Annotated in this window: 34 protein-coding genes and 1 pseudogene; 17 read left to right on the forward strand and 18 right to left on the reverse strand. The window is 69.9% G+C overall.

Translation table 11 applies throughout. The features are described from left to right. Positions 1-940 precede the first annotated feature (940 nt). On the reverse strand, positions 941-1,513 hold the full coding sequence (locus EEJ42_RS02040) for a hypothetical protein (RefSeq protein WP_123098316.1): 573 nt from the start codon (positions 1,511-1,513) through the stop codon (positions 941-943). Positions 1,514-1,684: 171 nt separating this feature from the next. Here EEJ42_RS02040 and EEJ42_RS02045 point away from each other — a divergent pair, with 171 nt between their 5' ends. The 5 genes from EEJ42_RS02045 to EEJ42_RS02065 all read left to right on the forward strand — a co-directional run bounded on the left by EEJ42_RS02045 (position 1,685) and on the right by EEJ42_RS02065 (position 10,561). Next, positions 1,685-4,378 carry a DEAD/DEAH box helicase family protein gene (locus EEJ42_RS02045; RefSeq protein ID WP_184502892.1) on the forward strand — a complete coding sequence of 898 codons (2,694 nt, stop codon included), beginning with the start codon at positions 1,685-1,687 and terminating at the stop codon, positions 4,376-4,378. 185 nt (positions 4,379-4,563) lie between these two features. Further along, the gene (locus EEJ42_RS02050) at positions 4,564-4,809 is read left to right on the forward strand and encodes a hypothetical protein (protein ID WP_123098318.1); all 246 of its coding nucleotides are present in this window, start codon (positions 4,564-4,566) and stop codon (positions 4,807-4,809) included. Then, positions 4,806-5,201: a fic family toxin-antitoxin system, toxin component gene (locus EEJ42_RS02055; protein WP_123098319.1), complete on the forward strand. Its 396-nt coding sequence runs from the start codon at positions 4,806-4,808 to the stop codon at positions 5,199-5,201. The genes EEJ42_RS02050 and EEJ42_RS02055 overlap by 4 nt, the downstream gene beginning before the upstream one ends. An 800-nt stretch (positions 5,202-6,001) precedes the next feature. Next, positions 6,002-7,342, forward strand: a complete 1,341-nt coding sequence (locus EEJ42_RS02060; protein WP_246095963.1) for an XRE family transcriptional regulator — start codon at positions 6,002-6,004, stop codon at positions 7,340-7,342. Between the two features lie 555 nt (positions 7,343-7,897). Continuing rightward, complete coding sequence (locus EEJ42_RS02065) at positions 7,898-10,561, forward strand: TOTE conflict system archaeo-eukaryotic primase domain-containing protein (RefSeq protein WP_184502893.1); 2,664 nt, start codon at positions 7,898-7,900, stop codon at positions 10,559-10,561. Positions 10,562-11,299: 738 nt separating this feature from the next. On the opposite strand, the gene EEJ42_RS02070 is transcribed toward EEJ42_RS02065, so the two are convergent. Then, positions 11,300-12,586: a hypothetical protein gene (locus EEJ42_RS02070; protein WP_123098321.1), complete on the reverse strand. Its 1,287-nt coding sequence runs from the start codon at positions 12,584-12,586 to the stop codon at positions 11,300-11,302. A 265-nt stretch (positions 12,587-12,851) separates the two neighbouring features. On the opposite strand from EEJ42_RS02070, the gene EEJ42_RS02075 reads away from it, so the two are divergent. From EEJ42_RS02075 to EEJ42_RS02090, 4 genes are all read left to right on the forward strand, one after another. Further along, on the forward strand, positions 12,852-13,391 hold the full coding sequence (locus tag EEJ42_RS02075) for a radical SAM protein (RefSeq protein WP_123098322.1): 540 nt from the start codon (positions 12,852-12,854) through the stop codon (positions 13,389-13,391). A gap of 299 nt (positions 13,392-13,690) precedes the next feature. Continuing rightward, positions 13,691-14,356 (forward strand): hypothetical protein, encoded by a 666-nt coding sequence (locus tag EEJ42_RS02080; RefSeq protein ID WP_148081817.1) that lies wholly within the window; start codon positions 13,691-13,693, stop codon positions 14,354-14,356. A 10-nt stretch (positions 14,357-14,366) separates the two neighbouring features. Further along, the gene (locus EEJ42_RS02085; protein ID WP_123098324.1) at positions 14,367-15,914 is read left to right on the forward strand and encodes a hypothetical protein; all 1,548 of its coding nucleotides are present in this window, start codon (positions 14,367-14,369) and stop codon (positions 15,912-15,914) included. Positions 15,915-16,160: 246 nt separating this feature from the next. Then, positions 16,161-16,499 carry a hypothetical protein gene (locus tag EEJ42_RS02090; protein ID WP_123098325.1) on the forward strand — a complete coding sequence of 113 codons (339 nt, stop codon included), beginning with the start codon at positions 16,161-16,163 and terminating at the stop codon, positions 16,497-16,499. 85 nt (positions 16,500-16,584) lie between these two features. Here EEJ42_RS02090 and mobF read toward each other — a convergent pair whose 3' ends face one another. The 3 genes from mobF to EEJ42_RS02105 form a co-directional block, all read right to left on the reverse strand. After that, on the reverse strand, positions 16,585-18,021 hold the full coding sequence (mobF, locus tag EEJ42_RS02095; protein WP_184502894.1) for a MobF family relaxase: 1,437 nt from the start codon (positions 18,019-18,021) through the stop codon (positions 16,585-16,587). A 396-nt stretch (positions 18,022-18,417) separates the two neighbouring features. Beyond that, the gene (locus tag EEJ42_RS02100; RefSeq protein WP_425472839.1) at positions 18,418-18,633 is read right to left on the reverse strand and encodes a hypothetical protein; all 216 of its coding nucleotides are present in this window, start codon (positions 18,631-18,633) and stop codon (positions 18,418-18,420) included. Positions 18,634-18,691: 58 nt separating this feature from the next. Then, entirely contained in the window at positions 18,692-19,576 is an 885-nt protein-coding gene (locus tag EEJ42_RS02105; protein ID WP_123098327.1) for a DciA family protein, read from the reverse strand. A gap of 416 nt (positions 19,577-19,992) precedes the next feature. Here EEJ42_RS02105 and EEJ42_RS52230 point away from each other — a divergent pair, with 416 nt between their 5' ends. Then, positions 19,993-20,358 (forward strand): hypothetical protein, encoded by a 366-nt coding sequence (locus EEJ42_RS52230; protein ID WP_246095964.1) that lies wholly within the window; start codon positions 19,993-19,995, stop codon positions 20,356-20,358. After that, positions 20,328-20,771 (forward strand): hypothetical protein, encoded by a 444-nt coding sequence (locus tag EEJ42_RS52235; RefSeq protein ID WP_246095965.1) that lies wholly within the window; start codon positions 20,328-20,330, stop codon positions 20,769-20,771. Before EEJ42_RS52230 ends, EEJ42_RS52235 begins: the two co-directional genes overlap by 31 nt. A gap of 182 nt (positions 20,772-20,953) precedes the next feature. Here EEJ42_RS52235 and EEJ42_RS02115 read toward each other — a convergent pair whose 3' ends face one another. Continuing rightward, positions 20,954-22,129: a hypothetical protein gene (locus EEJ42_RS02115; protein WP_246095966.1), complete on the reverse strand. Its 1,176-nt coding sequence runs from the start codon at positions 22,127-22,129 to the stop codon at positions 20,954-20,956. Positions 22,130-22,586: 457 nt separating this feature from the next. Here EEJ42_RS02115 and EEJ42_RS02120 point away from each other — a divergent pair, with 457 nt between their 5' ends. Then, positions 22,587-23,120 (forward strand): hypothetical protein, encoded by a 534-nt coding sequence (locus EEJ42_RS02120; protein WP_123098328.1) that lies wholly within the window; start codon positions 22,587-22,589, stop codon positions 23,118-23,120. Positions 23,121-23,902: 782 nt separating this feature from the next. Here the strand turns inward: EEJ42_RS02120 and EEJ42_RS02125 are convergent. After that, positions 23,903-24,511, reverse strand: a complete 609-nt coding sequence (locus tag EEJ42_RS02125; RefSeq protein ID WP_148081819.1) for a M48 family metalloprotease — start codon at positions 24,509-24,511, stop codon at positions 23,903-23,905. 1,802 nt (positions 24,512-26,313) lie between these two features. Here EEJ42_RS02125 and EEJ42_RS50140 point away from each other — a divergent pair. Both EEJ42_RS50140 and EEJ42_RS02135 read left to right on the forward strand, forming a co-directional pair. After that, the gene (locus EEJ42_RS50140; RefSeq protein WP_148081820.1) at positions 26,314-27,159 is read left to right on the forward strand and encodes a hypothetical protein; all 846 of its coding nucleotides are present in this window, start codon (positions 26,314-26,316) and stop codon (positions 27,157-27,159) included. A 161-nt stretch (positions 27,160-27,320) separates the two neighbouring features. Continuing rightward, on the forward strand, positions 27,321-27,746 hold the full coding sequence (locus EEJ42_RS02135) for a hypothetical protein (protein WP_123098330.1): 426 nt from the start codon (positions 27,321-27,323) through the stop codon (positions 27,744-27,746). Between the two features lie 356 nt (positions 27,747-28,102). On the opposite strand, the gene EEJ42_RS52245 is transcribed toward EEJ42_RS02135, so the two are convergent. Next, a complete protein-coding gene (locus tag EEJ42_RS52245; RefSeq protein ID WP_246095967.1) occupies positions 28,103-28,585 on the reverse strand; it encodes a hypothetical protein in 483 nt (160 codons plus the stop codon). Between EEJ42_RS52245 and EEJ42_RS52250 the strand changes: the two genes are divergently transcribed. After that, positions 28,584-28,910, forward strand: coding sequence for a hypothetical protein (locus tag EEJ42_RS52250; RefSeq protein WP_246095968.1), 327 nt, complete (start codon positions 28,584-28,586; stop codon positions 28,908-28,910). The two genes, EEJ42_RS52245 and EEJ42_RS52250, sit on opposite strands and share 2 nt — an antisense overlap. Before the next feature lie 340 nt (positions 28,911-29,250). Here the strand turns inward: EEJ42_RS52250 and EEJ42_RS50145 are convergent, their stop codons facing one another. Beyond that, positions 29,251-29,787, reverse strand: coding sequence for a hypothetical protein (locus EEJ42_RS50145; RefSeq protein ID WP_148081821.1), 537 nt, complete (start codon positions 29,785-29,787; stop codon positions 29,251-29,253). A gap of 582 nt (positions 29,788-30,369) precedes the next feature. On the opposite strand from EEJ42_RS50145, the gene EEJ42_RS02150 reads away from it, so the two are divergent. Further along, positions 30,370-30,840, forward strand: a complete 471-nt coding sequence (locus EEJ42_RS02150) for a peptidoglycan-binding domain-containing protein (RefSeq protein WP_246095969.1) — start codon at positions 30,370-30,372, stop codon at positions 30,838-30,840. Between the two features lie 145 nt (positions 30,841-30,985). On the opposite strand, the gene EEJ42_RS02155 is transcribed toward EEJ42_RS02150, so the two are convergent. From EEJ42_RS02155 to EEJ42_RS02195, 9 genes are all read right to left on the reverse strand, one after another. Continuing rightward, a complete protein-coding gene (locus EEJ42_RS02155; protein WP_123098341.1) occupies positions 30,986-31,276 on the reverse strand; it encodes an HU family DNA-binding protein in 291 nt (96 codons plus the stop codon). A gap of 874 nt (positions 31,277-32,150) precedes the next feature. Then, the gene (locus EEJ42_RS02160) at positions 32,151-33,509 is read right to left on the reverse strand and encodes a hypothetical protein (RefSeq protein WP_148081822.1); all 1,359 of its coding nucleotides are present in this window, start codon (positions 33,507-33,509) and stop codon (positions 32,151-32,153) included. A 224-nt stretch (positions 33,510-33,733) separates the two neighbouring features. Next, positions 33,734-34,294, reverse strand: coding sequence for a 2'-5' RNA ligase family protein (locus EEJ42_RS02165; protein WP_184502895.1), 561 nt, complete (start codon positions 34,292-34,294; stop codon positions 33,734-33,736). Positions 34,295-34,383: 89 nt separating this feature from the next. Continuing rightward, positions 34,384-36,240, reverse strand: a complete 1,857-nt coding sequence (locus tag EEJ42_RS02170; protein WP_123098334.1) for a type 2 periplasmic-binding domain-containing protein — start codon at positions 36,238-36,240, stop codon at positions 34,384-34,386. Between the two features lie 874 nt (positions 36,241-37,114). After that, entirely contained in the window at positions 37,115-37,351 is a 237-nt protein-coding gene (locus EEJ42_RS02175) for a hypothetical protein (protein ID WP_123098335.1), read from the reverse strand. 211 nt (positions 37,352-37,562) lie between these two features. Further along, positions 37,563-39,188 (reverse strand): hypothetical protein, encoded by a 1,626-nt coding sequence (locus EEJ42_RS02180; protein ID WP_123098336.1) that lies wholly within the window; start codon positions 39,186-39,188, stop codon positions 37,563-37,565. Continuing rightward, positions 39,185-40,264, reverse strand: coding sequence for a bifunctional DNA primase/polymerase (locus tag EEJ42_RS02185; protein WP_246095970.1), 1,080 nt, complete (start codon positions 40,262-40,264; stop codon positions 39,185-39,187). The genes EEJ42_RS02180 and EEJ42_RS02185 overlap by 4 nt, the downstream gene beginning before the upstream one ends. 237 nt (positions 40,265-40,501) lie before the next feature. After that, positions 40,502-40,843 (reverse strand): hypothetical protein, encoded by a 342-nt coding sequence (locus EEJ42_RS02190; protein WP_246095971.1) that lies wholly within the window; start codon positions 40,841-40,843, stop codon positions 40,502-40,504. Positions 40,844-41,053: 210 nt separating this feature from the next. Continuing rightward, positions 41,054-41,347, reverse strand: coding sequence for a WhiB family transcriptional regulator (locus EEJ42_RS02195; protein ID WP_123098338.1), 294 nt, complete (start codon positions 41,345-41,347; stop codon positions 41,054-41,056). 480 nt (positions 41,348-41,827) lie between these two features. Between EEJ42_RS02195 and EEJ42_RS02200 the strand changes: the two are divergent. Beyond that, positions 41,828-42,266, forward strand: a pseudogene (locus EEJ42_RS02200) (hypothetical protein); the annotation flags it as partial.

A 42,266-nucleotide genomic window follows, 5' to 3' on the forward strand; every position in this document is an offset into this window, starting at 1 on the left:
CGCGTCGGCTGGTCTCGGAGTGCCTCGGGCAGGTATCCTTGTCGGGAAATCAAAGAGATGGGTGACCGGGTATCGCATCCCCCACCCCTACAGAAAGTCCCGCACTTCCGATCTTGCTTGGTCGGCGATCGCTTCGGCAGGGGAGGCTCCTTGTGGGCATGGTTCTCGGACTGAGGCACGCGCCGACCGGAGCGTTGCGCGACTCGGGCGTTGCAGAAGTCCGGCGACAGACAATTCTGTACCGCGCTTTGTGGCGTTACATAAGTTCATTGCAAGCGCCGGTACATCTTTCCGGCGGCTCCCCGCCGTCGTGCGCAGCGCCCGGCCGTCCGGGCCGACTCCGCAGGGAGGGGGTGTCGGGACGCCATGACGGACATGGACGCGTTGACCGGCGGCACCCGGAATCGGCGGGTGGACTGGCACAGGGCGGAGGTCCCTACACCGCCGAGGAGAACCGGCGTCAGGGGGCCCGGATCGCCCGGGTGCGGCGTGAGGTCAGCGAGATGAGAATCGCGGCGGCGCAGCTGCGGGAGCTGGGCGGTGCGTTGCGGTGCGAGGTGGCTGGGTTCCTGGAGCGCCAGGCGCTGTTGCGGGAGCGTGCCGATGAGTGGTGCTCGGCGGCGGAGTTGCCGGAGTGTGACACGTGTGGGGAGCCTGGGTGTGTGCCCAATGCGGCGCGCGGTGCGTTGTTGATCGCTCGTGCGCAGGTGGCTGAGGGCGGGGAGCGCAGCTGATGGGGGTGTGCCGGGGTGCTGGCCGGATTTTTCACCTTGTGGCGGAATGTTCTGTTCTGGGTGTTTTGCCTGGTTGCAGAGTTTTCGGGAGGTGGGTGTCCGGGGTTTCGGTGCCCATCCCCCGCGGGCGTGGCTCGGGTGCTGTCGTTCCTGCGGTGTTGGGGGATGCGCGGCGGTGGCGGGTCGTGCGGTTCCCGCCGGGGGTGTCAGCCGGGGGTGTGGGCCGGGGGTGTGGGTTGGTGCATGGCGCGCAGTGCGGCCCATGCGTAGAGGAGGGCAACGGCGGCTGCGTGCGGGTGGTCGCGCAGGGTCCAGATGGTGGTGACGGCGGTGTGTTTGCGGGTGATCTCGTCGCCGTCGGAGGCGAGGTGGGCCAGCGCCTCCTGGCAGGCGTCGAGGGCCTGTTGCGCCTCGACGAGGTGCTCTTCTGCCCTGGTGAGGCTGGTCTCGCCGAGGCGGGCGGCGATGTCGATCACTGCGAGTGCGTCCGGCTGGTCGCTGCTGACGACCCGGTTCAGGTCGAAGGCGCCCGTGGGGGTGCGCAGGTGGGCGGGTGCGTCTTCGTGGGCGGCGACGAGCAGGTGGTGGGTGATGTCGGCCGCGCCGGTCATCGGCGTGCTGAGGCTGCTGTACAGGTCGGCGAGGACCTGGAAGACGGCGTCGACGTCGTTGTGTTCGGCGGCGGCGTAGAGAGTGGCGCTGTGGCGGGCAATGAGGCCGAAATAGGCGTCTTTGTCGCGCTGGGCGCGGTCGGCTGCAGGCCCGAAGGGTGACGTCATGCGGGTGAGCCTATCGGCGCGGGCAGGTGACAACGTCCCGCGTTTCGAAGCGAGGTTGGGCAAGTGGCCCGGCCGCTGGCCTGAGCGGGCAACGGGGTTCGAGTACTTCGAGCACAGGGCGCCGCGATGGCGCGGAGAGCCTGCGGCGTCGCGGGCGTCAGGAGGAAACCAGTGAGCCAGACGGTAGCGGGGAGCCCACGTTCGGTGGCCGAGGCCGCGCGGGGCGCGGTGGATGAGTGTGCGTGGCTGTACGACCACCAGCCGGAGGCGGTAGCGGCGGCGGTGCGGGCGTTCACTCCTCGGCCGGGGTCGCGGCGGCGCCGGTTCCTGGCACAGATCCATCTGGCGCCCGGCTTGGGCAAGACGCGGATCGGGTTCATGGTCCGCGACGAGGTGGCGCCCGCGGGCGGGATGCTGTTCGCGGTGCCCACGCGGGGCCTGCTGGAGCAGACCTACGAGGAGCTGCGGGCGTACGGGTGGCAGGGGCCGGTGATCGCGGTCTACGGCGACCGGGACGCCCGGCTGGTGGGGCGGGAGGACGAGGACGTCTGGGTGACGACCAGTCCCCGGCAGCTGGCCGCGCACGTGCACCGGTTCAGGCAGGCCGGGCTGCCGTACACGGTGCTGATCACGTACGCGAGCGTGGGAACCGTCATCAAGGCGCACCGGCTGAGTCTCGCCGAGGACGGCGTGGCACCGCTGCCCGCGTGGGACCTGCTGGTGAAGGACGAGGCGCACCACACCGAGTTCTCCAAGGTATGGGGGCGGATCAACTCCAATCGGCTGGTGCCGGCTTCGTGCCGTCTGGCAATGACCGCCACGCCGCGGCTGCCGAGCATGATGAAGCGGGACGCGCGGGGCCAGCTGGTGATGACGCCAGCCGTGCGGATGTCGGAGAAGGTCCACGGGCCGGTCGTGTACCAGATGGGGCTGGGCGAGGCGCAGCGGCGGGGGAAGCTGGCGCACAGCCAGGTCGTGGTCGCCGAGGTGGACGAGGAACGGCTGCGGGAGATGGCGGCGCGGCTGGGGCCCGCGCACCCGGAGGTGCAGGCCGAGCTGCTGGCCTCGGCGACGGGGGCGACGCTGCGGGCGGCGGGGCGGTACGGCTGCCGCAGGCTGCTGACCTATCACAGCACCGTCGCCGGGGCGATGGCGGCGGCCGAGACGATGCCGGAGCAGTCCTGGCTGCTTAACGCGCAGGGCACCACCGCCCCGCAGCGGGTGTTCGCGGTCGCCCTGCACGAGCACAGCCCGGCCAAGGAGCGGGCGAAGGCGCTGGAGGCCCTGGAGAACGGCACCGACCTGGACGGCAACGAGGTCGACCTGGTTGTCGTGTGCTCGGTGCGGGTGCTCAGCGAGGGCATCGACGTGCCGCGGGTGGACGCGGTCGCCCTGGTCGAGCCGCGCTCGATGCTGCATGAGCTGCTGCAGATCGCCGGGCGCGCCGTGAGGTTCGACCGGGACAACCCGGAGAAGGTTGCGAACATCATCGTGCCCGTGCTCCACCTCGAAGGCCCTGCGGGTGACGAGATCGGGCAGAGTTCGGACTGGGACCCGGTGACCAATATGCTGCGGGCGGTGGAGTCCTACGAGCCCGACGGCGGGCCTTCCTCCTCGGGGGAGTCCACCAGCCGCACGAGGCCGGCCGTCACCGATGCCGAGCGCCAGGAACGGATCCAGCAGCGTGCCAAGGAACGCGCGGAGATGGTGGTCCTTACCCGCGAGCGGTCGGTGCGGGCCGTGGTGGACTGGCTGCGGTTCAAGGTGGTCAACGACCCGTCCGAGGCTGAGATGCTGCGGGTTGTGGAGGCCGCCACCGCGTTCCGTGAGGCCAACGGCCACCTGGTCGTGCCTGCGGACTGGGAAGAGAGCGGGCTGATGCTCGCGGTCGAGTTGGACAAGCTGCGGCGGCGGGCGCGCGCCGACAAGACGGATCTGGTCCAGCTGACGGAGCAGCTGGGGGGCGATGTCGAGGAGGCCCGTGCGGAGTGGCTGCGGCGCGGACCGCGCATCCACCCCGACGACATCGACTACCTCGCTGGCCTGGGCTTCGAGTGGGACCCTCGCGCGGACGGCCGCGCCCTGTTCCTGGCCGCCTCGCGCGCCTACGCCGCCCTCCACGGTCACCTCCTGCCCCACAAGGACGAGACCATCGATCTTGGCGGCGAGGAGATCCCCATCAGCGCCATGCTGATCGAGCGCCGCCGCCCGGGCACCCATGACGCGGGTCTGGAGCAGATCCGGCTGGACCTCATCGCGCCCTTCCTTGAGGCGGGCAAGGATCTGCAGCAGCTTGACGCCATCGGCGCCTGGCGGCTCCCGCCGAAGGAGGTGGCACCGTGGAGCGCCGCCTTCCACCGCCAGCTCGCCCGCCTGCAGCTGTTCAAGGCCGAAGGCGGACAGCGGGCCGAGCTCCTGCGCGGACCACGCCTGTACCGGGGCGGTGACCTCGGGCGGTGGCTGCGCGGACAGCACGTGAAGTGGAAGGAACTCCACGAGCCGCGGCGCCAGGCGCTCAAGGCACTGCGGATGGGCCCGGCCACCGGCGATACCCGCATCAGCACCACGGCCGTGCCCACCCAGCGGCGCGGCCGCGCCGAGCGCGCCCAGGAACTCGCCGACGCCGCCCGTCAGCACCTCGCCGAGGTCGGTCCTCTCACCGACTCCGCCGGGCGGATCACCGTCGCCGACTCCTACCGTCCCCTCATCGGCGGCCGCGAGATCCAGCTCCGCAAACGCCTCTACACCATGCGCGACGCCTTCCCCGGCTACCCGCCCGAACTGAAGGCCGTGTTCGCCGGACTCGGACTGCCCTGGGCCGCACCCGAGCCTGGGAAGTCTGCAACGCAGCCAGCCGAAACGTAAGGATCATAAGGCGGTTTCGTGGCTTTGACCTGCTGAAACGCCTGGAGAACGTAAGGCAGGTCGGCTGGAATGTGCGGCTGCGCAGACGAGATGTCGGACTGGCCCGGAAGCCCACGATCGCGCTGACGACGGTCACGGCACAGGAAGCGCTGCCCTCACAGGATATCCTCGGCTATCCTGACGCTATGCGTACAGACAGTGAGCAGCTCAACGCGAAAGTGCCGACCGGCACGGGCGACCTGGCCCGCCGTGCCGCCGCCGACCGGAATCTGACCTTGGGCGCGTACCTGGCGACTCTCGTCACCGAGGACACCTCCGGCGCCCGGGCCCGGTTCATGGACGTGGCATTCGGCGTCCTCGACGAGCACGCGGACCTCTTCGACGAGCTCGAGGAGACCGACGAGGGGCGGCAGGGGGCAGCCGCCGCGTGAGCAACGAGCACGAGGACCCGCAGGTCTCCCTGGCATGGGTACTGCGCGTCGCCGAGAAGGCCACTGCCCGCTACGGCGACGCGCAGGCCGACGACTACGGGGTACCCGTGGCAGCCCTGGCCCGTGCCTACGCCCGCGCTCTGGACACCGCGGTGTACGGGGGTGTCTACATGCGGGCAGCAGCCCTGTGCCACACCCTCGGCCGCCTGCGGTGGCTCGAACGCGGCAACTTCGCCGTCGCCATCGCCGTCACAAGCGGCTTCCTCGATCTCCACGGCGTACCGTCCCGACCGGGCAAAGACGATGTACGCGAACTCCACGCCCACCTCCAGCACTCCGCATGCACCGCCGAGAGCATCAGCGTCCTCCTGCGATCCTGGCCCCCCGTCTGACAACAGCCCCCACGCTGATCACTACGGGTCCTTTGCATCGCAGATGGGTGCCCAAGCCGACGGGGTCGTCTTCGTCAGCGGCAACGAGCTCGCTAACCCGCAGCGGGCCTTCGGCCACGGCAGAGGCACTGGCCCCGCACTCGACCGACGACACATGGCGGCAGGTCCTCGCATCCGCTCGCGGACTCGCCCGCACGCTGTGATGGTCTGTGGGAATCTGATGTGATGTGCGCTTTCGTCACCCGTAGCGCGGACTCTCGGCACCGGAAGTCGGTCTGTGGGAGTGTGTAGGGCTTTCTTCCGGATCGCGGTGGTCTTCGTAACTGCCGGATTTTCTCGTACTCCAGCGTGTGGGTCGGATCGGCAGCGGCCTGGGCGAAGACGCCCCTCGTGGTGCTCTGATTCACGGCGTTGAGCGCCCTGAGTGCCTCGTTGAGTGCGGCCAGGTGCTCGGAGGCGGTGCCGAGAGGTCCTGGACGCGTCGTCAGCGCCGACCCGCCCAGACACCGCGGCGCCGAATGCGGGCGCGCCCGCATTCGATTCACGAGCGCAAGGCCGCCGCTGAGGCCCGTCGCTGAGGCCCGTCGCTGACGGGCGCCCTGGGGCGTGGGCCGTCCCCGCATCGCCACGGCCCTCGCCGCTGGTTGATGGTCTGCGCAATGTTGACCGGGCCTTTCGTCACTGGTGACACCCGTGATCGGCCGAGAGCGTCAGTACCCCTGCCCTGCTCACGCCGGTCTTTCCACTGACACCACGATGAAGATCAATCACTGACAACCACATGCAGACCATCAGAGCCAGTGGGCAGCTGGGGCAAGGCGCAGGAGCGGCCCGTGCTGCGGGCCGTCGATGTGCTGTCGGGCGTACTGAGCGGGGCCGGTGTGGATCCGGCGCGGCGTGTCATCGCCGCCCGGGCGCTGCTGGTCATCGAGCAGCATGTGTTCACCATGCACGAGGACTTGGTGCTGGTGGAGAACGCCGAAGCCGCAGCGCGGAAGGCGACGGCCGGGCAGTGGGCGGACGATGCCTGTGTGCGCCGGTGGCTGACCGGGGTGCTGCGCGAGCATGCGGCCGTCTACAACGATCACCATGACGTATGGGAGGGGGACTGGGGGTACGTCGACCGGGCCGATCATCCGGTGTGGGCGTTGCTCGGTCTCTCTCCCTTCTCCCGGCGTCTGAGGCTGTTGCAGGACGCGACCGCGAAGAGCGGGGCCGGTCTGGGGCGCGCGATCGGTGTCGGTGCGCACCAGCTCGGGCACTGGGCTGCGGGCCGGTCCCGGCCCGGCGAGGCCGAGCGGCGGGCGCTGGCTGCGGCACTGGGGATTCACCCGGGGTGGCTGGACGCCCGGCGGGACGATGAGCCGGATGTTCAGCTGTACCGCTTCCGTTCCTGCCCATGCGAGAAGCCGACCATGATGACGCGGGGCAGTCTGGGCCCGGAGGAGCCGGACTGGTACGGGAGTGCGGCCGAGCAGGGCGCCGCGGTGCACTGGTGTGATGCCTGCGGGCAGCCTTGGCTCAAGGACACCGGCGGATGGCTGCTGCCGCTGCCGCCCGGCGAGGAGCGGATCCCGGGCAGCGGCGCTCTGGCGGACGGCAGCCACCCTGCGATCTACGTCCACCACCGCTCGCTCGCCGAGGCATGGCCGCCGGTGCTGTGGCGTCCCCCGCACCATCCGCTCAAGCGGACCCAGAGCCGGACCGCTTATCAGGTCCCCGCGCTGCTCGTCGCCGCGCCGCAGCCTCTGTCCTCGCGGCCGGCTCCCGCCGTGTCGCATGCGCAGCAGCCTGTCGGCTGGGTCCGGCCCGAACAGCGGGTCGCGGCCCACGCCGCCTGGTGCCCCTCGTGCCGGGCCCTCCTCGACGCGCCGGTGACGGACGCCGGCGGCCGGTGGGTGCTTCTTCACCGAAGCCAGCAAAACCGCTCGCTGAGCACCTGGGCCTACCCCAGCAAGCAGGACGCCCTCCACGCCGCCGCGCACCTGGCCATGATCGGGCTCACGGACGACGCGGTCGCCCGCGACCTGTTCGCCGACCAGGCGCACGCCCAGGTTCTTGCCCGGTACCTCGAGCTGCATCCCGAGACAGACGTGTTCGAAGTCGCCGAGCTCGTTCCCATGCGGGCCGACCAGTTCTGAATCACCCGACACCTTGGGTTCGAAGACGCCAGGGCGGGCAGTCCCCCGGAGCCCGGGGCAGTCCCGCGCAACGTGCGACCGGGCGCGGGACCGCCAGCTCCGCCTCCGGTCAGGACGGGCACCGCGACCGTACGGGTCCGAGTCGCCATGCCGCACCTCCAGCCCTCCACACGGGTGATCAGGGTTCACGGCATGGGCGTGGGTGTGTATCGGCCGCTGGCCACTCGGACCAAGGCGCACCCTGGCGCCATACCGGAAGACTCGGCGCGAGGGCTCGCCCGGGCCTTGTCAGCGGCGGGTTTGCCGTCGGGAGGTGCTGCGCGCCCTGCCGCCACAAGGCATTCAGTCCCTGAGCCGGGGCAGCGCCCGGCGCTGGTGGTCTCCCCGCCGGTCAGAAGCTGGGCCCGGATCGTGTCCCGGCCCAGCCGGGCCCGGCCAGGTCGGGCAATGCGGCCATCCACACCGCGATGTCCTGGTGCAGGATGTCGGCGCAGGGTCACTGTGTGGAGTGGCTTTCGGCTGAAAAGAATCCCGCCGCGGACACGCACCCAGATCATGGACCGCGTGGAGGACTGGCACGTCTGCAACGACCCGACCGAACTGCGTATCCGGCTCGCCGTGGCACTGGAGGAGAACGCGGAACTGCACACCGCGCTCACCGCGTTGCGCGCGGAGAACACGCACCTGCGCGCCCGCCTGGGCCCATCCGCCGACGGCCAGGCACAGGCCCTGCCCCCGGTCCCCGAACCTGGCGTGCCAGCCCTCGCCGAAGGCCACTGCAGGCTGCCGTACGCCGACACCTCTTCCGGTACAGAGGCGAAAATTGCCCTGTTCCGGGCGCTGTTCACCGGCCGCGAGGATGTCTACGCCACCCGGTGGGTGAGTACGAGAACGGGACGGACGGGCTGGAGCCCTGCCGAGGACAACCCCTTCGCCAAGAACAAGAACGAGACCGAGCGGGTGTTCTGGCCACTGACCGATCAGGTGGTCTACCACCACCTCTCCCGTCCCGAGCCGGGACGGCGAGAGACCCATCTTGGGCTGTACCCGCTGCTGGCCGATGACACCTGCCGATTCCTGGCAGTCGACTTCGACGGCAAGGACGGCAGCGACTGGCGCGGCGACGCCTGTGCCTACGCAGGTGCCTGCCACGAGGCGGGGGTCCCCGCCGTGGTGGAGATCTCCCGCTCCGGAACCGGGGCGCACGTGTGGACCTTCTTCACCGGCCCCGTTGCCGCGACCACCGCCCGCGCGCTGGGGATGGCCCTGCTGCGCCAGGCGATCGACAGCCGCGGGCGGATGACGCTATCCAGCTACGACCGGCTCTTCCCCGCTCAAGACCTGCTGCCGTCGAACGCCAGGGGCAATGCCCGGTTCGGCAACCTGATCGCGCTGCCGCTGCAGGGCGTGGCGCGGCTGAAGGGAACCACGGTCTTCTGCGACCCGCAGACCTGGCAACCGTATCCGGATCAGTTCGCGTACCTGTCCCGGGCCGAGCGGCTTTCCCCGGCCCAGGTCGCCGAGCTCGTCGACAAGCTCGGCGAGGTCGCCGCGGGCCCGTCGGCGACCGCGCCGGTCCTGCCGCCCAAGCCCCGACGTCGGGCTCTGGGCAAGGCGCCCGCCATCGTTGAGGCGAGGCTGTCGGCGATGCTCGCGGTCTCCACCAAGGGTCTGTCGTCGTCGTTGCTCGCCGCGCTCAAGCATGCGGCGTCGTTCCACAACCCGGAGTTCTACCGCCGCCAGAGCCAACGGTATTCGACCTGGGACACCCCTCGCCTGGTCTGCTCCTTCGACGCCACTGATCCGGACTGGCTGAAGCTGCCGCGCGGTCTGTGCGACGAGGCCGCCCAGCTCATCGCCGCAGCCGGCGGTACGCTCACGATCACCAGTGATTTCCCAGGCCTCGCGCCGATCAGCGCCCGCTTCACCGGCGAGCTGACCGGCGTGCAGCGCCAGGCGGTCGACGCGGTAAAGGACCACAGCAGCGGAGTGCTCGTGGCACCACCGGGATCCGGAAAGACGGTCATGGCCTGCGCACTGATCGCTCACCATGGGATGCCTACGGCGATTATTGTCAACCGCTCCGAGCTGCTGTCCCAGTGGCAGGACCGCCTGGATACGTTCCTCGAACTCGGCGAGGGCCGGGTCGGGTCCCTGGGCGCGGGCAAGGACCGCCGCAGCCACGTGGTCGACCTGGTCATGCTCCAGACGCTCAGCCACCGCGACGCCCCCGACGGTCTGCTGGACGGCTACGGGCTCGTCGTCGTCGACGAGTGCCACGCCGTGGGAGCACAGGGTGCCGAAGCCGCGATCCGCAAGGCCCGCGTCGAGCGGTGGACCGGCCTGTCGGCCACGCCTTACCGGGCCGATCAGATGGACCCGCTGATCACCATGCAGTGCGGGCCCATCCGGCACGAGATCGCCGACACCAGCGCCTTCGCCAAGCACCTCATCGTCCACTCCACCTCGTTCAGCACCGACGAGCCCGGCAAGGACGGCGCCTCCCTCCAGGCCATCTACACCGAACTCACCGCGGATTCCGATCGCAACACTCAGATTGCCGCCGACATCGCCGACGCCGCCCGCCGCGGACGGTGCAGCCTGGCCCTGACCAACCGGGTCGGGCACCTCCACCAGTTGGCCACCGCCCTGGCCGCGCACAGCATCGAACCGCTGCTGCTGCACGGCGGCATGCCACCGGCCGAGCGCGCACGCGTCCGCACCATCCTGGACGACGAGACCACCACCCCGCTGGTGCTGCTGGCCATCGACAAACTCGCTGGCGAGGGCTTCGACGCCCCACGACTCGACACTCTCTTCCTTACCAGCCCCATCTCGTTCAAAGGGCGTGTCATCCAGCAAGTCGGACGGATCATGCGCAGCGCCGAGACGAAGAAGTCCCATGTCGAGGCCCACGACTACCTCGACGCCGACGTGCCCTGGCTGGAGCGCATGCACCACAAGCGCCGCCGCATTCTCGAACGCCGCGGCTTCACCACCGCCTCCCCCGAAACACTCCCGCAGACAGCTCCTCGCGCAGCCGTTCCCGCCCGTGGGCGGGGGCCGGCTCACGCGCCTTCGACAGCCACACCAGCCGTGGCCGAGGTACGGCAGTGGGCCAGAGACCAGGGTATGGATGTGCCACCACGGGGCCGACTCCGCGGCGAGATCTGGAATGCCTGGTACTCGGCTCACGCCTCGGCACAGCCAGTCAGCTGATCCAACGCCGCCCGGCGAACCAGACCTCGCTGCTCTGCGTACCGAACTGGTGTGGCGAAGGACCGCGCGCGACCGGTTGCTGGCCCAACTCGCCGACTCCGGCGGAGTATCCGCCGCACGCTGGCCGGACTGGAGAACAAACGCTCCCTCGACACGCTCCTCACCCGGGATGCAACCGCCCACCGCTGTGCCCTCCCGCGTGGGGGGACGCGGACCGAACTCGGCGCCCACCGGCGCGGCACACCGGCCCCCGGCGGACAGTGGGGGCGCCGACATGCGATACACCGGAGACCAGCCCCGGCCGTGCGGCAAGACCCAAGGGATCTTGTTCCGGGTAGGGGCCTGTCCCGGTCGCGGTGTCGTCAGGAGGGTTGGTGTGGTCGCGGTCAGCGGGCGGGCTGTGAGGACGTTGACGGACGGTCCGCGCTCAGGGCGCGGGATTGTCAACAGGCCGCTGGGGGCCCGGAACAGGTGGCGGGGTGGGGCCGGGTCCGGGACGCGGCCGAGGTGCTGCGCGGCGAGGTCCGGCGCCCGGGCGGCTACCACCGGCGCCGGGCACGCGGGATTCGCCGAGCGGCTGTCCGCCGCCGCCCCGGCCCGGGACGGCGTGGTGATGTATGGCAGCAGGAGCGGGCCAGGCGCAGCAGGGTGTCCAGAGGGGCCGGCGAGGCAGCACGTGGCACCCGTGAAGGAGGCAACTCCACGGGTGGGGGCTGCGCCGGGTCTCTAGAGGCGGGTCTAGCGGCCGGGGTGCTGTCGGGGCGACTGGTGAGTCGTGGTCTGGTCCTGGCTGGTCGCGTGTCGCCGCACGGGGTCATGTTCTCTTCGCTGAGAGCTGGGGGCGTGTTGCTCCGCGGATCCATCCGGCCTGCTGTCCTGCCAGAGGCGCTTGAGGGCGGCCGCTGCCTCCTCCAGGCGGGCCAGAGAGTCCGCTTGCATGCGTTCTGCCTGCTGCTGCGCTCTTCGGAAAAAGTCGGGGTCTTCGAGCACGGCCTGCAGTTCCTCGAAGGAGATGACGTCGGTTTCCGCGCTGCTGGTATCCGGTGTCTCTTCGGACGTCTGCTGGCCCAGCTCGTGAGTCGGGCCGTGTTCGAAGGCCAGTACCGTCGGAGACGGGCGCTGCTGCGGGCCTTCGTGCCTCTCGGCCGAAGGCGGGCTTCCTGCTGGCGTACGAGAGGTGTCCGCGAGGGGCGCGGACGGGGCGCTGGTGACACCCGGCTGTTCGGGGCGGGACGGTGCCGTCTCCGCGGCTTGGCGCGTCTGCAGGTCCGTGAAGAACCGCTGGAGGCCCTGGATCGTTTCCTCGCCCGTCTGGTTCGGTCGGAGTGTGGCTGCGTCCATGAAGGTCTGGGCCCACTCCTCCCAGTCGGCGGCCTGCTCGTAGAAGGGATTGGGCGGGGGAGGGCGGAGAGCCGCTACTGCCGCCTGGGTCCTCCAGGGGGACTGTAGGTCTCGGAGCAGCGGGGACTCCGGGCTGTAGTCGCGCCGGGCCGCCCTGTCGTTCGCGGGGCCTGGTTCGTACCGGGCCCGGGTGCCTGTGGCGGCCTCTGTCTGGGTGGTCATCGGGCTGGCGATCAGGTGGTGGGTCTGTGCCGTGTGCGCGTCCAGGAGGCTGGCGCCGTTGGGGCGCCGTGCGACGAGCAGGTGCCCGGAACGGTTCGCCTCGCGGGCTGCGGCGAGCAGGGGCTCCTCCACGGCCGGGTCGAGGAGGGCGTCGGCGTGGACGGCCAGTACCGCGTTGGGGGTGTAGCCGGTCGGCCAGTGGGCGGCCTCTGCGGGAGACAGGAAGGTGTGGTGTGGCGTACCGAGCTGTTCCAGGAAGGCGGCGGTGTGGTCCCGCAGTGCCTCGGCGTCAACGAGGGTCAGGGGCAGGCCGACTGTGGTGGCGAGCTGTGCGCCTGCCGCGACGAGGGCCTCGCGGCCGGCGAGGCCGTGGCCGTACAGGAGGAGACCTCCCCGGCTGTCAACGAGTGCGTCGACGCATTCCTTCACGGCACTGTGCTCAAGCTCGCTCGGGCTCAGCATCACGGGGCCTCCTGTCACCGGCCTTGGCCGCTTGATCGACGCGAACGGGATCTACGCAGAGCGTAGGCGTGCGGAAGGGGGCGAGCTGCAGCTCGTGCGTTGCTGCCTCGACGTGTGGGAAGCATGCAGTGCCAGGGGGCCGTCTCGCGGGACGGACGGGCTGGTCCAGTGGAAGAGCAGCGGCTGCGGAAGCGGGAAACGGGACGGGCCGCCTATTGCCCGGCTATCCACCGGGAACCAAGTCGCCACAACAGCAGACGGGTTGATGGCCCGCGGCTACGATCGCGTCACGACGATTGCTCCAGAGGCCCCCACCACGCTGCGGTTCCTGTCGCTGGAGATCACCAACCGCTGTCAACTCACCTGCCCGACCATCTGCTACGCCGAGTCCGGGCCGACGCGGAACCACGGCAGCATGACCGAGGACGACTGGAACCGGACCATCGATGAAGCCGCCAGCCTCGGCGCAGAGGAGATCCAGCTGATCGGAGGCGAGCCCACCCTGCACCCGGCGTTCGCCCGGATGCTGCAGCGGGCGGTCGGGGCCGGTCTCCGCGTCCGGGCCTACAGCAATCTGGTCCGGATCCGCGTCGAGCACTTGCGGCTGTTCGAGCACCCCAACGTGCGACTGGCGACGACGTACCACAGTGGAGCTGGCACAGATTTCTGGCTGACGGCCGGGAGGAGGAATGACGCCCGGCTGATGGTCTGCGCAATGTTGACCGGGCCTTTCGTCACTGGTGACACCCGTGATCGGCCGAGAGCGTCAGTACCCCTGCCCTGCTCACGCCGGTCTTTCCACTGACACCACGATGAAGATCAATCACTGACAACCACATGCAGACCATCAATACCGGAGATGTCCACGCCCCAGCCGCGCGGCGATGCGCATATACCAAGTGGAGCGGTCAACCGCTGGTGCACGTGGCGATCCGTCGCCCACGGCCGAGCACAGATGCCGTGAAGAGTTGCACCGCTGACGGCGAGCGACGGCGAGCCAGGTGCTGTGGGCGAAGTGCGGACCCTACCACACACTCGCTCGTCCGGATGGCTATTTCCATTGAACAGGCTTCGCGGCCCCGTGCGAGCTGCGAGGATATGTGGATGAGCAGCACGCGCCGTCGACATCAAGGGCCTACCGTCCCCGAGCCCAGCATCCAGCGCCGCTTCGGGATGGCCGATGAAATGTGGGCCAAGCTGGCGCCGCTCCTGGCCGAGGACGGCATCACTGAAGACAGTCCCCCGGTCCCCCTCGCCGAGCTGCAGGCGGCGCTCGATCGTGCCCTTGAGCGCTACAACATGATGCAGTTCACGGCCGTGGGAGAACAGCGGGAGGCCGCCGCCGAGGTGTTGCGCAAAGCGACACTGGCCATCGCCGCCAACCACCCTGCGGTCCTCCGGAGTCTGCTGAGCGCCGTGGAGCCGGAGGTGAGCGAGCAGTCGCCTGCGACCGTGGCCGGGTGTACCGGGATGGCCCTGGGGCTGCTGGACGGGTGGCTGACCGAGCGTGACCCGCAGGTGCCGAAGGGCTTGGCCGTGCGCGCCCCGCGGATCGTCCCGGCGCGCTGGCCGGGGGCGCGGCCGGCCGGGGATGTGTTCCCGCTCGCCCGAAAGGGCCGGGCGCTCAGCTCGGTGATGTCGCTCACCCGGCAGCACGGCGGCTTCAACGTCCTGCACGGCAGCGTGTTGGCCCTCGGCGTCACCTGCCAGTTCTGGGCGACATACGCGGGCGAGGACCTGGACACGCTCACCGCCCGTGTCATCCGATAAGGAGCGAAGGGTGGACCGCGACCAAGGCGCGATGCCCCCACTGGACGGACTGGCGCAGGCATGCGAGGCACTCGTCGAGGCGCACCTGGAGCGCAACGAGTTCCAAGGGCTTGGCCAGTCCACCCGGCATGCCATCTCCCTGAACGGTGACAGCGCATCCGAGGTGGCGGCGTTCCGCCAGACCATGTGGATGCTCATGTGCTGGCTGGTCGCGGTACGGGCCTGGGTTCCGGAGACGGCGGTACCGGAGGCGATCGCGTGGATCGAGCGCCGGTACGGGCGGCAGGCAGCGGCCTCGGCCACCACGCACGCCACGATCTTGGATCTGCAGGGCGCACCGCTGGGCGAGATCCATCTCGATGAGGACCAGCCCGAGCGGATCGCGTCGTGGGCGCAACTGCTTGCCGGCCTGTGCGTCACCCAGGGAGACGGCAGCGTCAGTTGGCTTCGGCAGTTCGATCCGCCAGAGCCAGACGCGGCGATGCTGGCCTGGCTGGAGGAGCGTGAGCGTCCGGGGTGGCGACCGAGGCCCTGGCCGCCCGATCCGCGACAACTGCCCGACATCCGTCGCAAGCTCATAGCCTACCTGGATGACCCGGAAACCCGCTGGGAGCGCGCCCAGATGGCCGAGGAGGGTGTGGTCCGGCTTATCCCCCGCACGGACAGCCCCGGCCTGGCTGGCGATCTGCTAACCGACTACGAGCTCCAGCGTCTGGCGAAGGCCCGACTGTACGTTGTGGACCCGGACATGTGCCAGGTGGCCGCCCGCAAGGCCGCCCGGCCCCGCACCGCGCCGATCAGTGCCCACCGCGTCCCCGCACCATTCGGTTTCCTGCTCTTCACCGAGCCCATGCCGTTGTCCTTGCCCGGGCAGAGTGGCGGGCCACGTGGCGAGATCGTGGCCGCTTCCTGGGGCCGGTGGGATCCCAGTGAGTGGGAGGACGGCTGGTGGCAGGTCGCCGAGGACGGCACCCTCAGCGAGTCGAAATCTCCCAGTGAGGCCCACTGGTGGATCACGCTCTATGAGGAGTCCGCAGACGACGGCGAGCCCGGAGACCGCCCCCAGCCACCCATGGAGCCGCACCAGCCCTACCTCGTCCACGCCGGCAACATCCTCGCCCAGACGGCCAACGAAGGCCAGCTCCCCCACGCCGCGCGCGCCGTGATCGCCTGCTGGGACCTGATCACCCAAGAACGCATCGGCAAACCCCTGACAGAGACCACCACAGTTGAACGCAAGCCCTCCAAGACCCGCGCCGATCGGCGGCGCGGGATCGAGGACGACGGCACCGTGCACCTGGTGACCATCCGCGGCCGCGCCGCCCCCTCCCCCGACCAGCCGCAGGCTGCGCTCCCACACCAGCGGACCACCATCAACTACCAGCACCGATGGACCGTCCAGGAACACAGCCGCTCCCACTGCATGAACCCGGCCGGCCACGCCGAGAACAACTGCAACCACGAGGACATCACCATCCTCGAATTCGTCAAAGGCCCGGCCGGAGCCCCCTTCCTGCGCCGCGACATCGTCCACATCCTCCGCAAGATCGGCCCATGACCCGGAACCAGGCTCGCAGGCAGCCTCGTCGCCGGGAGGTCAACTCCCCCACCCCGCAGTTACCTCAAGCACCAGTGCTGAGCGAGGCGCCCATCGTGCCGGGATGGGGATGAGTCCGGTGGCCCGGCACGTGCGACGCGCGGCCAGTTCTGGAAGACCCACAACCTGGCGAGCGCATGGCCGACGAGGAGTCCCGCGTCGCGGTGGTGGCCAAGCAGCTCTTCCGCCGCAGCCTCGCCCCGGCCCGTGCCTTCGTACGAGCGCTGGAGCGACGTTCCCGCCGGCCTGGTCACGCAGACCCGGGTGTGGGGGCCGCTGCGGGCGGTGACCGGCCGGCTCGAGACGCTCGGCCACCCCACGGACCTGGACCCCATCCTGGCCGTACCCTGCGCTCACGGCCCCGTCTGGCCCAACGACCCGGCCTCCTGGTACGCCCAGTGGCGCGGCGAACTCGACCCCGCAACCGGCCAGTTGCGCTCCGCGTGGCCGCCGGGGAGCGCCGACCGCCTCTGGTACGTCCTACGGCAGATGACAGATACCGACACCCCTGCAGACACCCACGACGGTGATCGAGGCGGGTGCTGAGGCCCGAAGGTCCCGGGGTGGGGCACTCTGCTCGGGCGGGCGCCGGGCTCGCCCTGCGCCAGTGCGTGGTCTTCGGTCGCCCGGCTCAGCCGTCCGAAGGTGTCGTGAGGGGCGGGAGAGGCAGGCGGCGGACGGTGCGCAGCCTGTCCGTTCGGATCCGCGCGGTGATCTGGGCCCGCTGATAGCGGCTGGCGGATGCCGGCCAGCGCTCCGGGGCTTTTGTGCTGTCGTCGCTGTGGTCCGGGTAGAGGACGGTCCAGTCAGCGGTCCAGGTACCCGCCGCGCTGCCTGCCGGGGTGCAGTACCGGGCCAGTGCCTCGGCCACGATGTCCTCGTCCGTGCCAGGTGTGTGGCGGTGGCCGCGCAGGGTTGCGGCAAGGTAGCGGCGTGCCTCGGCCAGGAGGTGCTGGCGGCCGAATTCGCCGCGCATCGTGCCGACGATCGCGGTGACCTCGACGGCCGCCAGGCCGACGTCGATCCGCGACCGCACCGGCCTGCACGTCTCCTCAGCAGCGTCCTGGGCCAGTCGAAGCAGGCTCTCGGATCCCAGGAGGCCGGCCGTCGACCGGCGCCAGTGGTGGCGCAGCACCGACAGGGGAAGCGGGGTGTGCTTGTCGGGTCCTGTGTCTTCGGCCGCCCAGCGAGCCAGCGCGTGGCGGGCGCGCTCGCCCGGGGGGTGTCCGTGCTTGGCCTCGTACCAGGTGATGAGCCCGTCGGTGTAGTGGGCGATCTCCTGACGGCGGCTGGACTTCCATGAGATCAGTTCATGCGGGATACCGGCGATCTCCCACACGGGGCGCGAGCCCGCAGTGACCTCCCGGGGCTCCCAGGTGACCCCCAGCCGCTCGGTGATCTCTTCCATGAGCAGCAGCGAGAAGAGCGTCCCGGCCGCGACCGCGTACCGGAACAGCTCCGCGGAATGAAGGTTTCCCCACTTCCCGTCGGGGCGCCGGACCTTGACGGACACCAGCGCGTGATCGGTGAGCAGCGGTGCACCCCGGGCGTTGTCGAACTGCCGGAACACCGCAACCACCAGGGCATCCGCTGCGGCCCGGTGCCGTCCGCCGTTCCCCCACCGCACCTGCGCCACCGCGTCCTCGATCCAGGCGATCGTCCGGTTGCGGGCGATGGTCTGGGCGTCCTCGATGGTGGCACGGGTCTGCTCATCGCCCAGGGCCCACAGCAGATGGACGGTCGGCGCGGCACGGAACTCCAGGGCGACGGCGAGGAGCGGCCGGGCGATATGGTCGACCGGCCGGCCCAGCAGCGTCGCCTGCCGGACCGTCTCCGCGTCCCGACCGGCTTGTGTGAGGGCGGCCTCGATCTGATCCGCGTTCGGATGCCTGCCCTTGCCGAAGAGCAGCTCCGCCTGCCGCTCGGTCACGGCATCACCAGGGTGAAGGCCCATGGCGGCAAGTCCCCGGCCCATCCACAGGCCGGGGACCGCCAGTTCTTCTTCGCGTCCCGCCCGGTCGACATACAGGCGCCAGGAGCCCGGCCCGGCTCTCGTGATGTCCAGCATGATGCCCAGAAGACACCGCCTCGGCCACGGCCCGAAGAGCAGTCGCCCGGACATCCCGCGGGGCGGGCGCGGGATGACCAGATACTTGCCGTACCGCCCGCCAGACGGGCAGGCGGGCCGCGGGCCCCGGTGCGGGTTCACCGTCTGTGTCGCTTGATCTTGCAGTCGGCGATCTTCCGTTTCGAGGTCGCCGAGGTAGAGTCGCGGGTGCCGAGCGACACCGGCCGTCACGATGAGTGATGCTCTGGTGTAAGCAAATTCCGTACATCGTCCATAATTTTCCCGCCCCCCGTGCGACCGCCGGTCGTGCAGATGGTCGTCGGGCAGGACCTGGACGGTCGGGCCGCCACGGCGATCCGCGTAAGCATCGCCCGGCTCCAGTCCGCTGCCGGGCGGCTACCCATCTGGCGGGGACGGCGAGGTTCTCGGGGGATGCGGCGCGGTGCCGACATTCTGCGGATGGCCGGGATTGCTCGTGCTGGAGAAGACCTGCTCCTGCAAGCGGTGCAGGCGGTCGGCTTCGTCGCGGGCCCGGGCGGGTATGTCGCCGCGTTCGGCAATGAGGCGACTGTAGATCGGGGTTTCCGGGAACACGGCGGGGTCTGCCTTCATACTGGGCACCCTAATCGGCGTGGACGGGGTACCTCAGCCGTCCGTCCGCGGGGCGCTCTCACACGAGGACGCAGCGCTGGAGGGGGATGCCGGCGGCGGCCGCGTGTTCCTCCAGCGGCAGTGTTTCGTCGGTGCGGCGGGTCAGAGCCAGGCACAGGTCGGGGTGTCTGGGTGCCGTGTCGACCGGTATGGAAAAGGACATCGGGCCTGTGCCGTCGGGTAGCTGGAGGCTGGCGGCCCATTCCTGGATGAAGCGGTCGGCCTGTGTTTCACAGCCGTGTTCCAGAACCAGGGTGTGCTCGATCCCGAATGCCTCAATCGCGTCGTGCCAGGTCTGCAGCAGTACGTCCTCGACGGCTTGCCTGCCGGTGAGGGAGGGCGAGGCCGCGATGAGGACCACGACCGGCTTCAGCGTGCTGGGGAACCAGCGGGTGATGGTGCATTGCGCGCCGATCAGCTCGCGGATCCGGGCCAGGATCTGCGGTGCGCGCTGAACGGCCTGGTCGCGTGCCCAGGAGGATGCGGCCACCGTGTACAACTCCTGGTCCTGGGCGCCGAGACTGACCGGCTCCACCTGGTCGGCGAGGTCCTCTCCCACGATGTCGAGCCACCGGTCCCGGATGATCTGGGGAACCAGCCCGATGATGGTCTGCACGATGATGCCCGACAACTTCGCGTCGGCGTCTAGCAGTTCGTTGATTCGTGCGGTCATCCCCGCAGCGAGCAGCCGGGTCTGCGTCCGCCATGCGGGACTTGAGCAGCGCACGTGAAGGCGTCCGCGGTCGTCTATACCGACCGGCTCCACGTGCCGGGCGACGTCGTCGCCCACCGCCGACGTCCACCATGCGTCGAGATCGCCGAACCACTCCGGTTGTGTCAGGGCCATGGTTGATGTCCTCCCCTCATCGGTTATCCATGATCCCGCATGCCCGTCCGGGCCCATGGCCCAGAGAGCCGGCGGCTCTCGTGTCGCGGTTCATGCTGGCCGAACCGGTATCCAGCTGCGCCGTGCTGCGCCGTGGCAAGCCTGTCGCAGGCTGAGCGACCCGTTGGATCAGTGCTCGTCAGGCGCGGCGGAGCTGGCCGCGCCGGGTGGCGCGTTGGGCAGCGACAGGCGGCGGGGGCTTAGCGGAAGGTCAGGTGGGGGGCTTGCCAGCGGTGGGTCTCCACCGTCGTCGGCATCTGTTGCGGTACGGTGCCGACGGCTGTCCACGCAGCCGTGCTGGGGCGCCGTGCCCGGAATCGGTGCCGGGAAGGCAGAAGAAGACGTGGGCCTGCAGCGCCATCATCACTGGCTGACCACAGCATCGCGTGTGCTGTCTCTCTCGCATTGACCGGGCAGTGCCACAGGGAGACGTCATGTCCTCGTCCCGCGCCCAGCTCGGGGAAGCGGTCCTGCTGCGCCAGCAGGCCACCGGCGAGTCCTACAACCACGCCCAGCTGGTGCTGAGTTCGGCCCCGGGTCCCGTATCGGTCATCCCTGCTCCGGCGCCCGAGCAGCAACGGTGGGAGTCCTTTCTCGTCGGCCTGCTCGCGCCGGTCTTCGTCCGCCATGACGCCGGGTCGTTGTTCGGGATTCGCAGCGTGACGCCGCTGGCGGACCACCTGATGCTGCGCATCGGCCGCGGGAACCTCGCCCTGTGGGCGCGCGCGCCCTGGCCGGCGCCGAACGTGCGGGGAGGACGAGGCCGCAGATGCGCATCGAGGCGGCACCCAAGGGTGTGAAGCTCATCGAGGAGGCGACTGGTGCGGTGGTGGTCCTGGACCGGGCCTTCCCCCGCCAGTGGCAGACCGCCACCGCGGCGGCCCAGGCGCCGGACGATGCGCGGGGTGGGGCCGTCGAGCGGGCGGTGGAGTTGTCGCGATCGCTGTACGGGTTCGAGGCCTCGGCCCTGCTGCGCCGTGCCCGCCTGGTCTCTGCCGTCGGGATCGGCGGTCAGGTGCACTTGGAGGTCCGCGACGAATCCGACGGCCGGGCCCGGCTGTTCGAGGTCGGCGGCAGGGAGCCGCGGGCTGTGCTGTGGCACGCCCTCGACGGCGCTCCGGAGGCCCTGTATCCCGCCGGTGACGGGCCCGCGTTCCCGGTGTCGCGCGGCTTGGATCAGCAGGAGGGTGCTCGGTACCAGGTGGTGCCGTAGCGGCCGTGTCCGTCGGGGTGCCTGTACCGTTCGAGTTCCTTGTCGTCGAGCGAACAGGCAGCTGGCCCGGGCCCGCTGGTAGCAGCGCAGGCACAGCCCTCTTGTCACGGCCGTTCGCCCTCTGCATGCCGTGCAAGTCGCCCGCGCCGAGCCCGCCGCCGCCTTCCTTTCCTTGTTCTTCCTCACGCAGGGGCGTCGCCCGGGGTGTACTCGGCCCGCAGGTCGGCCACCAGCTGGGTGCGTTCCTCCGTCAGCGGCATCCGCCGGGCGATGAACGACCCATGGTTGTTCAGGGACCAGTCATCGCCATCTGCGCCGTTGTAACGCATAAACCAGGCGACACCAGCCTGTTGGTCCACATGCAGCCCATCGTCCGGCCAGTGCTGGTGCAGCGAGCGCAGGGCGCCGAAGTCCACTTGTACCGCGCCGGACAGGTCGACCGTCTCGGGGACCTCGCCGTCATCGCCCCATTCGAAGAGCCTGCGCCGCCGCGTGGCCAGCGCAGCGCGGCGCTGCTGCTTGTCCTCTTCGGCCAGGATGTCGGCAGCCTCCTCGGCGGTGGCCGGGCGCACCAGGATGCGGAAGTACCAGCCGTCCATGCCGAGCAATTCCGGTGGCTGGTTTCCGTCTTCGTCGCGGCAGTACTCCGGTCGGCGCTCGCGGACCGTGGTGATGATCGCGGAGACCTCGCCCTCGCGCACACGGTGAAAGCCGGGGGCGTCGGGAAAGGGGTGGCGGTAGTCGTAGAGGGTGCTGCGCAGCACGGTGCCCGCGGGCGCCCAGCGCTCCGGCCGGGTGCGGTAGCGGCCTGGGACGCCGCGCTGGATTTCCCACAGTTCTTCGGGCGGCGGGCACTTGCCGTCATGGTGGCGTACCTCCCATCCCGCATCCTGGCGGACCAGGAGACCGGCGCCCGCCGCCACCAGGTGCCCGCACAGCATGCAGTCCTGCTCGCGGCCATTGGCGCGGGGCGGCGGCGCGACGCGCTCCTCGGGCGGCGGGCACTCCTGCGGATGGCGGGCCTTGATCAGGGCCTTCCCATACGGGCCGGGCGACGCCGGGACGGCCTGGTACAGGATCCCTTCGCTCTCCTCCAGCCAGCCGCCGCACCGGCCGCAGGCCTGCGCGAAGTCGTTGGTACGCGGTGGCCGGGGCGGGCACTGGCCCACCGGGTGGCGGGCCTCGGTGGAGCCGCGGGCGTTGCGGAGGAGGATGCCTTCGCGGGCGGCGACCGGCTGGCGGCACAGGGCGCAGGTGTCCGCGCGCTCGTTGACGCGGGGCGGGGCGGCGGTGAGCTGCCGTACGGATCCGGGCGGGGGCGGGTGCTTGTCCACCAGGCGGCGCATCGTGCGGCGCATCGAGGCGCCGAAGGCGTTGCGTGAGCCGAGCGTGGAGTCCCGCTCCTCCTTGATCTCCGTCCGTCTTCACTCGCCAGATCCGCACTCTCTTCTTGTCGCCGCCGGGCAGCGGGTCGCACAGCACGAGCACGGCGCCGACGGGGAGCTCGTAGGAGGCGCCGGCCTCGAGCCAGTCCCCCAGGCAGCACATGGCCCCGAGCTGGGCTTCGTCCAGGCCGCGCAGCAGCTTTCTCCAGGGCCTGACAGCTCCCTCGTCTGCTGCGGGGATCGCGACGGCGAACTCCTTGTCCGGCATCCCGGCCACTCCCTCTCCACGGTCGGTCTTGACAGGATGAGGGGCGGCACTGACAACGCCCTCTGGCCAGCGGCGACGCCTCCGCTCACTGCGTCGGCCGGGATGCCGGGCGGATCACACCGTGGCCTACCATCGACGAACTGCAGGGGAGGGGCGAGCACCATGGATCACACGGCACGCATACCCGTGGCCGTCGGCGGCGGGCTGGCCGCGCAGCCGTGGCGCCACAGGATCCGGCGGATTGCGGCAGTGCCCGTCCTGGCCGCGGCTGTACTCGTGGCAGTGGCCGCGGCTGCCGACTGGGTGTTGGACGGGAGCGCCGCCTTCCGGGGGTGGTTGTTCACTCCGTGGGCCGCTTTGGTGGCCGTCGCCGTCGTGCTGCATGGACATCGCCTTGTTCGGCGCGCGTGCACTGCTGTCAGCGCGCCACTGCCCGGCCTGTTGCGGCACGGCACCTGTCCCGAAGCCCTCGACGCGGCGCGGGCGAGGGAAGAGCAGGACCTGGAGAATCTGCGCGCCGCTCTGCGCGTCCGTATGTTCGCCATGATCGATCTCTATCCGCGCGAGGCTGCCGACGAGCTCGTCGCCAGGCTGCGCCGTGCCCTGGACCGTCCCGAGCCGCTGTCCGCCGAGCTGCGCGCCGTGCTGGACGACCTGGACGATGGTGCCCGACGCTGGCACGACACCCTCGCCTGATCGCGTGCCGGGCCCCGGCGCCACGATGCCGCTGTTTCAGGAGGGGCGAGGGGACGGCCTCCCCGTGGCTCCGTGGTCGTTGGCGAGCCCCCGCGCGCAGGAATTCATGGCTTGGCGAGCGCGCGGAGTTGCCCGAACTGTCCGAGGGCAGCAGGCGGTCGTGCCGGTACTGCGGGGCGGCCTGCCGTACAAGGGCCTGGCGGTGCATCGGCCAGCGTGGCGAGGGGGTGAGGAACGGGGGCGACAGGGGCAGGCGTCCGGGAGGGGCAACCAGCAGGTGTCTCCCCTCAGAGGAGACATAAATCGCGCGGCATGTCGTGTCGAAGCGACATCTGTGTCAAACAGAGGTGACATAGTCCGCCTCCTGACTCCTCCAGGGGACTTCCGACCGATCGTGCGCTGCGGTCTCGGCGTGCGGGAAGTGTGCAACGCCAGGAGATCGGCTCGCGCGACGGCGAGCGTATGGTGCTGCGGCGGTACGCGGGCTGCAGCAGGTCAGCTCCTTCCGGAGGACCTGACGGTTCTCACCGCCAACGAACTGGCCCAGCTTTGCCCTGTCCACCACGGGGCCTATGGCCTGAGCCCACGCGGCAAGGCGGCAAGCCACACTCCGGCCCTCCACCTGGGCCGGGCCCCCGAGGGCGCGTGGATCGCCTGCTGACAGCCCGCGCGGCATGACGCCACGCCGCGGCCGACGCGGGCGCGCTCCGGGTGTTCCTGTCCGGGCCCCTTTGTGGCTCGACGTCCGGGTGCCCGTGCCGCACCACCCGGTCGGCTGCGCCTCACGTTGCGCGCGTGGGGGCCTGTCCGTCGGCGCCGGAGAGGGTCATGAGGGGGTGGAGTCCGGAAGAAGAGGGGGCGTCGGTGCGACGGGCCCACCACATCCGCATGCCGCAGGGGGGATGGGTGGACGCCGAACGCAGGCCGTTCCACAAACGTACCCGCCGCGAGTGGTCGCTCAGCAGTGCGGTGTGGTGGCGCCACAGGGCGATGATCGCGTCGCGGCCGCAGATGCGCACCGCACGGGCATCACAGGCGAGTTCACCCCACCAGGACCACCCGATGTACAGCAGCCGGAGCGCCACCGCTGCCAGGACGGCTAGGAGCAGCGGCAGCCACGCGGCCGCCAGGACCGTCAGGAGCACCCCGGTTGCCTGGAGGACGGTCGAGCGCTGGTTGTCGCGGCGCAGGATGTGACCGAGTTCGTGCTCGAGGATGACGGGCAGATGCACGGTGTCGTCCGGCCCGAACCAATTGCTGCCCAGCCACATATGGGCACGGTGCCCCTCGCGCAGGGACGCAGCCGCGTTGGCGTTGCCGCCCCGGTCCCAGCCGTCGACGAATGCGATGGTCAGCCGATGAAGCCGGTTTTTGCGGGCTACGGCGTGCAAGTGCCTCTCGGTACTTCGCATCCGCTGCACGAAGGCGCTGTAGCGGAGGTTCGGGTCGTGCGGGGGCCTGGATCTCAGGAGGAGGTTCCAGGTGTGGTGCTGGGCCCGGACCCCTTCGGTAATCAGGGCACGAAGGGCGCTGGCAGAGTGCAGTGCCCAGGCCCAACTGGCGATCACGGCCAGGGGAAGGGCGTCGAGCCCCAGGTGCGTGCCGCTTCCCCGTCGCGTGATGACTGCGGTCATCACTATCCAGCCGACGACGAAGTGGCTCCAGTAGCGCTGGCATATCCACCGCAGCATCGGTCTCACTGCCCTGCGCGGGCGGGCGGCGCCGTCACAGTCGTGAGCGTGTTCATCAAGATCAGCACAGTGTGCATCATCGGTTCCCTGCTTGCTGGTGCCGTTCGGCCTGCTCCCGCCGAAGGCGTGCGTGGCACGCGGTGGGGCGAAGCGTCCTGCTCGAGCTGGCAGTCTTCGCGGCCGGCCCGCTGAAAAGTGCCGCTCGGACGTGGCGTTCCGACCTGCGGTCCGGCGCGCGCAAGCGGGTGCGGAAACGTCCCGTGAGGTGGGAAGGGGGGTGTTGTGTCCGGGATGGCCGGGACAGAATGTGCCGCAGGCTGCGGGGGCGAGGGGCGTCTTCGTCGTCCAGGCCCTTTGGCCATGTGCCCGCAGGAGGTCCACCATCAGGCGCAAGCCGCCGAGGGTGAGGTGGGTGGTCTGCGGACCTCGGATCGGAGCCCCGTAGGTCGTGGCACGCGCTCTTCGAGGAACTCGCCCCCCCCTGCGCGAGCTCGTCGGCCAGGTGTGTGAGCGTCCGGCGGGCCGCGCGGGGCGGGGCGGGGCGGGGCGGCGGCCAACTGCCTGGCGACGCGGCGGGCTTCGTGCACGGCGTCGGCAAGTTGATGCGCCCCGGAGGGCATGTGGTGGGCGTGGAGCTGCGAGTCCACCGGAGCCGAGAGTCCCGGCCAGGGCTGCGGAGGCGCCGCCATGCAGCAGACCGTACGGCTGGGTGTTGCCCCGATACCAGCCGTGATGCCCACGACGCGCCTGACGGTGGCCTCCAGGGGCTGCACGCCCCTGTGGGTGCCGGGGAATCCGGTGGAGAACAAGGTAAGGAGCTCTCCTTGGTATGCGTCGCGCTCTTCATCGGGCTCGGGCGGGGGCTGCGTGCTGATCGGGGCGACCATGGGAAAGCACCGAGCGTAGGAAGCGATGGCAGGTGGGCCCGGATGCATGGGCGGTATGCGGACCGCGCCTGGCAGCCGGGCGCGGGGCGCCAGTCCGCCGTGCCCCAGGCCGTTGGACGGACCGTTCCGCAGTCGGAAGCGAACCGATAGGTGAAGCCGAACGCGGCGGTGGCGACTTGGCGGCATGTCCCGTCCGTCAGGCTCAGGCGGGGTGGGAGAGGCAGCGATTGAGACCCTGATTCCTCAGGGTGGAACACGTTGAACCATTCTTTTTCGCCACGCGGGATTTTTCCCATGAGGTAGAGGCATGACGGGCAGGATGCCATCACTATGGGGTAGCAGTCCGTAGACCCGGCACGTTCCAAAGAGACGACCTACGCCGCGACCAGTAACACACTCCTCCCGCTGTCCCAAGGTGTCTGCCTCGCTGCGCTTCTTCCGTCATCGCCAGTGTCTCCAGTTGGGGTATTCATGAATTTGCGCCCTATCCAAGTAAACCCCGAGCACGGGTTCAAGCTGGCCAGGTACGCGCTTCAGGCTTGTGAAAGACTCGTGGATTCCGCTCAGCTAACTGGCTCATTGGCCCTGCATGCACACAACGTCGTGTCTCGTACCATGGCCGACGTCAATCTGTCCACGCCATATTCGTTTACGCCCTCAATCATGCTTCCGGAGATCTTTCGTCAGGTACAGGGGGCCGACTTCGAAGTGCTGCGCCTGCATGCGCACTCATCCATGCATATAGAACTCACGGCCAGGGATCCGGACGGTAGCGACATTCGGCTGACCGTGACACAGCTGCCTCAGTCACAGCAGTCCAAGGTGGTCGAGGGCGTTCCGGTGGCCGGAAAGGTCGACTGCCTCAACCGGACGCTTCAGGCACTTTGCGGCAGGGAAGAAGCGAAAGACTACGTCGACGTGGCCGCGCTGGAGAAAAGCTTCACACCGGCCCGGTTCGACGAAATTACCGCGGACCTGCTGGCCGCCGAAGCCCGACGTGCCCGGGTAGAGCCCTACAAGCCGCACCTGGCTCTTTACAACAGGCTGGCAATGATAGTTCGGCAATCTCATCGGAGCCTGGAAAGCCTTGCCCCTGAGGGATGGTCGGCGGAAGATGTCTCGTCCCGCGTGATTGAGATGACGGCCAGGGTTCTCGCAAATGCCCCAGAACCTCCTTTGGAACCCGGGCAACAGCCCCCGCGGGCTCTGCTCGACGCCACCCATGCGCAGCTATCCGCCCTCCGGCTCGCCCTGGTGGTGGCAGAGTTTGACAGTCGTTTCGAAGGTGAAGTGGCCTTGCCGCCTCATTGGGGCCGCCTTGCTGAGTTCGTCGGCAAGCTCTCGCAGAGGCAGCAGCTTGAGCCCGAATCCACTCGCGTCGAGGCAGAGCTGGCGCGCCGACCGCACCCCCAACCTCCTTTGGCTCCGGCGACACACCCGCAAGGTCGTTCTCCTCGCTGACGAAGGACTTCGTCCCGGCACCAGCTGGATCGGGAACCAGCACAGGCAGCCGCTGGTGGAGACCCGGACAGTACGGCGACGCGACGTTCCCTCTACCCTGTGCTGACTCCTGTCCCACCAACTCCCGTCGCTGCCGGCCTTGACCTTAAGGAGCCTGGTTCATGTCCCCGCCCGAGGCCTACGATCTTGACCGTCTTCACGAGGGAAGCGACCGGCTCATCGAAGCGCTCCCCGACGACCTTCCTGCCGACATTGCAGCAGCTCTGCGCTCCCCTGGTGTCGCCGACTGGCTGCGGGCCCGGCCTTTTCAGGCAGTCACCGATTGGGAAGAGCTCCAAGGACAGGGCGACGGGGTGATCAGCGTGCCGCAGGAGTTCCTCGGCGCGCCCTTGCCTGCTGAAGTCACAGTGCGCGATGCGCAGCAGCTTCTGCTGCTGTATCAGCGGGTGCTGTTGAAGGGAACGGTCGACCAGCAGCGGCAGCTTCTTCACCCGCAACTGCTGGTCACTCTCTGGCCAGCCCTCAGCGACGAGCTGCCGAAACCGGTGGTGAGCGTGTGGGAGCAGCGCTTCCCCGTCCTGGCCTGAGGGCCTCTCCGTGACAGTGGTACCGCCGGAGACGGAGGCTTAAGGGGTGGTGCGCGGCGGCGTCGAGCGGGTCGAGGGCGCCCCGTAGGTCGTGGCACGCGCGCTCGAGGAACTCGTCGGCCGGGCGTGTGAGCGTCCGGCGGACCGTGCGGGGCGTGGCGGCGGCCAGTTGCCCAGCGGCAGGCGGGCCTCGTGCACGGTGTGGGCGGGGTGCCGGGACGGCGCCGCCGACAGCGCCACGGCATCCACCGGGCCGCATCTGCCCTGTTCCCTGTTCGCCGTGCGCCGTTTCTGGGCTGCCCCCTATGCCCGGGCGCGGACGGCGTGCGCCGCGGGGGGGTGCCCCGGGGAGCTTCTTACATGCGGCCGGGGCCTTGGGGACGGTGCTGTTGGTGCACGGCGGCTTGCTCCTGGCCGTGGCCGGCCGGGCGGTCGGAGTCGGGGCCGGGATTGTCGGCGGCCCGCTGTCGCTGCTGGTCCTGCATCTGTTGGATGCGCCTGCGGACCCCGTCCGGATCCCCACTCAGCGCCAGGTCCATAAGCTCCTCGAACTCCAGATCGTCCTGCTCGGACGCCTGGTTGAGCTGCTGGATGAACCGCTCCTTGCGCTCTTCGCTGAGGGGTGATGAGGGCCTGCGGCGGGCAGGGTCCAGGAGGTACGGACCCCGGGTGGCGGCCTCGCGGCGCTCCATCACCCCTGGTCCCGGTTCGGGGTCGGGGGTGACGGTCGGCATGAGGTCTTGGTAGCGCAGGACGAGGCCGGGGGTGGCGAGGGCGTCTAGGGTGGTGTCGCTGTAGTCGTGGCGGGCCACCACGAGGTGCTCGGCGCTGTGCGCCATGGCGAGCAGCGGCTGGCGGGCATCCGCGTCGCGCAGGACGTCGGCGTACGGCCAGGACGCCGGTGACGCTGCCAGCGGGCTGCAGCGCCGCCTCCTCGGCGGAGATGACCGCGCTGCGGACCCACGGCCGCAACTCGCGGACGAAGTCGCGCGCTTCGGAATGGAAGACGCGGGCCTCCACGATCGTCAGTTGCGCGCCAGTCTCGGCCGCCAGGCGCGCGCCGGCCGCGATGAGCATCTCCCGGCCGCCGCAGCCGGTGTCGTAGGTGATGCGTCCTCCCCCGGCGTCCACGATCGAGTCGACGATCTGCGCGATCCGTGGTGATCCAACGCGCTTCTGTCCACGTAATTCTTCCCTCTCGTCTCGGTCAGTGGTCGTTGCAGAAGATGGCGGAGGTCTTGCGACACCAGAGGCGCTGCCTGGTCTTGATGAGGCAGGCCCGCAGCCGGTGGGAGCGGTTCTCGGCGATGTTGTGCCCGTCGGCGGCGCCGATGTCGTGCAGGTCGCCGCTGTGCCGCCGGGTGGTTGCTGCCGAGTGGTGCCGGTGCCGGACGCCATCAGGGTGCTCAGCGCGAGGGCGGGTGCGGCTTCGCGGCCATGCGCATGCGCGTCGGCTGCATCCCGGTCCTCCTGCAGTGGCGGGGGCCGCGCGGGGAGGCAGTGGTCAGTTCTGCGGGCGGCGGAACCATTTGCCGACCTGAGCCTGGGAGAGGAGCACCACGAGAACGATCCCCAGCACGAGCTCGACGATCCCTGACGGGATACCACGTCCCAGGGCACCCAGGCCGAAAAGGATCATGCTCGATGCGCAGACGATCGCGATGGTCCTCGTCCAGGGCCCGGCACTGGCGAACCGCAGCGCGCAGACGAAGAGGCCGATGACCGGTAGCGAAGAGCCCAGCGCGGCACCCACCGCCTCGGGGCCCGACGCTGCCCCGGCGACCACCGTACTGAGCCCGACGAGCCCCGCAGCGACGTATGCCAGCACGCGCACGACGCGTACCGATCCCGGCATGGGCAAGGGCCCGGCGGGGTGTGATTGGTGGGGATTCGGCGGGTACGGAGTGTTCTGAAACTGCTGGTCAGCAGGCATGCGTTCAGTCCTGAAGTCGCGAGCGTGTGGGTGAGTGTCGCCGGGACGGCGCAGAGGTGAGCTGGCCATGCCGAAGGAAGCATGTGTGCCTGGATCGGTGTCGCTCACCGGAGTTCCTCATCTGACATCTGGCAGCCGCAGATGTGCCGCTGAGAAGATCGTGACCTCCCGAGAGGCACCGGAGCCGAGCAGCACGGCGCCGGAGCCAGGGCGTGGCACGGGGAGTTGCCGCTGCTTTCCGCCTCGCGGGACGGCCTCGTACGGGGCCCTGCGTGGTAGGAGAGCGATGTGAGATTCGCCGGGAGCCGACGGACGGTTCGGCCGCCGCCGCGGTATCACCGCATCACTCGCCGTTCGGCCCTGCTGGCGAGTTCGACCGCCAGTCCCTTCTGCGGCACTGTCCCGGAGGGGACCTCAACCGGAGGCCGGTCTGACATCCTCGCGGTCTATACGGCCGCAATGGAGCCGTAGTTGGCGCTGAGATTGATCACGGCGGGGCAGCGGTTCGGCGGCGGCGCGGCCTTTACGTTCAGCCCTCGCGCCGGGTGCTCCGAGCGGGCTTCGCACGCTCCCCCGCACACCGTAGTGCGCTCTGCCCTGACGGCTGATACAGGGAAAGGTTCGCGCTCAACCAATCCAGCGGGCGGGCTGCCCCGGTCCGTTCGAAGGGCTCTCAGATTGCGTCAGTGCATGAGACTTTCCCTGTTCGCATCCGCCGTACTGGCCGCGGCCCTGTTCCCGGTCGGCTCCGCCAGTGCTGCTCTGGCCGCGCCCGCCACCGCTCAAGCACCGACCGCGGTGACGGTGAGCTGCCGGGACGCCGTCGACGGGCTCTACTGCGGCTACGACCTCAGCGACGCGTACACGGACCGCGGCGACTCCGGTGCGAAGGTGATGGAGCTCCAGGCGCTGCTGATCTACCGGGGCTACTCGGTAGGCTCCACCGGCGTGGACGGCTACTTCGGAGCCGCCACGGAGTCCGCCGTGAGCGCTTCCAGACTGCGGAAAGGATCACTGCCGACGGCATCGTCGGCTCGACTACCTGGTACCGGCTCCGGAGCACCGTCTAATGCCGTATCAAGCAACGCTTGCCCTGTTGTGACGTGCCGCCCGGAATCGATCCGGGCGGCACGTCGTGCGACATGCTGCGAGGGTGGCTGAGCCTGTGCGGCTCGCACCCCACGTCAACGCCCCCGGGGCCGCGGTCGGGCGCTCGGTCCGGTTCTTCCGGGCACGGCCGGGGCGGAGGCAGGAGGGGCTCACTTGCCCTTGGCGGTGTCCTTCAGCTTGGAGCCCGCGGAGACCTTCACGCTGTAGCCGGCCGGGATCTCGATCGNTTCAGCTTGGAGCCCGCGGAGACCTTCACGCTGTAGCCGGCCGGGATCTCGATCGGCTCACCGGTCTGCGGGTTACGCGCGGTGCGAGCGGCACGGTGGGTGCGCTCGAAGCTCAGGAAGCCGGGAATGGTGATCTTCTCATCGCCCTTGGCGACGACCTCACCGGTCACCTCGGCCAGGGCCGACAGAACGGCGTCGGCGTCCTTGCGGGTCACCTCGGCGCGCTCGGACAGAGCGGCGACCAGCTCGCTGCGGTTCATGATCTTACTCTCCATATCTGCGGATCACCCCGGCCGTGTGAAGTGGCCAGGGGCACGTCGCGCAATCCTCCCACTGCTCTCTGACAGGGCCGTGTCGCCGGCGTGATGCCGCGAGCCGGGTGACAACCGGCCGGACGAAATGGCACCGGCGGAACCGCCCGACGCCCTCCCCCACCCTGATTCTGTATCGCCGGGACCTCGACGACCTTGGAACCGTCCTTTCTGACCCCGCACCGAGTTGAGAATCTCTTGCGCCCGTTCGGCTGTCAGCGGCGTGTGGGCGTCCGGGCGCACTCCAGCCTCAGCCACAGTCAGCGCAGGACTGCGGCGGCGCGCCAGGGCACGGCCGAACGGCGGCACCCACCACCGCCCTCAGGCTTTCCTCCATGTCTTGCTTCGTCACGGCCCAGCTGCCCGGGGCGCAGGACCGCTGGTGCCGTCCACGACCCGCACCCGCCCACGGTGCCGCACGCGAAGCCTGTTCAGCCATCAGCCCCGCTCCCCCGGCCCCCGGTCCCGCCCGAGGGCGATGTACTTTGCCTGGCCTGTCGAGCCGGTCGTGGTGACGGCGAGACCACGGAGCAGGGCTGGAGTAGGGGCCCGGGACACCGCATCATCCGCGTGAAGTTGTCCCCTGGGCCCGTGCTCGGGCGGCCTGCGTCATCGTCCGGTACCAGCCCTCCGGGGGGAGGGCTGCTCGTCATGGACGCGCGCGATCGCCAGCAGAAAGACTTCCGCAATCAGGGCCAGCGCACCCACTGCGAGGACGAGTGCCAGGTACACGCTGCCGTCGAGAGCGGCCGCGGCATGGATCGCGAGCCGGGCCCGAGTCGATGGGCTGCCGTCGAAGGGCTTCGGGCCTTGGTCGGGTGGGTCAGCCGGTGCGCGCGGCGATCAGCCGGGCTCGGGTGTAGGTGGTCGATCCGGCTCGCGGAGTGTCACGCAGCAGGTCCAACAGCCCTCGGGGCGGCTGGAGGGCCTGCTGTTCCATGGCCGGTGCGCAGATGTCGTCCAGGAGCCGGTCCACCAGCTGGGCCAGGGTGTGGCAGCCGGTGCCGGAGCAGCCCCATCCCACTGCCCGTCCTTCCTGTTCGGGAGCGAACCACAGCATGCCGTCCTCGGTGCGTATCCAGCAGGCGGTGTCGCTGAGTATGAGGGCTGCGAGCGGGGCGTGGGTGGGCAGGCGCTGCAGGGCGTAGGTGTACACAGTCCCGGGGCGGCCGAGGCGGTAAAGCGCCGGGACGCCGGTGACCGGATCCTGCAGCAGTACCTCGGTTCTCCGGTCGCTGAAGGATTCCAGCAGTTCCTTCTCCAGGACGGTCGGGGCCTGGATCCGGTCGTCTGCCACCAGGCGCTGTGCCCACTCGTGGGCGGTTGGGCAGACCGTGGGCCGGGCCGTCGCCGAGGCGCCGGTGTGCCAGTCCCTGCCCGCCCCCCACCGCTGGGCGACGTCGGCGGCGCGGTAGGCGAGGTGATCGCGGCGTTCTGTGATGGCCAGCCATCCCGCCCGGCGCACCATCTCTGGCAATTCCCGGTCCTCCTCGCGGCGCAGTTCGGTCGGCACCGCGCCCAGGACCAGGTGGGCGCCGTCGCCGCCAGCCGCCGCGTTCTGGTGCAGCTCGCTGATGTGGCGGGTGACCGCGGCGTGGTCACGGCTGCGGATCTGCCGGGCCAGGTGCCGGCACAGCCGGGCGGCTGGGGAGCCGTCCGGCTCCTCCGCGGCGAGTTCGGCCAGCGCCGCGACGGGGTTGGTCACGTGGCAGGCCGGGACCACCGCGGGCGGGGCGCCGGGCCGCCATGCGGTGATCGCATCGCGGTCCCGCAGTGCGGCGAACCAGTACGGGGGCCGGTGCCCCAGCACGGCCGCCAGCCGCTGCCAGGTCGTGTCGTACTGGTTCGCTTGGTCTCCGTCTCCCTGCTCGCCGACGATGTCCCGTGCAACCAGCTGGGGCACGGAAGGGTGGGCTGTCTGGGGTGCCGACTGTGCCAGCACCACACACGCGTACCGGTCGGCGACGCGGTGACCGTGTTTGCGGTGCAGGGCGCTGGTCACCGCCCGGACACTGCCGTTGCCATCGTGCAGCGAGTGCGCCAGGCCCACTCCGCCCTGGCTGGTCGTCCACCGCAGCACGACGTAGCCGTCGACGCACTCTGCCTGGTCGAAGACCGCCGTCTGCCCCGTGGCCGCCTGCGACAGCCACGGCGCTTCACCGCTGTCGTCCAACAACCCCATGGTTTCCTCCCCGAACGATCGGGCGTCTCTCTGCCCGACCGGCCAGGGCCGGGGCATCGCGCGCCGATTTGCAGCATGTCCTCATCCTCAGGGGATCACGCGCGAACGACAGTCCGGAGGGGGCTCGCCCATGGCGGGCCGCGTAGCGGGTGCCGCGGCGGCAACGGCCGTGAGCGCAGAAACGTCTGGGGGTGGAGTCGGCTGCCCGGCCTGGTCGGTCTGTGTCAGCGTCCGAGCGGAATCTCCGCGAGCGTCTGCCAGGTGATGGTCTTGGCCCCGCTGTCGGCGGTGACGTCGACGAGGCGCACTTTGTCGATGTGCAGGCAGGCATGCCCTGGACGGACGCTGCGAAGGAGGCGCTGAGCTTCGTCGGAGTCCGCTTCTGCTTGAGCGTAGGAGATCGTGAGGTGCTGGACGCCCCAGGGATACTGAACGGCTCTCTCGCCGCGGACGGCCCGGATAGCGCCGCGGACGCGGCGGTGGAGGGAGGTGAGCTCCTCGTCCGGGTGAAGGTCGGCGATCACTCCGTACCGCGAGGACAGCAGTGAACCGACCGTGATGTCGAAGGGCTCGGCGTCGCCCAGCGCCTCGGTGAGCTCGGCGGTCAGCGTGTCGCGTTCGTACTGAGTGATCCGCGAGGTGGGTTCGTCGGTGATCTGGTCGAGAGTGATGTGGAGCCAGGGGTCCTGTACGTGGCTGAGGGGAAAGCCGCGGAGCACATCCCAAGCACCGCGAACGAGTTCGGCGACCTCGGGATGCTGCGCGAGCTCCACGGTGATGTACACGTGCAGAAGGGACGGAGAGTGCTCCCTCTCCCACACGGCCTGCCCTCGCCGGAAAGTGAACGGCTCCATAACCAGAAGGACCTGGCCAGTCAGGCCGAGCCGATGGAGGGCCCGATGTGCGGTGTCGCAGAGTGCTGTGCATGCCGGTACTGCTGTTCGGTGGCGAGGGCGTCTGCGCGGGGGGCGATAGCTGCGGGCGCGCGGGAGCGCTGGCAGATCTGGGCAGCGATACGCGCGGTGCGCGCGGCTATGCCGTCGGGCTTGGAGGGGGGCAGGTCCACCACGCGCTCGAGCGCTTTCATTGCGCGCGTGCCCACCAGGAGGCTGACGAGGAGGTCATCGTGCCGGCGCTTGACGTTGTGGAACTCGGTGCGAGCGTGCTCGACGTGCTCAGTGGTCATCGGAACGCTTCCAGACTCCCGATACCCACTGTTCAGGCGGCTCTGACGGGCTCCTAGTTCCCGTTGTGCATCACCGACCGCCTGGAGGGCCCGCTCGTAGGTGCCACTGTCGAGACCGGAGTTGTGGATCAGTTTCTCCCGCAGCAAGTGCAGTCCGCTGGTGCCGACGGCGTGTGGGAAGAGGTGGTGCATCGCGTCGCGGGTCAGCTGCCGCTGCTCGTTCAGGGCCTGGTCGACGGCATTCACCTCCTCCATGTATGCCTCTTGGATCGCCTCTGCCGTGCGGGGCCGGCCACCCGGGTCCGGCAACAAGGGCGGTTCGGTGGCGATTCTCGCGGCCATTTGCTTGGCTGCGTCGGCGGCTACTTCGGCCTCGGCCAGGACAGTCGCGTGCATCAGCAGGGCGTGGCGGCTGTTCAGTTCGTTCAGGTGCTTTTGGCAGGCGGTGTGCCAGTGCTGGAAGTAGGGGGGCGGCTGACCGTGTTTGGAGGTGACTTCGGTGAGGGTGACGCTCATCTGCACCAGTTGTTCCATGCTTTCCGCGGCTTCCTGGTGGCCTGTGGGAGAGATGAGCCGCCACGCTGCGGCGGCCTCAAGGTCGGTAAGTATCTTGGGGTAGCCGGGCAGCGCCGGGCGCGGTTGCGGAGCGAGGGCCGCGGTGGGGGTGGTGTCGCCTTCGGCGAGTGCCTCGGTGAGGGCTTCGCGGGCGTCGGCCATAAGGTCCTGATCTGCACCGGGAAGGCGGCCGATGTGAGCGAGGTGCTGCAGGTATGTGCGAACGGCCTGGTGTACGGGGTGCTGCGGGTCGGGGCGCGCAGCGGCTGCGGCGGCGGTTTCGGGCAGGCGGGTGGCCAGGTGATCGAGGATGCGGTGCGCGGCCGTCTCGGCCCGGCCCTGGAGCTGGCCAGTTTCGGGGCCGGAGGTGAGCCGGGCCAGGCGGCGGAAGGCTTCGAGGAGTGAGGGGATTTCGGCTTCTTCGGGGGCTTGGACCAGCGCCAGGGCGTCGAGGATTTCCTGGGCGGCGGCACGCAGCTTGTCGGGGCCTTCGGGCTGGGGCGCGGTGTACTGAGCGGCCAGTTGGGTGAGCACGGTATCGGAGGGGACGGTGCCCAGAGCGAGAGCCCAGATCTGGCCGCCGCGCTGCCAGGAGGCGATGGCTGGAGTTTGGGGACGGTCCATACCCGTGTGGTTGGTGAGCGGGACAAAGCGGATGCGGTGATCGAGCCATTCAGCGGCCTCGGCGGCCATCGCGTCCTGCACGAGGGCGGTGAGGCGCCGCGTTGCCTCGGCTGGGGCTTGGGCGGCCGTCGCGAGGACGTTTTCGGCATCGGCCATGAGTGCGTGGGCAGGCAGCGGTTGCCAGGTCTTCCCGCCATCGGTGCTGACCTGCGCGGCCACGCTGCGGTTCTGCTCGCGTTCGTGGGTGAGGTACCAGCGGGTTGCCAGGACGGGGTCGTGGATCAGCAGTGAGGGGCCTGACTCGCCTGGCCACCAGGGGTTGGTGTAGGTGCTGGACAGGGCGTACAGGCGGTCGGTGTCGGGCATGTGCGGTCTCTCCCTGGCCCCTGGGCGGTGTGCTGCTCCGTGGCTGGGATCCAGGCTGTCGGGCCGTAGAGGAGCCCCGGGCGATGCGCGCTCATAATTCCCAAGCGTCGGGACGAGAGTTGCCTGACCGCTCCGCAGGGCGGTCCAGCCACCGGCAGGGTGTGACCGAGCGGGTCGTCGAGCTCTCGCTTCAGGGACGCTGCCCGGGGGTAGGACTGGCCCGACGGGAAGAAGAGTTGTGATGGCGCGGGAGGATCCGGACTGCGCGCAGTGCGGTCCGCGGCGGCTCTGGGACGAGGTGTGCGCGGTCTGGGGCTGATGGGACCGGCACGGGCGGCCGGGCCGTATCCGGTTCGGCATGAGCGCCGACCGCGGCGGCGCCTGCCGCCTCTGGCTCGACAGCCCCGCCACTCCCCTGCCCGACCGGGCTACTGCGGGCCGGCCGATCCCAGGGTGACGCACTCGGTGACGGGGGTGACGGGCGGGTGACGCACTCGGTGACGCACTCTGAACTCGCCATATTCCATCTGACCTGCTGTTTCTGTCCTTGCATGGGGGCGGGTGACGCGGATGACGCACTTTCCGGGTAACCCTCTACCCCCTATTTCTTCCTGTTTTTTCTTCGTAGAGAGATAGGGGAAAAGTGCGTCACCTGCGTCACCCCTCATGTGAGAAAGGAGAAATCCCCAGGTCAGAGTGGGTTTGTGGGATCGGGAGTGCGTCACCGAGTGCGTCACCCGGTGCGTCACCGATCCGGAAGTGCGTCACCGGGCGGCGCGGGGGCGCGCGCCGCGGGGCCCGGGTTTCGCATGATGTACTGCGAGGCTGAACGCCGCCGGTCTTCCACACCGCGAGCAGTTGTCCGTACGCGGCGTCAAAGCCCGAAGCCGGGTGCGTGGTCCAGGGCGAGGACGGTGGCGCTGTCCCGGCCGGCCGGGATGTCGAGGGTGTAGACCATCAGCACCCGCTCGGGGTCGGCGGCGAAGGCGGCTGCGGCCCGGGAGGGCGAGAAACACTGGCCGAAGTCTTCGACCAGCTCGGCGACCTCAGCGGTGCCCTCCTCACCGTCTCGTGCAGCTGCTATCGCCTCGTCACCTCGGCAGCATGCCAATCCGCAGCAGGACATACCGGGCGCGCCGCCGCTCGCCAGCCGTGACGGGCCGTGCCGTCTTCGGGGGCCAAACGGTCAAGGCCGCTTCCTGCGGTCCTTTGCCTTCGGTGAGTATCTCCAACCTGCTGGATCTGTCGGCCTTTCAGGCGTTCCGCTGGAACCCCGTTGCCGGGGCCCCGCACCGTGCTGCGCGGGGCCCCCGGCAACGGTTTCAGCCGGTCGGTGTGTCTGTCTGGGTGGAGATCTGCAGGGGACGGCCGGACTTGGTGCGCGGCAGTTTGCGGACGTCGACCCCACGGCGGCGTAGCGCGGGGGCGGCGCGCTGCAGGCGGGCGGACAGGACGGCCGGGGTGCGCGGCCAGTCCTTCTCTTTGTCGGTGTTGGGCGGCACCTCAAGTTCGTTGAGGAGTTGGGACGCCTGGCCTTCCCAGGTCCAGGGGGTGAGGCGGCTGGTGGCCCAGCGCAGGACGGAGGTTGCCACCGGGTCGCCCTCGATGACGTCGTCGACGAGGTCTTCTTGCGCTCCGGTGTAGGTGTCAAGGGTGTGCCAGCCGGTGACCTCGTCCAGCGCCCAGAGCATCTCGGCCCAGTCCGCCATGCGTGGGCGTTCGGCGAGTTTGTCGGAGGCTTCCGGGAGCTTGGCCCACACCAGGGCGGCCAGTTCGAGCAGCCCTCCGAGGATCTCGGGGTGGGAGCTGTGGTACGCCTCCCACAGGCGGCGCTCGGTGCGCCGGTTCTTGCCGGTGATGGGTTCGAGCTGGATGGGCAGCATCCGCTCGGCCAGGTCGCCTTGCAGGACGCCCATTTCGATGCTGGTCAGCAGTACCGGACGCCGGTAGACCAGGATCGCCACCTCGTCGTCGGAGTACAGCTCCCGCTTGGTCAGGGCGTCTCCGGTGACCGCGCGGGAGAGGAAGTCGCTGAGCCAGCCTGGCATGCCCGAGAGGTTGTCCAGTGCCAGGCACCACCCGGCCGCTGTGGTCACCGCGAGGTCGTCCTCGCTTTTTGGCACGGACCGCAGGTGGGCTTTGCTGCCGTCGACGAGGCGCACCATCATCCGGCACAGGGTCGATTTGCCGGTGCCCTGCTCGCCGAGGATCCCGGCGAGCGGGCGCGGCATGTCCGGGCGCAGCGCGGCCATGCACCAGGCGACGACCATCGGGTAGGACTCGGCACTCACCGGCAGGATCCGGCGTAGTAGTTCAATCCCGTGCTGCCAGCCGGTGGAGGACCGTTCGGGGACGGGGAGCTCGTGTACCAGACGGCTGCGCCGCCATAGCGGGCCCTCGCCGTGCTGGGGAATGAGCACCGCCCAGCTGCCGCGTTCGATGCACACGGAGAGTCCGTCGCTTCGTCCCAGGTCGAGCCAGGTCGTCCACTGGTCGACCTGGTCTCCGGCGACCCGCAGGTGTACGTCCTGGCTCTCGCTGTCCATGGCCATCGCTTCCAGTGCGGCGATCGCGTCGGCGATGCTGCCCTGGGCGGGGGTGCGTCCGGTGCTGAGGACGTATTCGCGGATCAGGCATTGGCGCAGGGACCCGGTGCCTCCGCCGCCGCCTTTGGAGCGGATGGGGCGGGCGATGGGGCCGCCGCCGATCTGTACCGCGTAGATGGTCTGGTCGCTGCGCACGAAGCGGTATCCGGTCTCGCCGATCGTCCGCAGGATGTCGGCCTGCCGGGGGCGGCCGCTGTCGGATTCGCGTTCCTCTCTTTGCGGTAGGTGCGCGGTCATCGCGTCCGCGGCCTGGGCGGCGCGGGGGTAGGCGGCGGACTCGTGCTGTTCCTCGCGATCGGCGGTGGGGGCGGGCACGGTGCGCTGGGTGGTCGTCTCGGTCATGTCGGGGCCCCAATCCGGCGTGGCACCCGGGAGCCGGCCTCGAGCGCCCGGCGGATCGTGGACTGGGCCTTGGTCTCGTGCGGGTCGATCCCGGCGGCCTGGGCCGCCTCGGTCAGGGCCTGGTGTACGTCGTCACGGTTCACCAGTCCGGCCCCGACCAGCTGTCCGAGGCTGAACGCGCTTTTGTTCAGCTGGTCGTTGCGGCCGCTGCGGCACGCGGCGACGGCCTCCAGTTCCTCTCGTACGGCGGTGGCGACGTAGCCGCGTCCGGCCGCGAAGTCCGGCAGGTTCGGGCGGGCGAGCGGCTGACGCAGCGGGGTGCGGCGCTTGAGTCCGGTCCGCGCGAGGTCGTTGGCGAGCCAGCGCGGCAGCGGCGCGGGCGTCCGGCAGGCCCCCTCGGGCATGTAGAGGCCGTCGCGGGTGCGGGTGCCGGGGGCGACCGCGTAGGACCGGTCGGCGCGGATGTCGATCTGCCAGCCCAGGCGTCCGCGGCTGTCCATGCACCATTGGCTGCCGTCGGCGACGGCGTACCACAGGTGCAGGCCCCCGCTGGGGGTGCGAACGCTGAACGTCTCGGGGGACTCGGTGAGCAGCGGCGCGCGGCGCAGGGAGCACAGCAGGTCGAGTGCGTCGAGTCCGGAGCGGATCGACTGAGGGTCGAGGTCGTCGGGCAGGTCGAGGCCCGGCAGGATCTTCTCCGGATCCGGCGGTGTCGACTGGTGCAGGTCGAGGTCGACGATCAGCAAGTTGGACGGTCCGGCGGCGATGCCGATGCCGTATGCCGGGTTCTCACTCCACCACTGGTCGATCAGGGCCAGGTCCGTGGTGGCGGCCCGCACGCCGTGGCAGTGGCGGCCTGCCGCGATGCACCGGCATTCCTCGACCTTGTGCGGGATGTAGTCCGGGTTGGGCTGCCCGGCGATCGTCTCGCGGCAGCGCGCGCAGTTCGCCGGCGGGATCTTCAGGCCGGGGGCGAGCGGGTGGACGAACCAGCCCTGCTCGGCGCACCAGCGGGCGAAGTGGCGGGGCGAGGCACGGCCCGGGCTCCCGAGGTGGGGGGATGGGGTTCTGGCCATCACAGAGTCCTTTTTCCGCCGTGTTGCGTGCGGCTCCGCCCTCTCGCCCCGTACGCCGACATCCCATCGGCGGCGCCTCCCCAGTACAGTGGAGGGCGTGCCCGGGGTGACCCGGGCCGGGGTGATGCGGGCGGAGCGCATCACGGCTTGATCGGGAAGGATTCGCGGCACCTTTAGCGAGGAGAGAGCGCGAGGCCTTCTTGTGGCCCGGGACTACGGTCCCGGGCCGCTTCCATGTCACGCCGCGACCGGGGCCGACGGCTTCGGGGCCGGCGGCTTGAAGGGAACCGGCTGATGTCCCTTGGCGCGCCGCAGCGCAGCGACCCGCTTTTCGGGAAGCTCCGTCAGGACGTTGGGCAGGTCGGACAGCAGGCACCAGGGCGGAATGTTCCAATGGCCGGCAAGCAGGCCGAGTTCGGGCACACTCCACTGGGTGGTGCCTTTCTGGCGGCGCGTGACCAGCCTGCCGGGCATCCCGAGGGCGCGCCCCAGGTCGGTGTGCGTCTCGCAGGTCAAGGTCAGGACTTCCTTGATGACCCTGCGAAGCCTCACTTCGACGGGCTCGTCTCGGTCGGTCATTACCCCTCCCGTGTAGCAGCGGACCCAATTGAGGCGCCCAAGCGCCTTTTTTATGCAGTTCGGGCCGACCATACATCACACAGAGCTACTTTTTGCGTACCGGGCTCCCACGCGTGTGACCTGGGTATTCACCCGCTCCCGCCGTCTGGTTGACGGGTGCGCGGGCCGATCCCTCGTGCGGGTCAGCCGTCTGCGTCACGGGACGAACGGTCAGTTGGTGGGCGGCCGTTCGTGTTCGCGACGGGCGTCTTCCAGGATCTGCCGCCAGGAGGCGACGTTGGGTCTGCGGCGCAGCAATTTTCGGCGCTCTTTGTCGGTCATGCCGCCCCAAACGCCCCACTGGATGCGGTTGTCGAGGGCGTCGGCCAGGCACTCGGTGCGTACCGGGCATTCCGTGCAGACTGCCTTGGCCCGGTTCTGACCGGTACCGTCCGCGAACAACTCGTCCGGGTCTGCGCTGAGGCAGGCCGCATGCTCACTCCAGTGGTCCCTCGCTCTCCTCATCTCTTCCCTCCCCCCATGGCGGCTTGGCGACAGCAACGAGCCTATTGCGCAGGTCACGGCCGCTGCGGTGCGGGGCGCGGCGGCCGGGCGGCTGCGCCTCCCGGTGCAGGGCGTTTCCTGCGCCGGAAGGGTGTCACCACGGTGCCAGGACGGGTTGGTGGCTGGCCGGGCTCGGCAGTGAACGTTCCGCCGGGCGGGGCGGCCGGGGCTGCGGATGATCTCCGGGTCGCGCAGCGCGGGATGGGGGAGGAGGCGCGACACGCGGTGTCGTCATGGCACGATCGGCTGGCTGTGCGCTGCTACCGTGCGGGTGGACAGGGCTGTACGGCGGCCCGACCGCCTGCGTTGTTTCCCGGCTATTCGCGACGCGTTCCCTGGCGGCAAAATGCGGCCACGGCCAGTCCTCACCTTCAGCGCCCAGGACGACTCCTGCAGGGCTGCGGTGCCGGGACGCACGGCCTTGCCGATACGGAGTACGCCGTGGCCTCGACCATCACCCAGCGCCGCACGCGCGCCCGCCGTCTCTACACCGGCGAACCGCACGCCACCGCCCTGAACGAAGTACGGCGCCACGCAGATGTCCTTCCCGCGGCGTCCACCCGTGCCCAGCAAGACCTTGAAATGCGTGTCCTAGCCGCGCTCGTCAGCGATTTCGGCGTGCACTGCCCCGGGGACGACGGTCCTTTCGCTCTGCGCTGGGTCGGCCCGCGCGAGGACTCGCTCGTCCTGGCCGCCGCCGAGGCCCACCGGGAGCGCGTGATGCGGTCTCTGCTCGCTGCGGGCGGTGCCGACGCCGTCCAGGGGGCGCCGCCCGGTCCCGGGCAGAAGTGGATCACCCTGGCTGGTCCGTCCGGTGGCACCCTGCTGCTTCCCCGGGACCACGGCCCGGCCCTGCGCCGGGCCGTGGAGGAGCTGGCCG

Origin of the sequence: Streptomyces botrytidirepellens (genome assembly GCF_003721215.1) — a bacterium.
GTDB lineage: Bacteria > Actinomycetota > Actinomycetes > Streptomycetales > Streptomycetaceae > Streptomyces > Streptomyces himastatinicus.

Bases quoted from the DNA above. Each gene is read 5' to 3' on its own strand.
- EEJ42_RS02100 (WP_425472839.1), bottom strand. From the start codon at position 18,633: ATGAAGGCAGACCCCGCCGTGTTCCCGGAAACCCCGATCTACAGTCGC.
- EEJ42_RS52235 (WP_246095965.1), top strand. From the start codon at position 20,328: ATGCGCATCGAGGCGGCACCCAAGGGTGTGAAGCTCATCGAGGAGGCG.
- EEJ42_RS02195 (WP_123098338.1), bottom strand. From the start codon at position 41,347: ATGAGGAGAGCGAGGGACCACTGGAGTGAGCATGCGGCCTGCCTCAGC.
- EEJ42_RS02135 (WP_123098330.1), top strand. From the start codon at position 27,321: ATGTCCCCGCCCGAGGCCTACGATCTTGACCGTCTTCACGAGGGAAGC.
- EEJ42_RS02070 (WP_123098321.1), bottom strand. From the start codon at position 12,586: ATGCTGAGCCCGAGCGAGCTTGAGCACAGTGCCGTGAAGGAATGCGTC.
- EEJ42_RS52230 (WP_246095964.1), top strand. From the start codon at position 19,993: ATGTCCTCGTCCCGCGCCCAGCTCGGGGAAGCGGTCCTGCTGCGCCAG.
- EEJ42_RS02150 (WP_246095969.1), top strand. From the start codon at position 30,370: ATGAGACTTTCCCTGTTCGCATCCGCCGTACTGGCCGCGGCCCTGTTC.
- EEJ42_RS02185 (WP_246095970.1), bottom strand. From the start codon at position 40,264: ATGGCCAGAACCCCATCCCCCCACCTCGGGAGCCCGGGCCGTGCCTCG.
- EEJ42_RS02075 (WP_123098322.1), top strand. From the start codon at position 12,852: ATGGCCCGCGGCTACGATCGCGTCACGACGATTGCTCCAGAGGCCCCC.
- EEJ42_RS02170 (WP_123098334.1), bottom strand. From the start codon at position 36,240: ATGCCCGACACCGACCGCCTGTACGCCCTGTCCAGCACCTACACCAAC.
- EEJ42_RS02180 (WP_123098336.1), bottom strand. From the start codon at position 39,188: ATGACCGAGACGACCACCCAGCGCACCGTGCCCGCCCCCACCGCCGAT.
- EEJ42_RS02050 (WP_123098318.1), top strand. From the start codon at position 4,564: ATGCGTACAGACAGTGAGCAGCTCAACGCGAAAGTGCCGACCGGCACG.
- EEJ42_RS02160 (WP_148081822.1), bottom strand. From the start codon at position 33,509: ATGGGGTTGTTGGACGACAGCGGTGAAGCGCCGTGGCTGTCGCAGGCG.
- mobF (WP_184502894.1), bottom strand. From the start codon at position 18,021: ATGCTGGACATCACGAGAGCCGGGCCGGGCTCCTGGCGCCTGTATGTC.
- EEJ42_RS02105 (WP_123098327.1), bottom strand. From the start codon at position 19,576: ATGGGCCCGGACGGGCATGCGGGATCATGGATAACCGATGAGGGGAGG.
- EEJ42_RS02040 (WP_123098316.1), bottom strand. From the start codon at position 1,513: ATGACGTCACCCTTCGGGCCTGCAGCCGACCGCGCCCAGCGCGACAAA.
- EEJ42_RS50140 (WP_148081820.1), top strand. From the start codon at position 26,314: ATGGCCGACGTCAATCTGTCCACGCCATATTCGTTTACGCCCTCAATC.
- EEJ42_RS02080 (WP_148081817.1), top strand. From the start codon at position 13,691: ATGAGCAGCACGCGCCGTCGACATCAAGGGCCTACCGTCCCCGAGCCC.
- EEJ42_RS02065 (WP_184502893.1), top strand. From the start codon at position 7,898: ATGGACCGCGTGGAGGACTGGCACGTCTGCAACGACCCGACCGAACTG.
- EEJ42_RS02190 (WP_246095971.1), bottom strand. From the start codon at position 40,843: ATGACCGACCGAGACGAGCCCGTCGAAGTGAGGCTTCGCAGGGTCATC.
- EEJ42_RS02120 (WP_123098328.1), top strand. From the start codon at position 22,587: ATGGATCACACGGCACGCATACCCGTGGCCGTCGGCGGCGGGCTGGCC.
- EEJ42_RS52250 (WP_246095968.1), top strand. From the start codon at position 28,584: ATGGCGAGCAGCGGCTGGCGGGCATCCGCGTCGCGCAGGACGTCGGCG.
- EEJ42_RS02115 (WP_246095966.1), bottom strand. From the start codon at position 22,129: ATGCGCCGCACGATGCGCCGCCTGGTGGACAAGCACCCGCCCCCGCCC.
- EEJ42_RS52245 (WP_246095967.1), bottom strand. From the start codon at position 28,585: ATGGCGCACAGCGCCGAGCACCTCGTGGTGGCCCGCCACGACTACAGC.